The 55,304-nt window shown below is 63.1% G+C and carries 57 protein-coding genes and 1 pseudogene; 35 read left to right on the forward strand and 23 right to left on the reverse strand.

From position 1 onward, the window contains the following. Nucleotides 1–996: 996 nt before the first annotated feature. A complete protein-coding gene (locus FXB40_RS40565; RefSeq protein ID WP_148777876.1) occupies nucleotides 997–2,040 on the forward strand; it encodes a lactonase family protein in 1,044 nt (347 codons plus the stop codon). 185 nt (nucleotides 2,041–2,225) lie between these two features. Here the strand turns inward: FXB40_RS40565 and FXB40_RS40570 are convergent, their stop codons facing one another. Next, nucleotides 2,226–2,627 (reverse strand): hypothetical protein, encoded by a 402-nt coding sequence (locus FXB40_RS40570; RefSeq protein ID WP_148777877.1) that lies wholly within the window; start codon nucleotides 2,625–2,627, stop codon nucleotides 2,226–2,228. Nucleotides 2,628–3,164: 537 nt separating this feature from the next. Here FXB40_RS40570 and FXB40_RS40575 point away from each other — a divergent pair. Together FXB40_RS40575 and FXB40_RS40580 are read left to right on the forward strand one after the other, a co-directional pair. Beyond that, entirely contained in the window at nucleotides 3,165–5,213 is a 2,049-nt protein-coding gene (locus FXB40_RS40575) for an acetoacetate--CoA ligase (RefSeq protein WP_148777878.1), read from the forward strand. A 92-nt stretch (nucleotides 5,214–5,305) separates the two neighbouring features. Beyond that, nucleotides 5,306–5,608, forward strand: coding sequence for a hypothetical protein (locus FXB40_RS40580; RefSeq protein WP_148777879.1), 303 nt, complete (start codon nucleotides 5,306–5,308; stop codon nucleotides 5,606–5,608). 6 nt (nucleotides 5,609–5,614) lie between these two features. On the opposite strand, the gene FXB40_RS40585 is transcribed toward FXB40_RS40580, so the two are convergent. Further along, nucleotides 5,615–5,851: a hypothetical protein gene (locus FXB40_RS40585; RefSeq protein ID WP_148777880.1), complete on the reverse strand. Its 237-nt coding sequence runs from the start codon at nucleotides 5,849–5,851 to the stop codon at nucleotides 5,615–5,617. Between the two features lie 338 nt (nucleotides 5,852–6,189). Beyond that, a complete protein-coding gene (locus FXB40_RS40590) occupies nucleotides 6,190–6,474 on the reverse strand; it encodes a hypothetical protein (RefSeq protein ID WP_148777881.1) in 285 nt (94 codons plus the stop codon). Nucleotides 6,475–6,665: 191 nt separating this feature from the next. Here FXB40_RS40590 and FXB40_RS40595 point away from each other — a divergent pair, with 191 nt between their 5' ends. From FXB40_RS40595 to FXB40_RS40605, 3 genes are all read left to right on the forward strand, one after another. Continuing rightward, entirely contained in the window at nucleotides 6,666–7,253 is a 588-nt protein-coding gene (locus FXB40_RS40595; RefSeq protein ID WP_148777882.1) for a formyltransferase family protein, read from the forward strand. A gap of 182 nt (nucleotides 7,254–7,435) precedes the next feature. Further along, nucleotides 7,436–7,786, forward strand: a complete 351-nt coding sequence (locus tag FXB40_RS40600) for a hypothetical protein (RefSeq protein ID WP_148777883.1) — start codon at nucleotides 7,436–7,438, stop codon at nucleotides 7,784–7,786. Then, a complete protein-coding gene (locus FXB40_RS40605; protein WP_187437483.1) occupies nucleotides 7,731–8,276 on the forward strand; it encodes a hypothetical protein in 546 nt (181 codons plus the stop codon). Before FXB40_RS40600 ends, FXB40_RS40605 begins: the two co-directional genes overlap by 56 nt. Before the next feature lie 52 nt (nucleotides 8,277–8,328). On the opposite strand, the gene FXB40_RS40610 is transcribed toward FXB40_RS40605, so the two are convergent. After that, nucleotides 8,329–8,727: a RidA family protein gene (locus tag FXB40_RS40610; protein WP_148777885.1), complete on the reverse strand. Its 399-nt coding sequence runs from the start codon at nucleotides 8,725–8,727 to the stop codon at nucleotides 8,329–8,331. A gap of 150 nt (nucleotides 8,728–8,877) precedes the next feature. On the opposite strand from FXB40_RS40610, the gene FXB40_RS40615 reads away from it, so the two are divergent. After that, nucleotides 8,878–9,753 carry a DMT family transporter gene (locus FXB40_RS40615; RefSeq protein WP_148777886.1) on the forward strand — a complete coding sequence of 292 codons (876 nt, stop codon included), beginning with the start codon at nucleotides 8,878–8,880 and terminating at the stop codon, nucleotides 9,751–9,753. A 212-nt stretch (nucleotides 9,754–9,965) separates the two neighbouring features. After that, the gene (locus tag FXB40_RS40620) at nucleotides 9,966–11,390 is read left to right on the forward strand and encodes a caspase family protein (RefSeq protein ID WP_148777887.1); all 1,425 of its coding nucleotides are present in this window, start codon (nucleotides 9,966–9,968) and stop codon (nucleotides 11,388–11,390) included. A 54-nt stretch (nucleotides 11,391–11,444) separates the two neighbouring features. On the opposite strand, the gene FXB40_RS40625 is transcribed toward FXB40_RS40620, so the two are convergent. Continuing rightward, entirely contained in the window at nucleotides 11,445–12,404 is a 960-nt protein-coding gene (locus FXB40_RS40625; protein WP_148777888.1) for a LysR family transcriptional regulator, read from the reverse strand. Between the two features lie 124 nt (nucleotides 12,405–12,528). On the opposite strand from FXB40_RS40625, the gene solA reads away from it, so the two are divergent. The 5 genes from solA (at nucleotide 12,529) to FXB40_RS40650 (ending at nucleotide 17,032) form a co-directional block, all read left to right on the forward strand. Further along, complete coding sequence (gene solA, locus FXB40_RS40630) at nucleotides 12,529–13,698, forward strand: N-methyl-L-tryptophan oxidase (RefSeq protein ID WP_148777889.1); 1,170 nt, start codon at nucleotides 12,529–12,531, stop codon at nucleotides 13,696–13,698. 76 nt (nucleotides 13,699–13,774) lie between these two features. Then, nucleotides 13,775–14,587 (forward strand): transporter substrate-binding domain-containing protein, encoded by an 813-nt coding sequence (locus FXB40_RS40635; protein WP_148777890.1) that lies wholly within the window; start codon nucleotides 13,775–13,777, stop codon nucleotides 14,585–14,587. Nucleotides 14,588–14,685: 98 nt separating this feature from the next. Beyond that, entirely contained in the window at nucleotides 14,686–15,429 is a 744-nt protein-coding gene (locus tag FXB40_RS40640) for an amino acid ABC transporter permease (RefSeq protein ID WP_148777891.1), read from the forward strand. Further along, complete coding sequence (locus tag FXB40_RS40645; protein WP_148777892.1) at nucleotides 15,426–16,268, forward strand: amino acid ABC transporter permease; 843 nt, start codon at nucleotides 15,426–15,428, stop codon at nucleotides 16,266–16,268. The genes FXB40_RS40640 and FXB40_RS40645 overlap by 4 nt, the downstream gene beginning before the upstream one ends. A gap of 11 nt (nucleotides 16,269–16,279) precedes the next feature. Beyond that, nucleotides 16,280–17,032 carry an amino acid ABC transporter ATP-binding protein gene (locus FXB40_RS40650; RefSeq protein ID WP_148777893.1) on the forward strand — a complete coding sequence of 251 codons (753 nt, stop codon included), beginning with the start codon at nucleotides 16,280–16,282 and terminating at the stop codon, nucleotides 17,030–17,032. A 46-nt stretch (nucleotides 17,033–17,078) separates the two neighbouring features. Here the strand turns inward: FXB40_RS40650 and FXB40_RS40655 are convergent, their stop codons facing one another. Further along, a complete protein-coding gene (locus FXB40_RS40655; protein WP_148777894.1) occupies nucleotides 17,079–17,318 on the reverse strand; it encodes a BrnA antitoxin family protein in 240 nt (79 codons plus the stop codon). Nucleotides 17,319–17,321: 3 nt separating this feature from the next. Next, nucleotides 17,322–18,299, reverse strand: a complete 978-nt coding sequence (cysK, locus tag FXB40_RS40660; RefSeq protein ID WP_148777895.1) for a cysteine synthase A — start codon at nucleotides 18,297–18,299, stop codon at nucleotides 17,322–17,324. A 236-nt stretch (nucleotides 18,300–18,535) separates the two neighbouring features. Between cysK and FXB40_RS40665 the strand changes: the two genes are divergently transcribed. Beyond that, complete coding sequence (locus FXB40_RS40665) at nucleotides 18,536–18,754, forward strand: hypothetical protein (protein ID WP_148777896.1); 219 nt, start codon at nucleotides 18,536–18,538, stop codon at nucleotides 18,752–18,754. Nucleotide 18,755: 1 nt separating this feature from the next. Here FXB40_RS40665 and tgt read toward each other — a convergent pair whose 3' ends face one another. After that, a complete protein-coding gene (gene tgt / locus FXB40_RS40670; RefSeq protein ID WP_148777897.1) occupies nucleotides 18,756–19,904 on the reverse strand; it encodes a tRNA guanosine(34) transglycosylase Tgt in 1,149 nt (382 codons plus the stop codon). 232 nt (nucleotides 19,905–20,136) lie between these two features. Between tgt and FXB40_RS40675 the strand changes: the two genes are divergently transcribed. The 4 genes from FXB40_RS40675 to FXB40_RS40690 all read left to right on the forward strand — a co-directional run bounded on the left by FXB40_RS40675 (nucleotide 20,137) and on the right by FXB40_RS40690 (nucleotide 24,297). Continuing rightward, a complete protein-coding gene (locus FXB40_RS40675; protein ID WP_187437484.1) occupies nucleotides 20,137–21,291 on the forward strand; it encodes a patatin-like phospholipase family protein in 1,155 nt (384 codons plus the stop codon). A gap of 148 nt (nucleotides 21,292–21,439) precedes the next feature. Next, on the forward strand, nucleotides 21,440–22,186 hold the full coding sequence (locus FXB40_RS40680; RefSeq protein WP_148777960.1) for a TetR/AcrR family transcriptional regulator: 747 nt from the start codon (nucleotides 21,440–21,442) through the stop codon (nucleotides 22,184–22,186). Between the two features lie 253 nt (nucleotides 22,187–22,439). Beyond that, nucleotides 22,440–23,045 carry a PepSY domain-containing protein gene (locus tag FXB40_RS40685; protein ID WP_187437485.1) on the forward strand — a complete coding sequence of 202 codons (606 nt, stop codon included), beginning with the start codon at nucleotides 22,440–22,442 and terminating at the stop codon, nucleotides 23,043–23,045. 214 nt (nucleotides 23,046–23,259) lie between these two features. Further along, the gene (locus FXB40_RS40690) at nucleotides 23,260–24,297 is read left to right on the forward strand and encodes an aspartate-semialdehyde dehydrogenase (protein ID WP_148777900.1); all 1,038 of its coding nucleotides are present in this window, start codon (nucleotides 23,260–23,262) and stop codon (nucleotides 24,295–24,297) included. Nucleotides 24,298–24,394: 97 nt separating this feature from the next. Here FXB40_RS40690 and queA read toward each other — a convergent pair whose 3' ends face one another. The 5 genes from queA to coaD are packed head-to-tail and all read right to left on the reverse strand — an operon-like array spanning nucleotide 24,395 to nucleotide 27,513. Next, a complete protein-coding gene (queA, locus tag FXB40_RS40695; protein WP_148777901.1) occupies nucleotides 24,395–25,471 on the reverse strand; it encodes a tRNA preQ1(34) S-adenosylmethionine ribosyltransferase-isomerase QueA in 1,077 nt (358 codons plus the stop codon). 51 nt (nucleotides 25,472–25,522) lie between these two features. Further along, complete coding sequence (locus tag FXB40_RS40700; protein ID WP_148777902.1) at nucleotides 25,523–25,987, reverse strand: peptidylprolyl isomerase; 465 nt, start codon at nucleotides 25,985–25,987, stop codon at nucleotides 25,523–25,525. Continuing rightward, nucleotides 25,984–26,394 (reverse strand): hypothetical protein, encoded by a 411-nt coding sequence (locus tag FXB40_RS40705; protein WP_148777903.1) that lies wholly within the window; start codon nucleotides 26,392–26,394, stop codon nucleotides 25,984–25,986. Before FXB40_RS40705 ends, FXB40_RS40700 begins: the two co-directional genes overlap by 4 nt. Before the next feature lie 8 nt (nucleotides 26,395–26,402). After that, complete coding sequence (locus FXB40_RS40710) at nucleotides 26,403–26,978, reverse strand: peptidylprolyl isomerase (protein ID WP_148777904.1); 576 nt, start codon at nucleotides 26,976–26,978, stop codon at nucleotides 26,403–26,405. A gap of 37 nt (nucleotides 26,979–27,015) precedes the next feature. Further along, a complete protein-coding gene (gene coaD, locus FXB40_RS40715) occupies nucleotides 27,016–27,513 on the reverse strand; it encodes a pantetheine-phosphate adenylyltransferase (RefSeq protein ID WP_148777905.1) in 498 nt (165 codons plus the stop codon). Nucleotides 27,514–27,774: 261 nt separating this feature from the next. On the opposite strand from coaD, the gene FXB40_RS40720 reads away from it, so the two are divergent. Continuing rightward, entirely contained in the window at nucleotides 27,775–28,032 is a 258-nt protein-coding gene (locus FXB40_RS40720) for a hypothetical protein (protein ID WP_148777906.1), read from the forward strand. Nucleotides 28,033–28,221: 189 nt separating this feature from the next. Then, the gene (locus FXB40_RS40725; protein WP_148777961.1) at nucleotides 28,222–30,075 is read left to right on the forward strand and encodes a potassium transporter Kup; all 1,854 of its coding nucleotides are present in this window, start codon (nucleotides 28,222–28,224) and stop codon (nucleotides 30,073–30,075) included. Nucleotides 30,076–30,178: 103 nt separating this feature from the next. On the opposite strand, the gene gyrA is transcribed toward FXB40_RS40725, so the two are convergent. Further along, on the reverse strand, nucleotides 30,179–32,923 hold the full coding sequence (gene gyrA, locus FXB40_RS40730; protein WP_148777907.1) for a DNA gyrase subunit A: 2,745 nt from the start codon (nucleotides 32,921–32,923) through the stop codon (nucleotides 30,179–30,181). A gap of 168 nt (nucleotides 32,924–33,091) precedes the next feature. Beyond that, complete coding sequence (locus FXB40_RS40735; RefSeq protein ID WP_148777908.1) at nucleotides 33,092–33,490, reverse strand: DUF2306 domain-containing protein; 399 nt, start codon at nucleotides 33,488–33,490, stop codon at nucleotides 33,092–33,094. 300 nt (nucleotides 33,491–33,790) lie between these two features. Here FXB40_RS40735 and FXB40_RS40740 point away from each other — a divergent pair, with 300 nt between their 5' ends. Further along, complete coding sequence (locus FXB40_RS40740) at nucleotides 33,791–34,141, forward strand: low molecular weight protein tyrosine phosphatase family protein (protein WP_148777909.1); 351 nt, start codon at nucleotides 33,791–33,793, stop codon at nucleotides 34,139–34,141. A gap of 11 nt (nucleotides 34,142–34,152) precedes the next feature. Here FXB40_RS40740 and FXB40_RS40745 read toward each other — a convergent pair whose 3' ends face one another. Continuing rightward, entirely contained in the window at nucleotides 34,153–34,650 is a 498-nt protein-coding gene (locus FXB40_RS40745) for a single-stranded DNA-binding protein (RefSeq protein WP_148777910.1), read from the reverse strand. 503 nt (nucleotides 34,651–35,153) lie between these two features. Here FXB40_RS40745 and FXB40_RS40750 point away from each other — a divergent pair. The 4 genes from FXB40_RS40750 to FXB40_RS40765 all read left to right on the forward strand — a co-directional run bounded on the left by FXB40_RS40750 (nucleotide 35,154) and on the right by FXB40_RS40765 (nucleotide 40,423). After that, a complete protein-coding gene (locus tag FXB40_RS40750) occupies nucleotides 35,154–35,900 on the forward strand; it encodes an outer membrane protein (RefSeq protein WP_148777911.1) in 747 nt (248 codons plus the stop codon). Nucleotides 35,901–36,049: 149 nt separating this feature from the next. Next, nucleotides 36,050–36,805, forward strand: coding sequence for an outer membrane protein (locus tag FXB40_RS40755; RefSeq protein WP_148777912.1), 756 nt, complete (start codon nucleotides 36,050–36,052; stop codon nucleotides 36,803–36,805). Nucleotides 36,806–37,068: 263 nt separating this feature from the next. Beyond that, nucleotides 37,069–40,050 carry an excinuclease ABC subunit UvrA gene (gene uvrA, locus FXB40_RS40760; RefSeq protein WP_148777913.1) on the forward strand — a complete coding sequence of 994 codons (2,982 nt, stop codon included), beginning with the start codon at nucleotides 37,069–37,071 and terminating at the stop codon, nucleotides 40,048–40,050. A 112-nt stretch (nucleotides 40,051–40,162) separates the two neighbouring features. Then, a complete protein-coding gene (locus tag FXB40_RS40765) occupies nucleotides 40,163–40,423 on the forward strand; it encodes a hypothetical protein (protein WP_148777914.1) in 261 nt (86 codons plus the stop codon). Nucleotides 40,424–40,557: 134 nt separating this feature from the next. On the opposite strand, the gene FXB40_RS40770 is transcribed toward FXB40_RS40765, so the two are convergent. Continuing rightward, nucleotides 40,558–40,785 (reverse strand): DUF433 domain-containing protein, encoded by a 228-nt coding sequence (locus tag FXB40_RS40770; protein ID WP_148777915.1) that lies wholly within the window; start codon nucleotides 40,783–40,785, stop codon nucleotides 40,558–40,560. 77 nt (nucleotides 40,786–40,862) lie between these two features. Here FXB40_RS40770 and FXB40_RS40775 point away from each other — a divergent pair, with 77 nt between their 5' ends. The 3 genes from FXB40_RS40775 (at nucleotide 40,863) to FXB40_RS40795 (ending at nucleotide 45,529) form a co-directional block, all read left to right on the forward strand. Beyond that, nucleotides 40,863–41,513, forward strand: coding sequence for an HAD-IA family hydrolase (locus FXB40_RS40775; protein ID WP_148777916.1), 651 nt, complete (start codon nucleotides 40,863–40,865; stop codon nucleotides 41,511–41,513). 101 nt (nucleotides 41,514–41,614) lie between these two features. Further along, complete coding sequence (locus FXB40_RS40780; RefSeq protein ID WP_148777917.1) at nucleotides 41,615–42,532, forward strand: nucleoside hydrolase; 918 nt, start codon at nucleotides 41,615–41,617, stop codon at nucleotides 42,530–42,532. A gap of 927 nt (nucleotides 42,533–43,459) precedes the next feature. Beyond that, nucleotides 43,460–45,529 (forward strand): DUF1217 domain-containing protein, encoded by a 2,070-nt coding sequence (locus tag FXB40_RS40795; protein WP_148777919.1) that lies wholly within the window; start codon nucleotides 43,460–43,462, stop codon nucleotides 45,527–45,529. A gap of 121 nt (nucleotides 45,530–45,650) precedes the next feature. On the opposite strand, the pseudogene FXB40_RS40800 reads toward FXB40_RS40795, so the two are convergent. The 3 genes and pseudogenes from FXB40_RS40800 to FXB40_RS40810 all read right to left on the reverse strand — a co-directional run bounded on the left by FXB40_RS40800 (nucleotide 45,651) and on the right by FXB40_RS40810 (nucleotide 48,987). Next, nucleotides 45,651–46,419: pseudogene (locus FXB40_RS40800) on the reverse strand (AAA family ATPase). Between the two features lie 90 nt (nucleotides 46,420–46,509). Further along, a complete protein-coding gene (locus FXB40_RS40805; RefSeq protein WP_148777920.1) occupies nucleotides 46,510–47,370 on the reverse strand; it encodes a PCC domain-containing protein in 861 nt (286 codons plus the stop codon). A 9-nt stretch (nucleotides 47,371–47,379) separates the two neighbouring features. After that, nucleotides 47,380–48,987 carry an acyl-CoA synthetase gene (locus FXB40_RS40810; protein WP_148777921.1) on the reverse strand — a complete coding sequence of 536 codons (1,608 nt, stop codon included), beginning with the start codon at nucleotides 48,985–48,987 and terminating at the stop codon, nucleotides 47,380–47,382. Between the two features lie 178 nt (nucleotides 48,988–49,165). On the opposite strand from FXB40_RS40810, the gene FXB40_RS40815 reads away from it, so the two are divergent. From FXB40_RS40815 to FXB40_RS40825, 3 genes are all read left to right on the forward strand, one after another. Next, nucleotides 49,166–49,480: a hypothetical protein gene (locus FXB40_RS40815; RefSeq protein ID WP_148777922.1), complete on the forward strand. Its 315-nt coding sequence runs from the start codon at nucleotides 49,166–49,168 to the stop codon at nucleotides 49,478–49,480. A gap of 91 nt (nucleotides 49,481–49,571) precedes the next feature. Beyond that, on the forward strand, nucleotides 49,572–50,087 hold the full coding sequence (locus FXB40_RS40820; protein WP_148777923.1) for a DUF3828 domain-containing protein: 516 nt from the start codon (nucleotides 49,572–49,574) through the stop codon (nucleotides 50,085–50,087). An 11-nt stretch (nucleotides 50,088–50,098) separates the two neighbouring features. Next, on the forward strand, nucleotides 50,099–50,374 hold the full coding sequence (locus tag FXB40_RS40825; RefSeq protein WP_148777924.1) for a GNAT family N-acetyltransferase: 276 nt from the start codon (nucleotides 50,099–50,101) through the stop codon (nucleotides 50,372–50,374). 49 nt (nucleotides 50,375–50,423) lie between these two features. On the opposite strand, the gene FXB40_RS40830 is transcribed toward FXB40_RS40825, so the two are convergent. Further along, nucleotides 50,424–50,822, reverse strand: coding sequence for an SPW repeat protein (locus tag FXB40_RS40830; RefSeq protein WP_148777925.1), 399 nt, complete (start codon nucleotides 50,820–50,822; stop codon nucleotides 50,424–50,426). Nucleotides 50,823–51,072: 250 nt separating this feature from the next. Between FXB40_RS40830 and FXB40_RS40835 the strand changes: the two genes are divergently transcribed. Next, on the forward strand, nucleotides 51,073–51,348 hold the full coding sequence (locus tag FXB40_RS40835) for a GNAT family N-acetyltransferase (protein WP_148777926.1): 276 nt from the start codon (nucleotides 51,073–51,075) through the stop codon (nucleotides 51,346–51,348). A gap of 66 nt (nucleotides 51,349–51,414) precedes the next feature. Here the strand turns inward: FXB40_RS40835 and FXB40_RS40840 are convergent, their stop codons facing one another. Beyond that, nucleotides 51,415–51,837: a DUF3597 domain-containing protein gene (locus FXB40_RS40840; protein WP_148777927.1), complete on the reverse strand. Its 423-nt coding sequence runs from the start codon at nucleotides 51,835–51,837 to the stop codon at nucleotides 51,415–51,417. Between the two features lie 337 nt (nucleotides 51,838–52,174). On the opposite strand from FXB40_RS40840, the gene FXB40_RS40845 reads away from it, so the two are divergent. Further along, entirely contained in the window at nucleotides 52,175–53,077 is a 903-nt protein-coding gene (locus FXB40_RS40845; RefSeq protein ID WP_187437489.1) for a DUF2189 domain-containing protein, read from the forward strand. Nucleotides 53,078–53,254: 177 nt separating this feature from the next. After that, on the forward strand, nucleotides 53,255–54,079 hold the full coding sequence (locus FXB40_RS40850; RefSeq protein ID WP_148777929.1) for a lytic murein transglycosylase: 825 nt from the start codon (nucleotides 53,255–53,257) through the stop codon (nucleotides 54,077–54,079). 80 nt (nucleotides 54,080–54,159) lie between these two features. Here the strand turns inward: FXB40_RS40850 and FXB40_RS40855 are convergent, their stop codons facing one another. Continuing rightward, the gene (locus FXB40_RS40855) at nucleotides 54,160–54,486 is read right to left on the reverse strand and encodes a hypothetical protein (RefSeq protein WP_187437486.1); all 327 of its coding nucleotides are present in this window, start codon (nucleotides 54,484–54,486) and stop codon (nucleotides 54,160–54,162) included. A 632-nt stretch (nucleotides 54,487–55,118) separates the two neighbouring features. On the opposite strand from FXB40_RS40855, the gene FXB40_RS40860 reads away from it, so the two are divergent. Further along, nucleotides 55,119–55,271 (forward strand): DUF1127 domain-containing protein, encoded by a 153-nt coding sequence (locus FXB40_RS40860; RefSeq protein ID WP_007590701.1) that lies wholly within the window; start codon nucleotides 55,119–55,121, stop codon nucleotides 55,269–55,271. Nucleotides 55,272–55,304 lie beyond the last annotated feature (33 nt).

A 55,304-nucleotide genomic window follows, 5' to 3' on the forward strand; every position in this document is an offset into this window, starting at 1 on the left:
CTGCCAAAGTAGTGCTAGGCCGTGTACCCATGACCCCGGCGACATCATGTGACTGGTGACTACGTCTGCTTTGCTCCTATAGCGACCAGTTCGCGCGGCAGCGCGACACGCCGCGAAAGGCCAGAAGCGGTCATGGCATCTTACCCGACTATGCCAGTCACCAAGACGTAGGCACGGACAATGAGTCGCCGAGAGCCCTTAGCAGGTCCCTAAACGTCAGCCTCGGTCGAGGCTTTACTATCGGGACGCTCGTACGACTCGGGGGACTATCTTTCCGCTCTGTTACGGCTTCCTCGGTCATTTGGTTCTCAATTCTCAAAATCAGAAGCCAAACCCGACTTAGCTCTTTTGAATATAGTCAGAATCAAACCGACCTGTGTACAGGTCATCACGACGGCGTCATCCTTCATCGCAACGGTTCAGCTTCTGCAGTGCTAGTCGTCTCGTTCGAGGCCCGTTCGCAGAAAAAACAATCAGTAGAACTGACCAAACTTTCAACCGGCGGCGCCTCGAATTCTCCTTCGGACTTCTCTTCCCGCGTGCTCGCCCAGAGCGTGTACCGTTGTACACATATCGTCATTGGTAGTATTGTCCACTCGGCTTGGGGCGCGCAATGGCAACTAAACTCACTATGGGAGGGTTGGCATGTCCAGAAATTTGCGGGCCTATCTTTATGCCTCTGCAGCAGCGGGGCTGTGGTTGACTGCGTCTACGAGCTCGTTCGCCGCGCCATGCACCGGACCGGGCGCGCCGACCACCACACAGACGAAATGTCTGACGGCGATCCAGATCCCAGGAATCCCGCTGCAGTCGTTCGACATCAGCTGGGTCAATCCGAAGCGCGCCGAAATGTATTTCGCGGATCGCTCCAATGGCGGGGTCGAGGTCATCGATACCCGGAGCCTGAAGTGGAAGCGGCTGCTCCCCGGCTTCAAAGGGGCTGTCCACAATCCCAACGGCACCGTCAACAACAACATTTCGGGACCGGACGGCGTCGTGAGCCACGGCCGCTGGCTCTACGCCGGCGACGGCGACAGCACCCTCAAGGTGTTTGATCTCGATGGGGCTTCAACGGCTGTGGCCAGCATTCCGACCGGCGGAACCACGCGGGTGGACGAAATGGCCCTGACATCAAACGGCAAGTTGCTGCTCGCAGCCAATAACGCCGAGGATCCACCCTTCGCAACGCTGTTTGTGGCAAACGGGCACGCCGCCAAGAACAGCGTCAGCATAATCGCCCGGATCATTGTTGATCAGACGATCATCCCCCCGGGCTTCGGGTTGTCACTCGAGCAGCCAGCCTGGGACCCGGAGACGAAGCGCTTCTTCAACTCGATACCGATCATCGCCAACAATCCGTCCGGATGCAATTACGGGCAGCTTTCTGGACCGATCACCTGCCATGGTGGCGTCCTCGTGATCGATCCGAAAACCGTGACGGGGCCAACCACGCAACTCGGTTCATTCAATCCGGCAACCAACACCGGCGTCATCGCGCTCAATGGCTGTTCGCCGAACGGCGCGTCGGTTGGTCCGGACTCCAAAATCCTCCTCGGCTGCACGCCGCAGAACAATCCGAACGACGTGATCCAACTGGTGATCAACGCGGTCAGCAAGAAGCAGACCGCAATCGCTGACATCACCGGGTCCGACGAGGTATGGTTCAACTGGGGCGACGATCGCTACTACACGGGGTCAAGCCGGAACTGCAAGGTGTTCCCGCCCCCCGGCGGCAACTGCGCCGCCGCGAGCCAGCAGGCGGCCGTGCTCGGCGTGATCGATGCCAAATCCAACCAGCTGATCGAAACCATCCCGCAAAGCTCCAACTCGCATTCGGTGGCGGCCGATTCCAAGCGCAACCTGATCTTCATTCCGCAGGTTGCACCGGCTTCGGTCGTCATCGGCGGCGACACGACCACTGTTGGACAAGGCCTTTGCGGCCAGGCCACCAACGGATGCGTCGCGGTCTTCCGGCATAAGGTCGAGGGCAAGGATGACAACGACGACCGCGACGACGACGACCAAGATGCGATGGACTGAGAACTGACGCGACCAGACGATTCAGCCTATCGCAACCAGGGACCTCAGCGTCTCTGATATTTGTCGAATGCGCCACGTCGGGAGGCCGGGACCAAGCCCGGCCTCTTTCGATTTTCACAGCGCCTTGCCGCGGCCAAGATCGGCGACTGCGCCGCCACGCTGGCGGACCGCCAATCCGCACGCGGTCAGTCGGTGCGCCGAACGTGCTTTGCCGGATAGGTAGGCGGCGCAAACACAGTCGCCGGCACCGCCTGCGACGATGCCGCGCCCAACACGACCACCTCGAGCACATCGCCACGGGTCTCGACAATGTAGTTGTACCCATCGAGCACGCGCCCCACGACGCGGCGCAGCGGGCCCTCGAACGTCGCGGTCATCACGTTGCCGCTTCCCGCGGCGCTGCGATAGCGTAGCGCGAAGCGCTCACTCAGCGCCGCCAGGATCTCGGCAACGGTTGCATCGTGCGCCTCGACGCGCACGTTGCCTGCCTGTCCTTGCACGCGGACCTCGGCACGGAGGGAATTGGCAGGAAGTGCCGCGAAGATCACACTGGCGATCGCCAACGCAGCGAACTTGATGTTTCGCATCGGCCGGGTCCCCTCATCGAAAAACCTAGCACCGGCCGTACAAGTGTCAACGCGGGAAAGAATGGAGCCCTCAGCGCGGCGATGGACGCATCCTGAAGTGATGCGCGCCCCACTTCCGGGTTACAACCGCCGAGGTCGAGGAGGCGCTACTCAAGCCGCTTCAATCAAAGTCCGTGCGTGCATCATCCGCGGTGTACTCCAAGGCCGACGTGTTGCTCTCACGAAGCTATGGTGCCGTAGCGTTTCTTTGATCATGGCAATTGCTCCGACACAAAAAAACCCGCGACGGATTTCTCCGCGCGGGTGTTACGAATTTCGATGATGCCATTCTGCCAGTGTTTTGCCCGACGTGTCAAATCCCGATGACGCGGGGCGGTGCGCCGCCGGGATATCGGTGGGCTGTTTGCGTCAAACAACGTCCGGGAAGGGCTGCTTGGCAGCGACTCAAAATGGCGAACGCTTTCAATGTCTCCGCTACTGTGCATGGGGTTGTTTTCGACATAAATTCCCCTTCCCCGCAATTGAAGCCGATACCCAATGACCGCTCCTTTCGTCCCGCAGATCGCCCTCTACCGCAACTGGCTCGCCGAGCAGCGCGGCCTCACCTTCGCGAATTACGAGGAGATGCGGCAGTGGTCGGTGCGCGATCTCGACGGCTTCTGGCGCAGCATCTGGGACTATTACGATCTGCAATCGCCGACGCCGTTTACGGCCGTCATCACCGAGCGCAAGATGCCCGGCGCGGTGTGGTTTCCCGGCGCGCAGGTGAACTACGCGCGGCAGGTGTTCCGGCATGTCGACGCTGCACATGCCGCCGGCCTGCCCGCGATCGTCAGCGGCGGCGAGGACGGCAAGCTTCACGAGACCAGCTGGCCGGAGCTCAAGCGCAAGGCGGCCGCACTCGCGCTGGATCTGAAGGACAAGGGCATCAAGCCCGGTGATCGCATCGCGGCCTATCTGCCCAATATCGCCGAGACCATCATCGCGTTTCTCGCCAGCGCCAGCATCGGCGCGGTCTGGAGCGTCTGTGCGCCCGACATGGCCGCGCCCGCCGTGATCGACCGCTTCAAGCAGATCGAGCCAAAGGTGCTGATCGCCTGCGATGCCGTCACCTATGCCGGGCGCAGGCATGATCGCAAGGACGTCGTCGCCGAACTGCGGCGATCGCTGCCGAGCGTCGAGCACGTCATCCTGCACAGCGACGCAGGCGCGCCGGCCGCACCGGAGGCCCTGCTCTCCGATATCACCGCAAGGACGGGTGCTGCGATCGACGCGTTCGAGCCGATATGGCTGCCGTTCGATCATCCGCTCTGGATCGTCTATTCCAGCGGCACCACCGGCCTGCCCAAGCCGATCGTGCACGGCCATGGCGGCATCGTCATCGTGGTGCTGGCGCTGCTCGGCCTGCACAACGATCTCGGCTGCTCCTATCACGAGAACTCGTTCGGCGAGCGCTATCACTGGTACTCTTCGACCGGCTGGATCATGTGGAATTCGCAGGTCGGCGGCCTCCTGAGCGGCACCACCTGCTGCATCTTCGACGGCAGCCCGGGCGGCACCAAGGACAAGCCGGATTGGACCACGTCGTGGCGCTTCGTGGCGCAGTCGAAGTCGACTTTCTTCGGCGCGGGTGCGGCGTTCTTCGCCAATTGTGCCAAGGCCGAGATCGATCTGACGGCCGCCGGCGATCTGTCGCGGCTGCGCTGCCTCGGCTCGACCGGCTCGCCGCTCAGCGCCGACACGCAAGCCTGGTTCAACGAGCGCTTCGCTGGCTTGTCGAAAACCAACGGCAACAAGGCGCAGGCCGACATCTGGTGGGCGAACATCTCCGGCGGCACCGATTTCGCCGGCGCGTTCATCGGGGGCAATCGCGAATTGCCGCAGACGCCGGGCGCGATGCAGTGTCGCCTGCTGGGCGCTGCGGTCGAAGCCTTCAGCGAACAGGGCCGCGCCGTGATCGACGAGGTCGGCGAGCTCGTCTGCACCGAGCCGATGCCGTCGATGCCGCTCTATTTCTGGAACGACAAGGACAACGCGCGCTATCTCGCCAGCTATTTCGAGACCTATCCGGACAATTTCGACGGCAGCGGCCGCGGGCCGGTGTGGCGCCACGGTGACTGGCTCAAGGTCAATCCGGACGGCTCCTGCGTGATCTACGGCCGCAGCGATGCCACCATCAACCGGCACGGCCTGCGCATGGGCACGAGCGAGCTCTATTCCGCGATCGAGGCGCTGCCGGAGGTGCTCGATAGCCTCGTCGTCGACCTCGAATATCTCGGCCGCGACAGCTACATGCCGCTGTTCGTGGTGTTGCGCGATGGCGTCGCCTTCGACGGCGCGATGCAGGCGAAGATCAACAAGGCGATCGAGGCCGGCCTCTCCCGGAGATTCCTGCCGAACGAAATCTTTGCCGTCGCCGAGATTCCGCGCACGCTGTCGGGCAAGAAGCAGGAGTTGCCGATCAAGAAGCTGTTGCTCGGCCAGCCCGTGGAGAAGGTCATCAACAAGGAGGCGATGGCCAATCCCGCCTGCCTCGACTGGTATCTCGCCTTCGCGCGCGACTATCTGGCGCGCACGGCGGCCTGATGGAAGATCGCCCCAATTGCGCCGATCCCGTTTGGACTCCGTTCACCGATCGCCGCTAGATCAGGCAGGATCCTCTGCAACGAACGTACGCCATGGCCGACCTCAACGCCGTCCTCTCCAGGCTCAACGACCGCCTGCTCCGCCTCGAAGGCGAGCTGTTCGTGCTGCGCTCGCTGGCGCGCGCGACGCTGACGGCGGGTGACGACCACGCAGCGCGGATGCGCAAGCTGGTCGAGGCCGCCAAGATCGCGCTCGATGACGAGGCGAAACGCGAGCTCGACAAGCCGACGCGCAAATATGTCGATGCGGCAACCGCGCTGGTGGAGGAATTGCTGGAGGAGCCGACCCCGGCGCGGCCGCTGTTCACCGTGATCGACGGCGGCCGGCGCGACTGAGCACGCTTAGCGGAACCGCGTCGGACCGAGCTCGGGCGCATCCGCCGCCAGCCTGGCCAGTCCTGCCTCGATGATCGCGATCTCCTCTTCGATCTTGCCGATCGGCAGGCTGAAATCGTAGCTGCCTGACCTGCTCTTCAGATCGACCGCGAGCCGCTGCCTGTGCATCATCAGCTCGTCGAGGCCACGGCGGTTCTTCAGCCGCACATAGGCGTCCACGATCTGCTCAATGGCGTTCGGCATGAAATCGGTCCCGGCAAAAATGCCCGCGGCGCGCGCACCCGCGCCGTCGAGGCATTTTTGATGTCGCGGTACGCAATACAAATCCGCGACGGGTTCGTCGATACGACAGCGAGGTTGAGAACGTGTTACCGTTTGATGATTTCACGACACGCGGCATGAAAAAGCCGCTGGCAAGTAGGCCAGCGGCCAAAGCCGGGTTCGAAAACGGATTCGGAATCAAATGTCGCCAGCCCCGGTAGGACCAAATCCTAATGGCGGGGCAAATTCCGTCTGTTCGAAATCAAACACAGGAACCGTCGGATCGACGATTTGCCGCAGGCTGGTGCCCTGCGGCAACGCTAGTCAGCCACGCAAAAATACGTTCGCGGCAGCCTGCGATAGGCGCTGTAGCGGTAATACGGCCGATAGGCATAGCCGCGATAAAGCGCCGGCGGCTCCTCGCCGTAATAGGCGCCATGGTAGAAATTGTAGATCGTCCCTTCCGCGCAGCGATAGGCATCCCAGGTCGGGCCGATGACGGGAGCCACCCCGTTCTCGGGCGGAACCACCGGGTAAGGTCCGCCGGCATGGGCTGGAGCGGCCGCAATCAGGACAGCAAGAAGGACAAACCACGCGCACCGCATGTGCTCGCTCCGGGCAGGTCGCAATGCGCCCATGGAAGCACCGGAACGGGCGGCAACGCAATCGCCGCGTTCCTCGTTCCCTGCGCACCTTGCGCATTGTTGATAACCGCCGCAAACGCCGCGCGGGTGGTGACAGGACGGCCTGACGTGTTATCGGGGGATGACGCAGTTGCGAGACGGATCAGACACCCATGCGCATTACCCTCGTCGGCTCCCGCCATTTCGGCGTGACCACCCTGAACATGCTCCGCGAGCACGGCGTCGGGATCGTGCGGGTCGTGGTGGCCGACGCCGATGACCGCCTGGCCGCGACCGCACAGGCCGCCGGCATCGAGGTGGTGGTGCAGGTCAATCCGAAGCTGGTGGTGGCCTCCGAGATCGCCCCCGACACCGACCTGATCATCACCGCCCACAGCCACGCCCGGATCGGCAAGGACGCGCTGGCAGCGAGCAAGCTCGGCGGGATCGGCTATCACCCCTCGCTGCTGCCGCGCCATCGCGGCAAGGCTGCGGTGGAATGGACCATCAAGGAAGGCGATCCGATCGCCGGCGGCACGATCTATCACCTCGCTGATCGCATGGACGCCGGCGCCATCGCCGCCCAGGACTGGTGCTTCGTCAAGAAGGGCGAGACCGCCCGCGAACTCTGGGAGCGTGCGCTGGCCCCGCTCGGCCTCAAGCTGCTGGCCGACGTGATCGATTACGCCAAGGTCCACAAGGCCTTGCCGTCGAAAGCTCAGGACGAACAGTTCGCGACCTCGGCACCAAGTCTGTCGTGAGTCGCTGCTCGCGTTAACGATTAACGTGAAGCGGCATTGATTCTGCTTCGAAAATTGAAACCGGAAACGCAAATAAACCATTGTTTCCACAGGAACAATTTTCGACTTTGCATCGCACCAAATTTCCGTCACATTTCGTCTGAATAACGACAACATATCAGACATATTCAAGGACGGAATTCATGCGTTTTGACCGCATCGCGGCGTTCTGTGCCGCTTCAGTTATTACCGCCGCGCTCGCCGCCCCCGCCGTCGCGCAGACCCCCTATGACGGCAACTGGCAGGTCACCATCGTGACCAAGACCGGCACCTGCGAGCCGACCGCAAGCTCCATGCTGACGGTTGCCGACGGCAAGATCACCGCGCCCGGCGCTAACGTTTCCGGCACCATCGGCAGTGGGGGACTTGTGAAAGTTTCGATCAATGGTGCATATGCCAACGGTCAACTCAGCGGCAACGCCGGATCGGGGAAGTGGAATGGAGCATCTGCAGGCATACCGTGCAGCGGGCGGTGGGAAGCATCGCGCCAATAAGCTATTCGGGACTAACCTCCTCAACCGGCGGCTGCTCACGGCGGCCGCTGTTTTGTTTGTGACAGCCGTTGCCAGCTCGGAGAGCAAGGCTCAGTCCGGCCCCTTCGCGCCGCTGGCGGGAAGCTGGAGCGGCGCCGGCATCGTCACGCTGGACGACGGCTCGACCGAGCGGATCCGCTGCCGCGCCAAATACGCTCCGGTCGGCCCGACCATGGAGATGTCGCTGACCTGCGCCAGCGACGCCTACAAGTTCAACCTCGGCGCCAACGTGAAGGCCGAGGGCGGCGCCATCGTCGGCAACTGGAGTGAGACTAGCCGCAATATCAGCGGCTCGCTGCAGGGCAAGGGTAGCGGCGGAAGCTACGAGCTGGTCGCCTCGACCGCCGGCTTCAACGCCAACATCTCGCTGCGGACGTCCGGCAACAAGCAGAGCGTCAGGATGCGCGCGGACAGCCAGTTCCGCGGCGCTGACATCTCGCTGTCGAAGTAAAACATAGCAATGACACGACAATCGATCCGGCGCCCGCGCCGGATCGATTTTTTTATGCGCCCGGCACGAACGCCGTGACCTCGATCTCGACCTTGGCGCGATCGTCGACGAGGCCACCGATATAGAGCAGCGTGGAAGGCGGGAAATTGCGCCCGAGCGTCTCCTTCCAGGCCGCACCGATGCCGGCGCCTGCGGCCTGATATTCGCTGCGGCTGGTCAGATACCAGGTCAGGCGCACGATGTGCTCGGGGCCGGCGCCGGCCTCCGCGAGAAGCTTGATGATCCGCTTCAGCGCGGTCGCGACCTGGGCGGCCATATCAGGCTCGTAATTGCCGGCCTCGTCGCCGCCGGTCTGCCCGGCCAGCACGACCCATTGGCCCGGCCCCTCCGCCACCACGCCATGTGAGAAGCCGCGCGGTTTCTTCCATTCGGCTGGCTGCAGGATACGCATGAGCGGAGATCTCCCGATTTTCTTGTTGATCGCCGAAGCCTTAGCACGCCGTCCCGCAACGCTGCACCCGCAGATTTGGCCGTTGCAAACCGCGGTGATGTCGCCGATACCGGCCCTCCCCTCAGGATCAACTCTCCCGCACCCTGCCCGATGAGCACGACACCGTCCAAAACGATGGCTGCATTCTGGATGGCCGGCTGGCTGTCGCTGACACTGGTCATGGCGGTCGCGGGGCGCGAAGCCGTACGCGAGATGAACGTCTTCCAGGTGATGCTGGTACGATCGCTGCTCGGCCTCTGCATGCTCTATCCGATGATCCGGCGCGCCGGCGGCTACGGAACGCTTAGGACTGCGCGCCTGCCCCAGCACGTCGCCCGCAACCTGATCCACTACGTCTCGCAACTCGGCTGGTTCTTTGCGCTGACGTTGATTCCGATCGGCCAGGTGGTGGCGATCGAGTTCACGATGCCGATCTGGACCGCGATCCTCGCCGCCAGCTTCCTGTCCGAGCGCATGACATCATGGAAGATCGCCGCGATCGTGCTCGGCCTCGTCGGCGTGATCGTCATCGTGCGGCCCGCGACCGGCGAGATCAATCAGGGCCAATTGATCGCACTCGGCGCCGCCATCGGCTTCGGCGTATCCATGGCACTGGTCAAGTCACTCACGCGGACCGAGAGCGCGCTGGCCATCCTGTTCTGGATGCTGGTCGTGCAGTCGGTCGCGGGCTTCCTGCCGGCGCTCTACGTCTGGGCCTGGCCACCCACCTATGTCTGGGGTTGGGTGGCCGTCATCTCGGTCTGCGGCACTTTCGCGCATTACTGCCTCGCCAGTGCGATGCACTACGCGGACGCGACCGTGGTGGTTCCCATGGACTTCTTGCGGGTCCCACTGACCGCCACGGCGGGCTGGCTGCTCTATTCCGAGCGGCTCGACGCCTGGACCGTGCTCGGCGCGGCCCTGATCCTGTTCGGCAACCTCCTTAATCTAAAGCCGGCCGCGGCGGTTCCCGCCCGCGTGCAGTGAACCGGCACACGGCCTGAGGCGACAAATCAGAGTGGTCGAGCGTGATTTGGATCACGTTGGAGAGCACTTCCATCGTGCACACTCGGTCGCAGAGCAACGGGTTGGGTGAGTTGGGTGTACTGTCGTTTTTGCTAGCGCGAAGCCGGGCGCTTTCGTGTAAATTCGACACCAATTTGTTGCTGCCTGTCATTCGATTCTGTTGGGGATTTCAGATGCGCACTCTCACCATCATCGTTTCGCTGATGTGCATGGCGCTGTCGGTCAGCGTCGCCAAGGCCGATCGCCGCGTCGCCTTCGTCGTCGGCAACGGCGCCTACAAGAACGTCGCGCAATTGCCGAACCCGCCGATCGACGCCAAGGCGATGGCATCGACGCTACGCAATGTCGGTTTCGAAGTGATCGAGGGATCCAACCTCACGCGTGACCAGATGACCGAGAAGCTGCTCGACTTCGGCCGCAAGGCGCAGGGCTCCGACGTCGCGGTGTTCTATTATGCCGGTCACGGCATCGCCGTCGGCGGCAGCAACTATCTCCTGCCCGTCGATGCCGACATCAAGTCGGAGATGGACGTCAAGCTCGGGGCCGCTATCAACATCGACCTGACGCTCGACCAGACCATGGGCGATGCAAAGGTCAAGCTGGTCTTCCTCGACGCCTGCCGCGACAATCCCTTCGCCGCCAAGATCAAATCGAACTCGGCGACCCGAAGCGTCAACGTACAGAGCGGCCTCGCCGAAATGAAGTCCGGCGAAGGCACGCTGATCGCGTTCGCGACCGGCCCGGGCCAGACCGCGCTCGATGGCCAGGAGGGCAACAACAGCCCGTTCACCCGCGCGCTGATCGACAACATCACCAAGCCCGGTGTCGAGATCCAGCAGGCGATGACGTCGGTGCGCGCCCAGGTCAATGAAGAGACCCACAAGGGCCAGCTTCCCTGGGGTCACACTAACCTGATCGGCGCCGTCTATCTCAACCCGGCGCAGCAGACCCAGCAGGTCGCCAACGCAGCTCCGACCGCATCGAGCACCACACCGGCGGCTGCGGCCAGCGGCAGCTCCGACGGCGTCGAGCTCGAATACTGGCGCTCCGTGAAGGAAACCAACAAGCCGGAAGAGCTCAACGCCTACCTCTCCGCCTATCCGAACGGCCAGTTCAAGGCGCTGGCGCTGGCGCGGCTCGCCGCGATCCAGAACGGTCCGTCGACCACGACCCGCAACCTCAATGCCGGCGTCGATCCCGCGACCTTCACCGACGACGCCAGCCAGCTCACCGAGGACCAGATCGGCCTCGACAAGGGTCAGCGCCGCGACGTGCAGCGCCGCCTCAACGGCCTCGGCTTCGACACCAAGGTGACCGGCGCGTTCAACGACGAGACCCGGACCGTGCTCAAGCGCTGGCAGGCGGCCCGTGGTTATCCGTCGACGGGCTTCCTCAACAAACTCCAGCACAAGGCCCTGCTCGCAGAGATCGTCGCCTCGACCACGACCGCAAGCGATGACAGCGCGAAGCCGGCCCGGCGCGCTGCCCCCGCGAGCAGCGGCGGCGGTGGCGGTGGTGGCCACCGCGGCGGCGATGCCGGCGCGGCCTTCATGGGCGGCGTCGTCGGCGGTATGATGGGCGGCATGTTCCGACGCTGAGACGAGACCAGATCGCAAACACAAAAGCCCGGCTCGCGCCGGGCTTGTTCGTTGCTAATAGTTTTGGGTGAACCAGGGCACAAGCGTCCGGATGCGCGGCATGGCCTGGGTCGTAATGCTCGACCGAGCCATCTCTGCGATGCGCGGCGCCAGAGACGAGAGATCTCCACGGCGGGTCACCAGAAGCAGCTCTCGAAAAAATCCAGGGCCCGGCAGAGGGAGAGCGCTGACCTGAGCAGCGTGAGCGAGCCCCTGCAACAAGCACAGCGGAGTCGTGATCGCCACACCCATCCCGGTAGCGACCATGGCGACCAGGCTGTCCGAGGTGTCAAACTCAAAGGCCCGCGGCGGGCGAATACCCATGCGGCTCAGATGACGCTCGACCTGAGCCCCCGCATAGGAACGCTCGCTGTACCGGACCAGGCGATGTCGAGCGAGGATCTCCCGCAGATCAAGGCCGGCAAATTCGGCCTCCATGCCGCGCGGCACTACCAGCAGATTTGGCTCGCGATAGAATGGGAAGCGCTCGACATCATACAGGTCATCCATCGCATCGCATGTGATCGCGGCGTCGATCTTGCGATTCATCAGCGCCTCAGCATGCGAGTGAGCGAGGCCCGACCATGCGGACAGACTCAGTGCGATCTCGCCCGTCATGAGCTCTTTAACGAGGTGCGCGCCGACCGTGGCAGCATAGGAGTCGACGAGGCCGAGCCTCAGATCAACCCGTTCGGACTGTTCCGCCGCGACCCGGAGCGCGCTGAGAAGCGCATCAAAGTCGCGGTTCAGATCGAGAACGCGGCTTGCGAGGATGCGCCCCGCCCGGGTCGGCGTGAGCGGCCTGCGCGTGCGATTAAAAAATGCGACGCCGACCGAGGCTTCGGCACGCCGCACCGCCTGCGATACCGCGGATTGCGTCATCCCGAATTGGCGGGACGCTTCGAGCATGCTGCCGGAGTCCGCAACCGCAGCGACAATCTGCAAGCTGCGCAGGTCTGGAATGGGTGACGCCATGTCCCAACTTAAGCAAAAGTCATGTGAGTATGCAAATCCCCTTAATTATAAGAATTATCCTTGTCGATGAGCTGATCAAGAGGGCAAGCTCCGCATCGTCCTAATAATTGAGCAGCTTCAACTTATGCACGAGCGAGCGGACATTCTGGTGATTGGCCTCGGTGCGATGGGCAGCGCGACGCTCTATCAACTGGCCAAGCGAGGGCTCAAGGCGGTCGGCCTCGATCGTTTTGCCCCTCCCCACATGATGGGATCCAGCCACGGCGAAACCCGCATTACCCGGCAGGCCGTCGGTGAAGGCCGCGATTACGTACCTCTCGTGCTGGATTCGCACCGGATCTGGCGCGAGCTCGAAGCCGAGACATCCGACCAGCTCCTAAACCCGTGTGGCCTCGTCGTGATGGCACCCGGTATTGGCGAGACGTCGCACCACGGCAAGCCGGATTTCGTCGCACGTTCGATCGCGGCGGCCCGTGACTTCGGTATCGCGCATGAGGTGATTGACGGGCAAGAGGTGGCTCATCGCTTCCCGCAGTTCTTGAACCTCGAGGGTAACGAGAAGGCCTATTACGAGCCCGGCGGAGGATACGTTTTTCCGGAGCGCTGCATCAAGGCGCAATTGACGCGCGCGGAGCAGATCGGAGCGGTGATCCGCACGGGGGTCGAAGTTCTCTCGCTCGCACAGACTGGCTCCGTGGTTCGGGCGGAAACGTCCTCAGGCACATTCGAGGCGGCCCAGGTGGTCGTGACGGCCGGCGCCTGGAATGCCCACCTGCTCGGCGCACCCTTCGATCGTCTGCTCACGGTGAAGCGTCAGGTGCTCCATTGGTACGAACTCGAGGATACCAGCGCGTATCGCGCCAACGCCCCTGTGTTCATCTGGATGCATGGCGCGACGGATGTCGACTATCTCTACGGCTTCCCGCCCCTGCCCGGCGATCGTCGCCTCAAGGTCGCGACCGAGCAGTATGAGACCAGTACGACAGCCGACACCATCGATCGCACCGTCGATCCGACCGAGTCCGCCAAGATGTACAGCAAGCACGTCAAAGGGCGGCTCGCCGGCGCTACGCCCCGTGTCGCGCATGCGGCCGCTTGTCTCTACACGGTGACACCCGATCGGGGCTTCATCATCGACCGGCATCCCGAGCAAGACAGGGTCCATGTTGTCTCCGCGTGCTCGGGGCATGGCTTCAAGCACTCAGCAGGCATCGGAAATCTCGTGGCCGGGATGGTGACCGACGGCCGAAGCTCGATCGACGCTACTCCCTTCTCCGTGTCCCGATTTTCGTGACGCATGGCACAAACTTTGTAACGCGAAAAACTACGTGCGACGCGTATCTTGATTGCAATCCCGGAGGTGTCAGCCGATGAGAAATTTGGTCCGTTCCATAGTGACAGGCGCGGCGGCGCTGCTGATGTTTGGCAGCGCGCAGGCTGCTGATGGCGTCGATGCCATCAAGCAGCGCGGCACGCTGAACGTCGGCGTCAAGGCCGACTACAAGCCGTTCGGATACCGCGATCCCGCGGGGACTATCGTCGGCATCGAACCTGATCTTGCCGCAGACATTGCCAAGCGTCTCGGCGTCAAACTCGAGCTCGTCCCTGTCGCGGCCTCGAACAGAATTGAGTTTCTTCAGCAGGGAAAGATTGATCTGCTGATTGCAACCATGTCCGACAGGCCGGAACGCCGCCGTGTCGTTCAAGCCATCGAGCCGCTTTATTACTCGGACTACGTGAACATACTTCTCAACAAGAAAGCCGGCATCAAGGACTGGGCCGACCTCAAGGGAAAACCCGTGTGTGCAACGTCGGGGGCCTGGTACAACAAGGATATCGCCAAATCCTACGGCCCCGAAATTGTTGCGTTCGACGGCTCGGAGAAGCCTCTGTTCGCCATGAAGCAGGGCAACTGCATCGGCTATGTCTACGATCAGACCTTTCTGCAAGGCAAACTGATCGAGGACGAGTGGAAGGCGGATTACGATCTGCCCCTGAAGGGTGTGCTGCCTTCGCCATGGATGATCGCCGTCGCGCTCGAGAACACCAGTCTTCAGAAGCTGCTCGAAGACACGACGAAGGACTGGATGAAGACCGGCTTCATCGTGGACGCGGAAAAGAAATGGGGCATTACTCCGACCGAGTATTCGGTTTCCATGCATGAGCAATACAAGGACAAATAGGCGGGTGAAGCGGAGCGCCGGATCAGTCTGGCGCTCCGAACAGGTCGAGCCCATGCACTGATACGAGGCATCGCCTCAACAGCTCGGTGTCGCGCAACATGCAAGCAATTGGCAACTGGTTTCAGCGGCTCTATGAGACCACGGGGCTGAATTTTACGGTCTTCTACGACGCCTACGACTGGGACCGCTATTTCGCCGGGCTCAAGATGACGCTGCTTTTGAGCGTCACGACCATTCTGCTGAGCCTCATCATCGGCGCTCTCGGCGCCCTGATCCAGGGCAGTCCGTCCCGGCTGTTGCGGCTCTGTGTCAATGCGTTCGTCGTGGTGTTCCGCAACACGCCGCCGCTGGTCCAGCTTTTCTTCTTCTATTTCGGCCTCGGCACCATGCTTCCGGCCGTCGAGACGGCGGGCATGCGCGTTCCGCTGCTGAACAACGTCCAGTGGGCGATCATTTCGCTGTCACTGTTTGCGGCCGCTTTCAATGTCGAAATCTTCCGCTCCGGCATCGAAGCGGTGCCGAGAACGACATTGGAAGCTGCGGAGGCGCTCGGATACACGCGCTTCAAGGCGTACATTCATATCGTCTTCCCACTGGCCATTCGCGTCTGCCTACCAGCGCTGAACAACAACCTCGTCAACCTGCTCAAGACGACCACACTGGCCTACGCGATCGCCGTTCCCGAAACACTGTACGCGGTCAAGCAGATCTGGTCGGAATCGCAGAACGTGTTCGAGATGATGATGGTCCTGCTTGCGACCTACGGCATCCTTGTCGGCATTCTCGTCTGGCTGATGCATCGCTGGGAGCGGGCGATGCGCATTCCCGGATATGCGCGATGAGCAACGCCGAGCCCGGGCACAGGCTTGCCGTCCTTCTGCCATACCGTCTCGCGCCGACCCGGATCTCCGTTCGGATCAGCCCGCTGTCCGCCGCGATCCTCTGTTTCTGCGCCATTCTGGCTGCATCCACTGCGTGGGCCGAGAGCGGACCGACGATGCTGTCGCCGCTGCAGGTCATCCTGAAATGGTCGCCACTCCTGTTGCGGGGATTCGCCTTCAACATCCTGATCTCGCTGCTGGCCATGCTGCTGGGGACCGTCGCCGGGCTCGGCCTGGGCCTGGCTTTGTTGTCGGAGTTCCGGCCACTCGCCGCTATCAGCTGGCTCATCACGCAATTCTTCCGCAACGCGCCCTGGCTGGTGCTGTTGTTCTTCGTGATGTTTCTGGTGCCTTTCCAGGTCATCATGTTCAAGACGACCATCCCCTTGCCGGACTGGATCAAGGCCACAGTCGGCTTCGCCTTGCCCGTCATGGCAAACGTCGCCGAGGTCGTGCGTGGCGCCGTTCGGTCCATTCCGTCGACGCAATGGGAGGCTGCGGAATCACTCTCATTCACGCGACGCCAGACCATGTGGCTGATCATGCTGCCGCAATGTATCAAGCGAATGTTGCCGCCCTGGATGAATGTCTATGCGCTCGTCGCAATGTCGACGGTCCTCGCATCGATCGTCGGTGTTTCGGAGATGCTGACGCTGACGGCGCAGGTGCACGCTGCCGAGGGCGGCAGACCGGAACTGTTCGCGCCGCTCTACGGTTTCGCGCTGCTGTGCTTCTTTCTCTACTGTTATCCGATCAACCTCTGGACCGCTCGTCTCGAGCGTCGGTTCCGCGTGCGCTGAGGGACAAGAGCATGGCCACGAGCTGGACTCCGGATCAGCCCATCGTTCAATGCGTCGAGGTCAGAAAATCCTTTGGCGCTCTCGAGGTTCTGAAAGGAATCAGCCTCTCGGTCCGGAAGGGCGAGGTGATCTGCATCATCGGCCCGTCGGGATCGGGGAAATCCACACTGATCCGATGCATTAATGCACTTCAGCCGATCTCGTCCGGCAGCATTCAAATCGAAGGCATCGAGGTCACCGATCCCAGGCTCGACAAGCTAGCGCTTCGCCGCAAGGTCGGGATGGTATTTCAGCAGTACAATCTCTTCCCGCACAAGACTGCGCTGCAGAACGTGATGATGGCGCCCATCCATGTTCTCCGCCAGGATCGGGCCGAAGTCGAAATGCGCGCCCGGGCGCTGCTCGCCAAGGTGCGGCTCGCTGGGAAGGAGGACAGCTATCCCGGCGAACTCTCCGGCGGACAACAGCAGCGCGTGGCGATTGCCCGCTCACTGGCGATGCGACCGGACATCATGCTGTTCGACGAAGTGACCGCCGCACTCGATCCGGAAACGGTCAAGGAGGTCCTGGTCACCATCCGGGAGCTGGCCGAGGACGGGATGACCTGCATCCTCGTCACCCACGAAATGAACTTCGCTCGCGAAGTCGCCGACCACGTCTACTTCACCGATCGCGGCGTGATCGTCGAGCACGGCCCTCCGGAGACATTGTTCACGGCGGCCAAGGACGAGCGCACCCAGCGGTTCCTGTCGCAGGTCCTCTGAATTCGCAGGTGAGCCGGTTTTTGGACGCCCCGATCTGGCGCTGGCGCTACTTCCCCGCCGCCTTGCGCAGCGCCTCGTTGATGCGGTCCTGCCAACCCGGGCCGCTCTCCTGGAAGAACTCCAGCACGTCCTGGTCAATGCGCAGGGTGACCTGCTCCTTGATCCCCGGCGCGACGTTCGGCTTCGGCGGCGCCACGGCGACCTTGGCCGTCACCTTCTTGAACGCTGCCTCGGCCTCCGACCGCGCATCGCCCAGCGTGCGCGGCCGTCTCGGTTGATCCGCCATCTCTCAGATTCCTTCAAACAGAGCCGTCGAAAGATACCGCTCGGAGAAGGACGGCACTATAGCCAGAATGGTTTTTCCCGCAGCTTCCGGCCGCTTGCCGATCTGGAGCGCAGCCGCAATCGCGGCGCCTGAGGAGATACCGCCCGGAATGCCCTCATGTCGCGCCAGCGCCCGGGAGGTCTCGATCGCCGTCGTCGAGTTGATCTTCACGATCTCGTCGATCACGGAGCGGTCGAGAATGTCGGGCACGAAGCCCGCGCCGATGCCCTGGATCTTGTGCGGCGTGTGCTGGCCGCCTGACAGCACCGGGCTCTCCTCGGGCTCGACCGCAACCACGCGCAACGACGCCTTGCGCGGCTTCAGGACCTGACCAACACCGGTGATGGTACCGCCGGTGCCGACGCCGGCGACGAAGAAGTCGATATTGCCGGCGGTGTCGTTCCAGATCTCCTCCGCGGTGGTGCGACGATGCACCTCGGGATTGGCGAGGTTCTTGAACTGCTGCGGCATCACCGAGTTCGGCGTCGTCTTCAGAAGTTCTTCCGCCGCCGCGATCGCGCCTTTCATGCCTTGGGCGGCCGGCGTCAGCACCAGCTCGGCACCGAGGAAGGCGAGCATCTTGCGCCGTTCGATCGACATGGATTCCGGCATCACCAGCTTCAGCCGATAGCCGCGCGAGGCGGCGACGAAGGCGAGCGCGATGCCGGTATTGCCGGAGGTCGGCTCGATCAGCACGGTGTCGGGCTTGATGATGCCCGCCTTTTCCATGGCGATGATCATGGCCGCGCCGATGCGGTCCTTCACGCTCGCGGCCGGATTGAAATATTCAAGCTTTGCCAGAATGGTCGCATTGACGCCGTGCATGCCCGGCAACCGGCGCAGGCGCACGATCGGCGTGTCGCCAAAAGCCTCGACGATCGAGTCATAGATCCGGCCGCGGCCGGGTTGGTGCGCTGCACCCGTGTTGGACGATGCGTCCATGATGAACTCCCTGTGACGACAGTATGTGCTTCTATCGCAGCTCTTGCGCAGTTACGGACAGCTTGCGACGACACGCAAGCGACAATGCTGCACACGTTAAGTACGCTGCATCGCAAAATCGCGTGAGCTTTAATTATCAGAAAACCAACGCATTTGTGTTGCGACCTCGTCAACTGATTCTGCTTATGTTAGACCTAGGTCTCAAAGCAGGGGTCTAAAGCAGGGAGGTCACCACGATGTCAGCAGTCGCTGAAGTGTTGTCGACCGTAGTGCCGAAGCGCGATCCGCGTTGCAGCGAGTTGCCTACCTGTCCCGTGTGCGCCGATTCCATGATCGCCGCTGAAGCTTCCGCCTACGTCTCGGACCACGTGATCAGCTATCTCTGGACCTGCGACACCTGCGGCTACGGCTTCGTCACCAAGCATGCCGTCAAACAGCGGCTTGTGTGTAATTGATCTAGCGCGGGGCGATGTCGCCCCTCGCCCAATCCTCGCGCGTACGCTGATAGAACTCCTCGAACGTTCCCTGTGCGATCGCGTCCCTGATGCCCTGCATCAGGAACTGGTAGTAAGCGATATTGATTTCAGACAGTAGCATCGCCCCCAGCGTCTCGCCGGCCTTGACGAGATGGTGCAGGTAGGCGCGCGCGTAATTGCGCGCCGACGGCCATGAGCTCTCTTCGTCGAGCGGACGCGGATCGTCGGCGTGGCGCGCGTTGCGCAGATTGACCTGGCCGAAGCGCGTGAAGGCGACGCCGTGGCGGCCATTGCGCGTCGGCATCACGCAATCGAACATGTCGATGCCGCGCTTCACCGCCTCGAGAATGTCGTCGGGCGTGCCGACGCCCATGAGGTAGCGCGGCCGATCGGTCGGCAGCGCCGGCGCGGTCTCGTCGATCATCGCCAGCATCACCGCCTGCGGCTCGCCGACGGCCAGGCCGCCGATCGCATAGCCGTGGAAGCCGATCTCGACGAGGCCCTGCGCGCTGGCATGGCGCAGCTGAGGGATGTCGCCGCCCTGCACGATGCCGAACAGCATGTAGCCGTCGGGCGCGCTCTCGAAGGCCCGCTTGCTTCGCTCGGCCCAGCGCAGCGACAGAAGCATCGCGCGTTCGATGTCGTCGCGCTCCGCCGGCAGCCGCACGCATTCGTCCATCTGCATCGCGATGTCGGAGCCTAGCAGGCGCTGCACCTCGATCGAACGCTCGGGCGACAGCTCGACCTTGGCGCCGTCGATATGCGAGCGGAAGGTGACGGCGTTCTCGGTGACCTTGCGCAGATCAGCCAGCGACATCACCTGGAAGCCGCCGGAATCCGTGAGCATCGGCCCGTTCCAGCCGGTGAACCTCTGCAAACCGCCAAGCGCAGCGATACGCTCTGCGCCGGGGCGCAGCATCAGATGGTAGGTGTTGCCGAGCACGATGTCGGCGCCGGCCTCGCGCACCTCGCGCCAGTGCATGCCCTTCATAGCGCCGGCGGTGCCGACCGGCATGAAGGCGGGGGTCCGCACCACCCCATGGGGCGTGGTCAGGCGGCCGGTACGCGCTGAGCCATCGGTGGCGAGCAGCTCGAAATGATTGGGTAGATCGGTATCAGGAAGACTCATGGCGCCGCTTATTGCGTGTCGAGCTTGGCCGATCAACCCGTTCGGGCCGCACGATGCCCCAGACTGGGACACCGCTGACGCGGACGTGATACCGGTCACGCTTGATCAATAAAACGATACAGTATAGTTTCGTAATTGGGGGTTGGACGAGATGCCGTGGCAAATTGCCGACGGCCGTAGATGCGTGATCGTCAGCCACCGACCGATGCCCCTCCCCCATTGTTCGACTGAGATGTCCGCCCGCCCCGATGGCCGGACTAAGCGGACAGGCGCCCGCCTGATCAGGTCGCTGGGACTCGCGTGCAGCCTGGCGCTCGCCGCCTGCACCTCGCTCCCCCGCACGCCCTATACGGCGGCCGATGCGAGTGCTTCACGCGTGCTCGATATCGACGGCCTGCGGCGCTACGCCGACGAGCCCATCACGAAGTTCAGCTTCGAGCAGGACAAGGCGACTGGAAGCAGGAACTATCTGGCGCTGTCCGGCGGCGGCGCCGATGGCGCCTATGGCGTCGGCGTGCTGAACGGCTGGACTGCGGCTCGCAATCGCCCGACATTCTCCGTCGTCTCGGGCGTGAGCACGGGTGGCCTGATTGCGCCCTTTGCCTTCCTCGGATCGCAATATGACGACACGCTTCGAGAGCTCTACACCAGCGGCATCGCCGAAAGCCTGCTGAACGATCCCAGCATCATACGCGTGCTGTTCGGCTCCGGCCTGTTCGGCAATACGCGGCTGCGCGAGCTGGTCGCGCGCTATGTCGGGCCGGAGATCATGGCACAGGTCGCCCGCGAGAACGCCAAGGGCCGTCGGCTCTTGGTGGTCACCACCGATCTTGACACCCAGCGCACCGCGATCTGGGACATGGGCAAGATCGCCGCGGTTGGCACGCCCGAGGCGCTAAAACTGTTTCGCGACGTGATGGCGGCGTCCGCCAGCATTCCCCTGGTGTTTCCGCCGATCCTGATCGAGGCCGAAGGCCAGGGCCGCAGGTTTCAGGAGATGCATGTCGATGGCGGCGTGACGGCGCCCGTGCTGACCTTGCCGGAGGCCCTGCTGTTCCAGGGGCGCCTGCCGGGCAACGCGAAGATGGACATCTACATCCTCGTCAACAAGAAGATCGAACGCAACTTCGAACTCGTCGCCAACAGCACGATCGATGTCGCCTCACGCAGCCTGTCCTCGATCACGCAATCGCAGACGCGCTCGATCATCTTCTCGACCTATGATTTCGCCCAGCGCAACCACCTCGGCTTCCATCTTTCCTACATCGAGCGCGATTATCCGGCGCCGCCGTCCGAAGGCTTCGATACCGGCTATATGCGGGCGCTCTACCAATACGGATACGAGAAAGCGGCAGGCGGCCAGGCCTGGACCTCGCGGATGCCGTGACGTCCGCGTCGTGGAACGGGGCTCGTCACGAGACCGTTGACGATACGGCCAATTCGGCCAGATTCGCGATGACGCCCCGGTCGCTGCGCGTTATAGATCAATGACCACCGGCACGACCGCGCAGGAATCATTGGGCATATCATTGGGCATGGGATTGGCTGCGACCAAGACAAGAACGGCTGCACCACGCCGCGAGGCCTCGAAGTCGCGCGGCGGCCGGCCGACCAAGAGCGCTGCGATCGAGCGCGATCAGCGGCTGATCGAGGTTGCCACCCGCCTGTTCCTCGATCGCGGATTTGATGCGACCTCGCTCGACGCGGTGGCGGAAGCCGCTCGCGTCAGCAAGCCGACCGTCTATTCCCGTTACGGAGACAAGCGCGGCCTGTTCACGGCCGTGCTGAGGCGCGAGATTGCGCGCTGGCTTGCGCCGCTGTCGGCCGCGGCCGAGACGCAGCTCGGCAGCTCGTCCGACATTTCGGTCGAGCGGCGACTGGTGGAGATCGGGCGCGAAATGCTCAATTTCACCACCGGGCCCGACGCCATGGCGTTCAGCCGCATGATGACGTCACAGGCCATCAACTTCCCTGACATCGCCAAGCTCGGCAAGGAAGAAGGCTGGCTCAAGGCCGTCGCCACCACCGCGCGCTTCTTCGACCATCTGGTGGCGCAAGGCGCGCTCGATGTCGACGACACCACGATCGCGGCCGAGGTGTTCCTCGACGTCGTCGTCGGCCACACCCACCGCATGGCGACGTTCGGCACGCCGATGGAGCTCAAGGCCGCCGAGAAGCGGATGCGCGCGGCGATCAAGCTGTTCCTGGCCGGCGCGATTGGTCCTGCAGACCGCGTCCAGAGCGCCCCAAAAGCCGCCCAACGGCGTCGCCCCTCCCGCTGACATTTCCGTGAGACCGGCGATTTGTCCTCTGCGGACGATGGCCTCTTCGTTGACCGAAATAAAACGATACGGTATGGTTTTGTTATTGAGCGGTGCGGGCCACTTTTTTCACCAGCCCCAAAAGAGGTCCGAACCGCTTTGATCGCCGCCGCGGGTACAGCCCGTTGCGACAATCAGCGGCCGGCCATTGCCCGTGGTCGGCCGCGACTTCTTTACGATTATCCGGCACACTCGCCGGGCGAGGGTTCCGAACATGAAGGCAGCACGACGACGCACCTGGCAGTTGCTGGCGATTGCCCTGTCGGGGCTGCTCGTCGCAGCGCCGGCCCGCGCGATCGTCTCGGCGGACAGCACACCCACCACCCTTCACGGTGAGACAGATGGTGACGCCGCGGCGGACCGCCAGGCCGTCAGCCGCGAGATCGAACGCTTCCGCAGCTCGTCGATCTCGATCGGCCAGGCCATGGCGATTGCGGAAGCCCGTCATGCCGGCGCCACGACCGCGGATGTCAGCTTCGACGGCGGCTCGGGCGTACCGGTGTACCGGGTCAAGACCCTGCACAACGACCGGATCTGGCGGCACACCATCAACGCCGCGACCGGCGAGCTGATGGGCGGTGAAGCCGCCCTGCCCCTCGCCGAGCTGGACCGCGACGATCGCAGCAACCTCGCAGCGCTCGGCATCATCAAGCACCGCCTGGCGGATGCGGTCCGCGTCGCCGAGCAGGCGGCATCCGGCAAGGCCATCAGCGGCGGACTGGTGCGCGAAGGTGGCCGGCTCAATTTCGCAATCGTGGTCATCAGCGGCGACGACCTCAAGGAGGTGATCCTCGAGCCGCCGGGCGTACGGGGCAAGTAACGCGGGCCACAATCCCGCCCAAAAGCCATTGACGGGCGCAAGACTCTCCCGCATAAGTCGCCACCATGTTCACGACCACCAAACGCATGACCAAAACCACCACGGCCTTCGGGGCCCGGGGAGGCATGCGCTTGTAGTCGTCGACTAGAACGCAATCAGCTCTACCGAAGCCCCGCCCATGATGGTCCGGGGCTTTTTTGTTGTCTGCAATTCAATGGAGGAGAATGTGAGTAACGATCCCGTCGTCGCGATTGTCGGCGTCACCGGTGCGGTGGGCGCCGAATTCATCGCCACCATGGACAAGCGCGGCTTTCGCATCAGTAAGCTCAAGGCGCTCGCCAGCGCCCGCTCCGCCGGCAAGACGGTGTCGTTCCGCGGCCAGACCATCGTCATCGAGGAGCTGACCGAGCGCGCCTTCGAGGGCGTCGACATCGCGCTGTTCTCGGCCGGCAGCGGCATCTCGAAGAAGTTCGCGCCAATCGCCGTCAAGGCCGGCGCCGTCGTCGTCGACAACTCCTCCGCCTTCCGGATGGACCCGAACGTGCCGCTGGTGATCCCCGAGGTCAACGGCAACCGCATCCGCGACCACAAGGGCATCATTGCCAACCCGAACTGCGCGGCGATCACCGCACTGGTGCCGCTGTGGCCGATCCATCAGAAGAACCGCATCAAGCGCGTCATCATCTCGACCTATCAGGCCGCCTCCGGCGCCGGCGCCGCTGCAATGGACGAGCTCGTCGAGTCCACCCGCGCCAATCTCAACGGACAGGTCTATACGCCCAAGGTGATGCCGCACCCCTACGCCTTCAACCTCTTCAACCACAACACCGCCGTGGACCCCGAGACCGGTTACAACGACGAAGAGACCAAGGTCATCAACGAAACCCGCAAGATTTTCGAGGATGAGAAGATCGCCATCGGCGTGACCTGCGTCCGCGTACCGGTGTTGCGCGCCCATTGCGAGGCCATCACCTTCGAATGCGAGAAGCCCATCACCGAGGACCAGGTTCGCGCCATCATGGCGAAGGCCCCGGGTGTGAAGGTCGTCGACGACCGCGTGAAGAACTACTTCCCGATGCCGATCGACGCCTCGGGCCAGGACGACGTCCTGGTCGGCCGCATCCGCAAGGATCTCAGCGATCCCTCAGGACATTCGATCTCGATGTTCGTGGCGGCCGATCAGTTGCTCAAGGGCGCGGCTTTGAATGCCGTGCAGATCGCGGAGCTGTTGCCGCAGCGGGTGATGGCGTAACGGGAGGTGCCGTAGGGTGGGTTAGCGTAGCGTAACCCACCACGGTCTCTATCCGCAGAAACAGAAGTGGTGGGTTACGCCTTGCGGCTAACCCACCCTAAGGCGCCGGCGCCCGAAACAGCAGACACGCATCCCCATACGAGTAAAACCGGTAGCCGCTCGCTATCGCGTGCGCATAGGCCTGCTTCATCGTGTCCAGGCCGGCGAACGCCGACACCAGCATGAACAGCGTCGACTTCGGCAAATGAAAGTTCGTCATCAAGATATCGACCGCGCGGAAGCGATAGCCGGGCGTGATGAAGATCGAGGTCTCGGCCGTGAACGGCTGGATGATGCCGTCCTCGCTGGCGGCGCTTTCCAGCAGCCGCAATGACGTGGTGCCGACAGCGATGATGCGGCCGCCGTTTTTCCGCGCGGCGTTGAGCCGCTCCGCCGTCTCGGCTGAGATCGTGCCCCACTCGGCATGCATCTTGTGACCGTCGGTGTCGTCGACCTTGACCGGCAGGAAGGTCCCTGCCCCGACATGCAGCGTGACGCGATTGATGCCGACGCCGCGCGCGCCGAGCGCCTGCTCCAGCGCCGGCGTAAAATGCAGGCCCGCGGTGGGCGCGGCGACCGCGCCTTCATTGGCCGCGAACATGGTCTGGTAGTCGGCGAGATCCTGATCGTCGGGCGTCCGTTTCGAAGCGATGTAAGGCGGCAGCGGCGGGCTGCCGAGATCGGCGATGGCCTGGTCGAGCGCCGGGCCGTGGAACGAGAATGACAGCGTCACCTCGCCCTCCCCACCCTTGGCCTCGACCTCCGCCTCGAGATGGCCGAGCAGGCAGACCTTGCCTTCATTGCCGAAGCGGATGCGGTCGCCGGCGACAAGCTTCTTCGCCGGCTTCACCAGCGCCTGCCAGCGCGAGCCGTCGAGGCGCTTGATCAGCGTCGCCTCGATCTTCGGCTCGGTCTCGCGGCCGATGCGGCGGCCTTTGAGTTGCGCCGAAATCACCTTGGTATCGTTGACGACGAGCTGGTCGCCGTCCTTCAGCCAGTGCGGCAGGTCGGCGATGATCTGGTCGCGCAATGCGCCGTTCGCCACCACCAGCATCCTGGCGGAGTCGCGCGGGTGCGCGGGGCGCAACGCGATGCGCTCGGGCGGCAGGTTGAAATCGAAGAGGTCGGTGCGCATTCGTGGCTTGCCACCAGGAGCGCGCCAATGCGCGCTCCTGGAATGAGGAGCTTACTCCTTGTCAGCCGCCATCCGCGCCTTGACGATCTTGTCCGGGTTCTGCACCGGCTCGCCGCGCTTGATCTTGTCGACGTTTTCCATGCCCTCGGTGACCTTGCCCCACACCGTGTACTGGTTGTCGAGGAAGCGGGCGTCGTCGAAAACGATGAAGAACTGGCTGTCGGCGGAGTCGGGGCTCGCGGCACGCGCCATCGAGGTCACGCCGCGCACATGCGGCTCCTTGTTGAACTCGGCCTTCAGCTTCTGGCCCGAGCCGCCGGTGCCGGTGCCGTGCGGGCAACCGGTCTGCGCCATGAAGCCGTCGATCACGCGATGGAACACGATGCCGTCGTAGAAGCCTTCGCGGACCAGCTCCTTGATGCGCGCGACATGGCCGGGCGCCAGGTCGGGCCGCATCTCGATGGTAACCGGGCCCTGCGTGGTCTCGAGGATCAATGTGTTTTCGGTGACGCTCATGCTCGTCTCTCTTGCGTTGGGGGTGAAGTTTTGCGGTTACGAAACTGGATCGCGAATGGACGTCCCGCGGCGGCGCCGGCCATTGCATCGGTAAATGGCACCGGCGTGCAGCGTTGCAACGCCTCCATCACCGCGATCCGGTATTGCAGCCGGTCACTGTCGGAGGCCTCCGCGGATTCATAGGTAATCCTCGGATGGCCAAGAATGTTTCCGGCCCGGTTAAAGCTCACGACGACGGTGATGTCGATAGGGCGAGCCTTGGCCGGCGGCGGCGGCTTCCAGCAGGTCCGCAGGTGCTGGAAGATGTCCTGGATGGTGTTGACCGGTGCGTCCTGTGCGGTCGCACCGCTGATGCCGAACAGCAGCACTGCTGCAGCGAACAGGAGCCTGTCGCCGCGGCGCGCCATCACCTTGGCTACTTGATGTCGGAGGCGACCTGCACCTTCACCATCTTGTCGGGATCGGTGACGGTGCCGCCCGGCGAGCCGGCCGGTGCCTTCTTCAGCTTGTCGACCACGTCCATGCCCTGCACGACCTCGCCGACCACGGTGTACTGGTTATCGAGACTGCCACCGTCGGCGAACATGATGAAGAACTGCGAATTGGCGGTATCGACGCTGTCGCCGCGCCGGGCCATGCCGACAATGCCGCGGGCGAAGTGAACCTTGGAGAATTCCTGCTTCAGGTTCGGATATTTCGAGCCGCCGGTGCCGTTGCCGTTCTGGCCGTCGCCGGTCTGCGCCATGAAGCCGTCCATCACGCGGTGGAACGGAACGTTGTTGTAGAAGCCCTCGCGCGCGAGCTGCTTGAGGCGCTCGGCGTGCTGCGGCGCAAGGTCGGCCCTCAGCTTGATGACGATGCGGCCCTTGGTGGTATCGATGACGAGCGCATTGGCCTTGTCGAGATTGGCCGGCAGCTGCTGCGCCATTGCCGGGACGGCGCCAATCAGCGCGACGAACATCGTGGCAAGAATTGCGAGACGACGGATCATGAGAACTCCGGATCAGGTGAGATGAAAAAGCGTGCCGTTATCCGGCGAATTTGGCCTTGAGCAGGGATGCGACGAGCGGCGGCACGAAGGTCGAGACGTCGCCACCCATAGCCGCGATCTGTCGCACCAGTGTGGCAGTGATCGGGCGGACCATGGGAGATGCCGGCAGGAATACCGTGTGCACCTCCGGCGCCATGGCCTCGTTCATGCCGGCGAGCTGCATTTCGTAGTCGAGATCGGTGCCGTCGCGTAAGCCCCGAATCATAATGGTCGCGCTGTGCTTGCGGGCGGCGGTCACGGAGAGGTCGTCAAAGGTGGTGGCTTCCAGCGCACAACCGGCCTGGGCAGCAATCGGCCCGCAGACGTCGTGGACCATTTTCAGCCGCTCCTCGGTCGAGAACAGCGGCTTCTTCCCAGGATGGACCCCGATCGCGACAACCAGCCGGTCGCACAGGGGGACGGCATGCCGGACCACGTCCAGATGGCCGTTGGTGATGGGGTCGAAGGAACCCGGGTAAAAGGCAATGCGCGACATGGCCTCCTCCTACCCCGCCCGGCCCGGCCCGGCAAGCCGGGCAGGTTCCTTGTCCATTTCCTGCCGGTTTTTCCGCCAGTCCCTGTCGGCGGACCCCGGATTGTTTCGTCCTCGGGGCGTCCACGAAACAAAACGGGCCGTGAACGAAACCATTTCCGGCGTCGGCGAAGACGTCCGGAAACTGGCCATGGTTACTAATCCAGCCAACGAATGACGGGCCGCACACTGGGCGTAGCGGCCGCATCACAGGGGACCGTCAGAATGATCAAGGCTCTTTCAGCGATCGCTATTGCTGCGTGTGTTGCTACCGCCCTCACCCTCCTGCCCGGCTTTGCTCCCACCGTTGAAGCCAGCGTGCCGCAACCGCTTGCCAAGAGCGACCGGCTCGACATCAAGACCATCGGCAGGGAGTGCTCGGAACGGGCCTGGCCGAATTTCGAGGCGTCCTGCCTGCGCCGCGCCGGCACCAAGGCTGACGTTCGCGTCGCGCGCCTGGTGACGGCAGACCGGACCCCGTAGGCGGTCTGTCAGTTTGGCGTCATAAACCTCGCGATAAACACCATGGATATTTGCGGCGTCTCGTCGCAGACTGTGTGACGCTCGCGCCCCTCGGAATGGCCCGACGGGCGCGATCCCATTGAGGGGTCGCATTTGTCCAGTACGCCCGCAGTCGCTTCCGGCCATCATCCCGATCCGCTGCCGCTTGCCATGACTATGGGCGCCCTCGGGGTGGTCTATGGCGATATCGGCACCAGCCCCCTCTACGCCCTGAAGGAAGCCGCCAAGGCGGCTGCGCATGGCGGCACAGTGACTCCCGAGGCTGTCCTGGGCGTTGCCTCGCTGATCCTGTGGGCGCTGCTGCTGATCATCTCGCTGAAATATGCACTGCTGATCCTGCGCGCGGACAACCGCGGCGAAGGCGGCATCGTCGCGCTGCTGGCGCTGCTGCATGCGCGTCACGCCCAGGCTGGCACCTGGCGCGCGCATCTCCTGGTGGTCGGCCTGATCGGCGCTGCGCTGCTCTACGGCGACGGTGCGATCACGCCGGCAATCTCGGTGCTCTCGGCCATCGAGGGCCTCAAGGTCGACGCGCCCTCGCTAGCGCCGGCGGTGGTGCCCATCACCATCGTCATCCTGGTCGGCCTGTTCATGATGCAGAGGCAGGGCACCGGCTTCATCGGCCGCATCTTCGGACCGGTGATGCTGGCCTGGTTCTTCGTGCTGGCCGCGCTCGGCATCCACGGCATCATCAAGGCGCCGGCGGTGCTGGCGGCACTTAGCCCGCTCTATGCCTTCGACTTCCTGATCCACCAGGATTTCCACGTCTCCTTCGCGATCCTCGGCGCGGCCTTCCTCGCCGTGACCGGCGGTGAAGCCATGTATGCCGACATGGGGCATTTCGGGCGCCTGCCGATCCGGCTCGCGTGGTTCGCGATCTGCCTGCCGGCGCTGGTGCTGAATTATTTCGGCCAGGCCGCGCTCCTGATCACCGATCCCGGCATGATCGAGAACCCGTTCTTCCAGCTCTGCCCGGACGTCCTGCATTACGGACTGGTCGCGTTCTCGGCCGTGGCGACCGTGATCGCCTCACAGGCGATCATCTCCGGCGTGTTCTCGCTGACCCAGCAATCGATCCAGCTCGGCTTCCTGCCGCGCATGCAGATCCGCCACACCACCAGCGATGCGATCGGCCAGATCTACGTGCCGCTGGTGAACTGGCTGCTCGCCGCCGCAACCCTCGGCGCAGTGGTCAGCTTCGGCACGTCGGATGCGCTGGCCGGCGCTTACGGTATCGCGGTCTCGCTGCTGATGGCGATCACCACGCTGCTTGCCGCCCTGGTCGCGATCCAGTGGGGCTATTCGCCCTGGCTCGTGGTCCCGGTGAACGGCTTCTTCTTCGTGATCGACGTGATCTTCTTCTCCGCCAACTCGATCAAGCTGTTCGAAGGTGGCTGGTTTCCGCTGCTGCTCGCCGCTCTCGTCGCCTTCCTGATGCTGACCTGGCGCGCAGGCGTGAAGTTGGTCGAGGCCGCGCGCGCGAAGCTGCGCCAGCCAGAGGAGGACCTGATCGAGACCGCGGTCAACAAATGCAGCGCGCGTCTGCCGGGCACCGCCGTATTCCTGGCATCGGCACCGAAAGGCGTGCCGCTGGCGCTGACGCAGTTCGTCAAGCACAACCACGTCCTGCATGAGCGCATCATCCTCGTCACCGTGCTGATCGAGGAACTGCCTCATATCGCCGACCAGGACCGTACTGAAATCATCGAGATCATTCCCGGCATCACCCGCGTGATCCTGCATTACGGCTTCATGCAGAACCCGACGATCTACGAGGGACTGACGCTCGCCTGCCGCCAGGGCAAGCTGCCCGGCATCGATCTCTCCGACATCACCTATTATGTCGGCCGCGAGACCATCATCCCGAGCGAGGACATCCCGGGCATGTGGGTCTGGCGCGAAGGCCTGTTCGCCTTCCTCCAACGCAACGCCGAGCGCTCGGCGGCGTTCTTCGGCGTGCCGACCAAACAGGTCGTGGAGTTCGGCACGGAGCTGGAGATCTAGCGAGGTTCGTAGCCCGATGGAGCGAAGCGCAATCCGGGACTCTCTGCGCGTAGCAATGCCCCGGATTTCGCTTCGCTCCATCCGGGCTACAGGGGGTGAAGCATCACTCCCCGCTCGTCTCCCCATTCGCCCCGTTGCCGCTCTCGGCCTCTTCCGTGATGTGCTCGACCGAGACGACGTGCTCGTCCTCGGCGGTATCGAACACGATCACGCCTTGGGTCGAGCGGCCGGCGATGCGAATGCCTTCGACCGGGCAGCGGATCAGCTGGCCCTTGTCGGTGACCAGCATGATTTGATCAGCATCCTCCACGGGGAAGGACGCCACGAGGTTACCGTTGCGGTTGTTGACGCTCATGGCGACGATGCCTTTGCCGCCGCGGCCGGTGGTGCGGTACTCGTAGGACGAAGTCCGCTTGCCAAAGCCGTTGACGGAGACGGTCAGCACGACCTGCTCGGCCGCCGACATCTCGGCATAGCGCTCCTGCGGAAGCTGGAAGCTGCCGGAAGTCTCCTCAGCCTCGGCATCCACTGCCGGCTCCTCGGCCGCAGCTTCGCCAGCAACAGCGCGGCGCATCTTCAGGTAGGCCGAGCGCTCGTCCGAACTGGTCTCGACGTGGCGCAGGATCGCCAGCGAAATCACCTTGTCGCCCTCGCCAAGCGCAATGCCCCGCACGCCCATCGAAGTGCGCCCGGTGAACACGCGCACGTCGGTGACGGGGAAGCGGATGCACTGGCCGCCGGCACCGGTCAGCAGCACGTCGTCGCGCTCGGTGCAGATCTGCACATCGACGATCGCTTCGTTCTCGTCGAGCTTCATCGCGATGATGCCGGAGCGGCGGACGTCGACGAAGTCGGACAGCTTGTTGCGCCGGACGTTGCCGCCGGTGGTCGCGAACATCACGTCGAGATTGCCCCAGGTCGATTCATCCTCGGGCAACGGCATGATGGTGGTGATGCGCTCGCCCTGCTCCAGCGGCAGGATGTTGATCAGCGCCTTGCCGCGCGCGTTGGGCGCGGCCATCGGCAGCCGCCAAACCTTCTCCTTGTAGACCTGGCCACGTGACGAGAAGAACAGCACCGGCGTGTGCGTCGACGCCACGAACAGGCGGCTGACAAAATCCTCGTCGCGGGTCTGCATGCCGGCGCGGCCCTTGCCGCCGCGGCGCTGGGCGCGATAGGCCGACAGCGGCACGCGCTTGACGTAACCGGCGTGCGACACGGTCACGACCATGTCCTCGCGCTGGATCAGGTCCTCGTCCTCGACCTCGCCTTCCTGCTCGATGATCACGGTGCGGCGCGGCGTGGCGAACTCGGCCTTCACCTCGGCGAGCTCGGTCTTGATGATGCCCAGCACGCGCTCGCGCGAGCGCAGGATGTCGAGATAATCGGCGATCTCGCCGGCGAGCTTGTCGAGCTCGTCACGGATTTCGTCACGGCCGAGTGCGGTGAGGCGTTGAAGGCGCAGGTCGAGAATGGCCCTCGCTTGTTCCATCGACAGCCGGATCGTGCCGTCCTCGCTGATGCGATGGCGCGGATCGTCGATCAGCGTCAGCATGTCCTCGACATCCCGGGCCGGCCAGTCACGCGACATCAGGGTGTCGCGCGCGGTGGTCGGGTCAGGCGAGGTCCGGATGACGCGGATCATCTCGTCGATATTGGCGACCGCGATCGCCAGACCGACCAGGATATGGGCGCGATCGCGCGCCTTGGCGAGCAGGTATTTGGTCCGGCGCGTAACGACCCGCTCACGGAAGTCGACGAAGATGGCCAGCAGGTCCTTCAGATGCATGATCCGCGGACGACCGCTGTCGAGCGCCACCATGTTGACGCCGAAGCTCGTCTGCAGCGGCGTGAACCTGTAGAGCTGATTCAGCACCACATCCGGTACGGCGTCGCGCTTCAATTCGATGACGACGCGGTAGCCGTCGCGGTCCGATTCATCGCGCAGGTCGCCGATGCCCTCGATCTTCTTTTCCTTGACCAGCTCGGCAATGCGCTCGACCATCGTCGCCTTGTTCACCTGGTAGGGAATCTCGGTGATGATGATCGCCTCGCGCTCCTTGCGGATGGTCTCGATCGCGACCTTGCCGCGCATGACGATCGAGCCGCGGCCGAGGTGGTAGGCGGCGCGGATGCCCGCGCGTCCGAGAATGACGCCGCCGGTCGGAAAATCCGGTCCCGGCACGATGTTGATGAGCTCATCAATGGTCAGCGCGGGATTGTCGATCAACGCGACGCAGGCATCGATGACCTCGCCGAGATTGTGCGGCGGAATGTTGGTCGCCATGCCGACGGCGATGCCGCCCGCGCCGTTGACCAGCAGGTTCGGAAACTTGGCCGGAAGAACCGACGGCTCGGTCTCGTTGTTGTCGTAGTTCGGCTGGAAGTCGACGGTGTCCTTGTCGATATCGGCCAGCAGGGCCAGCGCCGACTTGGTCAGTCGCGCTTCGGTGTAACGATAAGCGGCCGGGGGATCGCCATCGACCGAGCCGAAATTGCCCTGACCGTCGATCAGCGGCACGCGCATCGAGAAGTCCTGCGCCATGCGGACCATCGCGTCGTAAATCGACTGGTCGCCGTGCGGATGATACTTACCGATGACGTCGCCAACCACGCGGGCTGACTTGACGTACTTCTTGTCGGGCGTGTGCCCCTGCTCGTGCATCGAGTACAGGATGCGGCGATGCACCGGCTTCAACCCGTCGCGGGCATCAGGCAACGCACGCGCCACGATCACGCTCATGGCGTAATCGAGGTAGGACTTCTTCATCTCCTCGAAGATGGAGACGGGACGAATATCCGAGCGCTCCGGCTCGTCGCCGGTCTTCTTGTTGTCGTCGTCAGCCAAGGGGGAATCCGGTGAGTTTTTATCTGGGAATCATATAGCGCATCGAGGCCCTGATAACCACCCTTGCAAGCCGTTGGGAAGCGGTTTTTCCGTTTGTTTTTCCAGAGACTTACGCGCTTCTCGCCACCGTCGTCAGCGGCATCGGAACAAGCCACCCGGAACCGCCAATTATGTCCCGAAGAACACCTGGTGCATGATGCGCCCGGGCACCAGCGTGAACAGGCCCGCCACGACCAGCGCGCCGATGAACGTCATGATCATGATGCGCCGGTGATCGGCGACCCGATGGGTATGCGCCCGCCACACCGCCAGCGGCAGCATCACCAGTGTGAAGATCGACAGAAGATGGATCGGGCTGAACGGCCCAACCATGCGGATCTGATGGATCCAGAACGACGACGCGGCCACCACGGCCATGAGCGCCACCCAGATCCAGCCGACCGTCCGATGGGGCAGCGTGCCCTTTGGCGCAGCGAATTGGACGATGCCAAGCACGAAGGCCGCCATCGCCGCGAAGGCGTGCAGCGGGATCGCCGGGGCAGCATCAAGCAGTGGCGCGAGGTTCATGTGGCGCGTCCTCCGGGCAGGAACCGATCATGTGAATACGATTAACATTAAGTTAATACCATTCACATCGCGGCCCGTCAAAGGCTTGAGGCAGCACATGAGGCCAGCTCCAAAAAGCCAAGCCGACCGGCCAATTGGCAAGAAATCCTGCCGCCTCACGCGAGCCGGCAACGCTGATGAGAAGAGAAACCCTCTTCAGCACATGACTGGGACGCCGATGATTCCGCCGGCTGCCAAAAGGTATGTATCTAGACCGAGGTGGCTCGGATTATTCCGGTCCCTCTTCCCGGAGCGGTCAAAGTGACCAACGTCCTCTTCGTTTGCAGCGCCAATCGCCTGCGCAGCCCGACCGCCGAACACGTCTTTTCGACCTGGCCGGGCATCGAGACCGACTCAGCCGGCATCTCGAACGACGCGGACGTGCTGTTGTCGACCGAGCAGGTCGAATGGGCCGACATCATCTTCGTGATGGAGAAGGCCCACCGGAACAAGCTGAACCGGAGATTCCGCGCCAGCCTGAATGGCAAGCGGGTCATCTGCCTCGACATTCCGGACGACTACGAGTTCATGGATCCCGTCCTGGTCCGGATGCTCGAAAGCCGCGCGGGCCGCTTCCTGTCCCGCGCCGAGCCGACTCGTCCCAGCCCTTAGAAGGCCTCGCCTCAGAACGGGATATCGTCGTCCATGTCGTTGTTGCGGCCACCACCGCCGCCGGCGGCCACGGCGCGGCGCGGTGCGCTGCTGACGGGACCGGATGAGCCGAAATCGCCGCCGGGCTCGTCGCCGAAGCTGCCGCCTCCCCCGCCACTGCGGCCATCGAGCATCGTCAGCGTCGAGTTGAAGCCCTGAAGCACGACCTCGGTGGAGTACTTCTCGACCCCCGCCTGATCAGTCCATTTGCGGGTCTGGAGCGCGCCCTCGATGTAAACCTTGGCGCCCTTCTTCAGGTACTGCTCGGCGACCTTGCAGAGACCTTCATTGAAGATCACGACGCGATGCCACTCGGTCTTTTCCTTGCGCTCGCCGCTGTTCTTGTCGCGCCAGGTCTCCGAGGTGGCGATGCTCAGATTCGCGATCGGCCGCCCGTCCTGGGTGCGGCGGATTTCCGGATCCTTGCCGAGATTTCCGACCAGAATGACCTTGTTGACGCTTCCCGCCATCTCCGCTCTCCACTCCAAATGCCACTGAATTTCGAAAAGGCGCGCCCGCGCTGTCGCCTGTTGGGCCGACCCTATACGCTTACGAGCACCGATCGGCCCGCCGCACCCTCGGTTATCCCCATATATAGCATCGACGCGAGATTTGTTCCAGATTTGTTCCCATCAAAATCGCCCCTGAAAACGGCGCCCTCGGGGTGTCCTATGTCATCCCGTGTCCCGTCGACGGGACCCTTTACAGGCTCCTGCCTACCAGCCGTTCCGTCGTCGCAAGTACTGATATCCTCCTGATTTCATTCGGAGATCGAAGGCCGGCCTCGCGCCGGCGGGTTCCCGATGGAAACTGCAGGTCAGCGATTGTTACATTTTGCGTTTGTTGTGACTTTTGAGAGACACAACTTGCGGCTTCAGTGGTGTAAGCACGTACCTAAGTTGGACCACAGCGTCCGACGCTGCTTCCGACGCACGGAAGTCCAAACAGAAACTGGGACTGGGATTTGTTGAATATGAAGAAGATTTTCTTGGCTTCGGCCTGTCTGCTCGCTCTCACCGGCGCCGCTTCGGCTGCCGATCTGGCGGCTCGCCCCTACACCAAGGCTCCGGTGGCCCTGGCTTCGGTCTACAACTGGGGCGGCTTCTACATCGGCGGCAACGCCGGCGGCGGCTCGAGCCACAATTGCTGGGATACGACCACTGTGGCCGGCGCGGCGGTCCCCGTCACGGCTGAAGGTTGCCACAATGCAACCGGCGCCATCGTCGGCGGCCAGATCGGCTATCGCTGGCAGTCCGCCAACTGGGTGTTCGGCCTCGAAGCCCAGGGCGATTGGGCTGACCTGAAGGGCTCGAACACCAGCTCGCCCGCCGCTTTCTTCCCGCTGGTGAACAACACTAAGATCGACGCCCTTGGCCTCTTCACCGGTCAGGTGGGTTACGCCTGGAACAACGTACTCTGGTACGTGAAGGGCGGCGCGGCCGTCACCCACAACAAGTTCAGCGGCACTCTGGCCGGCGTCACGTTCGGCTCAGCAAGCGAAACGCGTTGGGGTGGCGCCGTCGGCACCGGCATCGAATTCGGCTTCGCTCCGAACTGGTCGGTTGGCGTGGAATACAACCACCTTTTCATGGGCAAGCACACCGACACCTTCACGTTCCTTGGCGCGCCGTTCCGCAGCGACAGCATCAAGCAGGACGTGGATATGGCCACGGTTCGCGTGAACTACACCTTCGGCGGCCCGATCGTCGCGAAGTACTGAGCTTCGCCTCACAACCGACGTCACATCGTCACGAAAGGCCGGCCTCGCGCCGGCCTTTTTGTTTTCGCGGCCGGTGCGCTGAACCGTCAAGGAATCGTAGGGCGCGCGCATCGCGCCCGCGCATTGGTTCGGCGAGTTGGGGACGTGAAATGAAGATCTGGGCAGTGGCTGCGATCAGCCTGTTCGCATTCGGTGCGCTTGCACCGGCCGTTGCCGCGGATCTCCCGCTCTATTCCAAGGCGCCGGTGGCGCCTGTACCCGCGCTCGAATGGACCGGCGTCTATGGCGGCCTCAATGGAGGCGGCGGCCTCGGCCATGCCTGCTGGAGCGTTGTCGGCCTCGGCGGTGTTGCGATCGATCCGGCTGTCGGCGAAGGCTGCCACAACGCCAGCGGCGGCACGGTCGGTGCCCAGCTCGGCTATCGCTGGCAAAAGGCGCACTGGGTTCTCGGCGTGGAAGGCCAGGGCAACTGGGCCGACTTCAAGGGCAACAATGTTAGCCTGGTGCTGGCGCCGCTGAACAACCGGACCAGGATCGACAGCTTTGGTCTGTTCACCGGCCAGCTCGGCTACACCGTGAACAGCCTGCTGTTCTACGGCAAGGCTGGTGCTGCTGTCGCTCACGACAAATACGACGAGTTCATTCCCGGCGTCGGCGTCGTGTCCAACACGCTGAGCCAGACCCGCTGGGGCTACAGCGCAGGCTTCGGCGTGGAATACGCCTTTGCGGAGAACTGGTCGGTCGGCGGCGAGTACGACCATCTGTTCCTCGGCCATCACGGCGGCGATCTCGCGAGCAGCATCCTCGTTCCGCCCGGACGCACCGAGCGGATCGGCCAGGACGTCGATATCGGGCTGATCCGCGTCAACTACCGCTGGGGCGGCCCAGTCGTCGCCAAATACTGAGCGAGCCCGCGAATTCAGCGCCATCAGAGGCCGGCCTCACGCCGGCCTTTTGCTGTTCCGTTCGTCCCAATGCCGAGCTCTGCTGCCAAGTGCCGCCAGCGCGCCAACAATCCGTTGACGATTCGCAAGTCCCACTGGAAATCCGTCCTCGTTCTTCCTACGTTCGCTGACAACCCCATCGGCGCCGATCCCGGTTCCGGGCGAAGCGCGCCTTTTACGTCGGCGCGATCGCGTACCTTTGGGATTCCTTGAGGGCAACTCGGATGGATGAAGTGATCAAGGCGAAGCGCCAACAGCAGAATGCGGGGTCACACCTGCACGCAATCACGATCCGTGGCGCGCGCGAGCACAACCTCAAGAACATCGACGTCGAGATTCCCCGCGACAAGCTTGTGGTGTTCACCGGCCTCTCAGGCTCCGGCAAATCCTCGCTCGCCTTCGACACCATCTACGCCGAAGGCCAGCGCCGCTATGTCGAGTCGCTCTCGGCCTATGCCCGCCAGTTCCTGGAGATGATGCAGAAGCCTGACGTCGACCAGATCGACGGCCTGTCGCCGGCAATCTCGATCGAGCAGAAGACGACGACGAAGAATCCGCGCTCGACCGTCGGCACGGTGACCGAGATTTACGACTACATGCGCCTGCTCTGGGCGCGCGTCGGCGTGCCCTATTCGCCGGCCACGGGCCTTCCGATCGAAAGCCAGACCGTCTCGCAGATGGTCGACCGCGTGCTGGCGCTGCCGGAAAGCACCCGCCTCTATCTGCTCGCCCCCGTCGTACGCGGCCGCAAGGGCGAGTATCGCAAGGAGCTCGCCGAATGGCTCAAGAAGGGCTTTCAGCGCGTCAAGATCGACGGCACCTTCTACGAGCTTGCGGAGGCGCCGACGCTCGACAAGAAATTCCCGCACGACATCGACGTCGTCGTCGACCGCATCGTGGTGCGCGCCGACATCGGCCAGCGCCTCGCCGAAAGTTTTGAGACAGCGCTGAAGCTCGCCGAAGGTCTCGCCGTGGTCGAGTATGCCGATGCACCGGCCGCCGCTGCGCCTGCCGAAGAGAAAAAGAAGACCGCAAAGATCCACGACAAGAGCGGGCCCGAGCGCATTCTGTTCTCGGAGAAATTCGCCTGCCCCGTGTCCGGCTTCACCATTCCCGAGATCGAGCCGCGTCTGTTCTCGTTCAACAACCCATACGGCGCGTGCCCGGCCTGCGGCGGCCTCGGCGTCGAGCAGCATGTCGACGAAGACCTCGTGATCCCCGACAAGGAGCTCGCGATCGGCAAGGGCGCGATCGCGCCCTGGGCCAAATCGTCGTCGCCCTACTACACGCAGACGCTGACCGCGCTCGGCAAGCACTACAAGTTCACGCTGACCACCAAGTGGAAGGATCTGCCGAAGAAGACACAGAACGCGATCCTCCATGGCTCCGGCGAGGACGAGATCAAGTTCTCCTACGAGGACGGCGTCCGCTCCTACGACACCAAGAAGCCGTTCGAAGGCGTCATCACCAACATCAACCGTCGCTACCGCGAAACCGAGAGCGAGTGGGCGCGCGAGGAGCTGGCAAAATATTTCCACGACGTGCCCTGCGGCGCCTGCAACGGTTTCCGGCTCAAGCCCGAGGCGCTCTGCGTCAAGATCGGAGCTAAGCATATCGGCGAGATCTCGGAGCTGTCGGTCAAGAATGCCGGCGCGTGGTTCGAGACCGTGCCGGAGGCGCTCAACGCGCAGCAGAACGAGATCGCAGGCCGCATCCTCAAGGAGATTCGCGAGCGCCTCACCTTCCTGCTCGACGTCGGCCTCAACTATCTCACCCTCTCCCGTTCCTCCGGCACGCTGTCCGGCGGCGAGAGCCAGCGTATCCGCCTGGCCTCGCAGATCGGCTCGGGACTGACCGGCGTGCTCTACGTGCTGGACGAGCCCTCGATCGGCCTGCACCAGCGCGACAACGCGCGCCTGCTCGACACGCTCAAGCGGCTTCGCGACCTCGGCAACACCGTGATCGTGGTCGAGCATGACGAGGACGCCATCCTGCTGGCCGACCACGTGCTCGACATCGGCCCCGGCGCCGGCATGCATGGCGGCAACATCATCGCCGAAGGCACGCCCGCCGAGATCATGCGCAACCCGAAATCACTCACCGGCAAATATCTCACCGGCGAGCTCGAGGTCGAGGTGCCGGAGCGGCGGCCGCCGAACCATCGGCGCACCATCAAGGTGGTGAACGCGCGCGGCAATAACCTCAAGAACGTCACTGCAGAAATTCCGCTCGGCCTGTTCACCTGCGTCACCGGCGTCTCCGGCGGCGGCAAGTCGACGCTTTTGATCGACACGCTCTACCGCGCCATCGCCCGCAAGCTGAACAATGCCAGCGAAGGCGCCGCTCCGCATGATCGCATCGAGGGCCTCGAGCATATCGACAAGATCATCGACATCGACCAGTCGCCGATCGGCCGCACCCCGCGCTCGAATCCGGCGACCTATACCGGCGCCTTCACGCCGATCCGCGAATGGTTTGCGGGCCTGCCCGAAGCCAAGGCGCGCGGCTACGAGCCCGGCCGCTTCTCCTTCAACGTCAAGGGCGGCCGCTGCGAAGCGTGCCAGGGCGACGGCGTCATCAAGATCGAGATGCACTTTCTGCCCGACGTCTACGTCACCTGCGACGTCTGCAAGGGCAAGCGCTACAACCGCGAAACGCTGGAGGTCCTGTTCAAGGGCAAGAGCATCGCCGACGTGCTCGACATGACCGTCGAGGAAGCCGCTGACTTCTTCAAGGCGGTGCCGCGCGTGCGCGAAACTTTCCAGACCCTGCACCGCGTCGGCCTCGACTACATCCATGTCGGCCAGCAGGCGACGACCCTTTCGGGCGGCGAAGCCCAACGCGTCAAGCTCGCAAAGGAGCTGTCCAAGCGCGCCACCGGCCGCACGCTCTACATCCTGGACGAGCCGACCACCGGCCTGCACTTCCACGACGTCAAGAAGCTGCTGGAGGTGCTGCACGAGCTGGTCGCGCAGGGCAACACGGTCGTCGTCATCGAGCACAATCTCGAAGTCATCAAGACCGCAGACTGGGTCATCGACCTCGGCCCCGAAGGCGGCGACGGCGGCGGCGAGATCGTCGCCTGGGGCCCGCCGGAAGATATCGTGAAGGCGCAGCGGAGCTACACGGGCAAGTTTCTGGAGCCGGTGCTGGAGAAGGCGCGGAAGCCGAAACGGAGACGGGCTGCGAGCGAGGCGGCGGAGTGAGCTCCGTCGGCTTGCGTGACCGGGATCAAGCTACCGTGGAGTGATCTCCATGCCCAGCTGAGCCTACACGCTCTTTCGCAACGCCATCATCGCCGAACAGCAAGTGACCTGCGTGTACGAGGGTCGCTATCGCGAGCTTTGCCCGCATATCATCGGCACTGACAAGAGCGGCGGAGAGGCTGTGCTGGCCTGGCAGTTCGCCGGCGAGAGTAGTGGGCAGCTGCCGCAATGGCGCTGCCTGAAGCTCTCCAATGTCAGTGGCGACCAAGCGCGCGATGGCCGCTGGCATGAAGGCGGCTCGCATCGGACCACCCAGACCTGCATCAAGAACATCGATCTCGACGTCAATGTTCACGTGCGCAGATCGCGCTGAGCACCGCTAGTTGCCGACGAATTCAATGACCGCCTCGCCCCGCGCGACAGCTATGGCAAACCGCATCGTATCCGGCGCGACGCATGGCTTCCGCGAGTGCAGGAGGAAGCTGAGCGTCGATCAGGTAGAGCAAGCTACTTGGCCGCTATGATCGGGTGATCAACCTGGCGCGCGGCGTAGGCGAGCGCCGCGTCGAGGTCGGCCTCTTCCAGGTATGGGTAATCTTCGAGGATGCTGTCGCGCGACTGCCCCGCGGACAATAGCGCCAAGACGTCGGCGACCGTGATTCGTAGATCGCGAATGCACGGGCGTCCATGCATACGCTGCGGGTCGACCGTAGTCCTTGCCAGTAGCTCCGACATCTGCCACCTCTTCCGATGCAATATAGCATCTCCAACTGCATCTGTCAGCGCGCCGCCCGCGGTGCCCCCTCCCCGTCATGCCCTACTCCCTCGCCATCTTCGACCTCGACGGCACGCTCGTCGACAGCTTCCCCTGGTTCCTGCGCACCATCAACGACGTCGCCGACCGCTTCGGATTTCGGCGTGTCAGGGATAAGGATGTCGAGGAGCTGCGGCATGCGTCGACGCGCGAGATCCTCGCACGGCTCGAGGTGCCCGTGTGGAAGCTGCCGGCGATCGCGCGGCATGCGCGGCGGCTGAAGGGCGAAGCGGCGGCGGAGATTTCGCTGTTTGCGGGGGCCGAGGTGATGCTGCGAACGCTGGCCGAGAGCGGCGTGCAGCTCGCGCTGGTGACGTCGGACAGCGAGGTCAATGCGAAGGCCAAGCTCGGCGACGTCGCATCACTCTTCTCGCATTTCGACTGCGCGGCTTCGGTGTTCGGCAAGCCCGCGAAATTCCGCCGCGTGATCCGGCGCGCCGGCGTCGCCCCGCCAGAGGTCATTTCGATCGGCGACGAGGTCCGCGACATCGAGGCGGCGCGTGCGGTGGGGATTGCCTGCGGCGCGGTCAGCTGGGGCTATGCTGCGCCGGCCGCGTTGCAGGCGCTTGCGCCGGATTGCATGTTCGAACATATGCGCGACATTCCGGATACTCTATGCGGAAACGTAGGGTGGATTAGCGAAGCGTAATCCACCACTGCTCGCATCCGCCGAGGCAGAAGCGGTGGGTTACGCCTTACGGCTAACCCACCCTACGAATTGTTCGAGGAGATGGTGAATGACACTCACGGATGCAGCCCGCCTCAAACTCCTCACCCCGCCGGCCGGCCGGCCGGTTGCGTGTCGTGCTCGACACCGACACCTACAACGAGATCGACGACCAGTTCGCGCTGGTGCAGATGCTGCTGTCGCCGGAGCGTTTTGATGTCGAGGCGATCTATGCCGCACCGTTCTTCAACGCGCGTGCGGACAGTCCCGGCCACGGCATGGAGCTGAGCTATCAGGAGATCCTGCGCCTGCTGGAGCGCCTGAACGTTGCGCCGGATGGCCTGGTTCATCGCGGCGTCACCGACTATGTCGGTTCGGCCAAGATGGCGCAGCCAGCCCCCGCGGTGGACGACCTCGTGGCCCGGGCGCGCGCGGGCTCGCCTGACAACCCGCTCTACGTCATCGCCATCGGCGCCATCAGCAACGTCGCCTCGGCGCTGCTCAGGGCCCCTGACATCATCGACCGGGTCGTGGTGGTCTGGCTCGGCGGCCATGCGCTGGAATGGCCTGACACCATCGAGTTCAACCTCAAGCAGGACGTCGGCGGCGCGCAGGTGCTGCTCGACAGCGGGGTGCCGCTCGTTCTCGTGCCCTGCCGGGGCGTCACCTCGCGCCTGCACGCGACGGTGCCGGAGATCGAGCGCTACGTCGAACCGCATGGCAGCATCGGCGCGTTCCTCGCGATGCGGTTCAAGGAGTATTCGTCGGACCATATGGGCTGGGCCAAGGAGATCTGGGACATGGCGCCGGTCGGCTGGCTCCTCAATCCCATGTGGGCCCCTAGCGTGATCATCCCCGCCCCCGTTCTCACCGAACAGATGACCTGGAGCGTCGACCGAAGGCGGCATCCGATCCGCTACGTGACCTATGTCGATCGCAATCCGATCCTGAAGGATTTTTTCATGAAGCTGCGGGACTTCGCCGCGTCGAAAGCACCGTAGGGCGGATCAACGCAGGGTAATCCGCCAATTTGTCCCGGGGAGAAGGGCAATGGATCACGCTACGCTAGTCCGGCCCACCACCCTCCACAATCTCTTGCGTTGCCCGACAGGCAAAACACGCTAGATCACGGTCAATGCTCTCCAAGCAAAACAATTCGCTTTACGCGAATTCGGAAATGCATCATATTCCGGCCATCCCAACCCGGCCGAGGGGCGCTATCGCGATCGTCACGACACGCGGGATGGGACGTGGTGGACGTGGATCACATCGGCGCGAAGGGTTTTGCAGGGCGGGCAACCGTGAGCAAAAGCGTCGCGCGCACGACCGGTGTGATCTGCGTACGGCGAAATCGTGTGGTCCTGGCGCCCGGGGTCTGTGCGCCAAGTCTTCCGGTGATGCGTTTGGCCCGACCGGGTCTCCGCATCAGCCATCCGTGAGGCGACGGGGGCAATAGTGCATCGCTCCCCGGGGAGAGCGCGACATAAGCCGTCAAACCACTACGCAGGGAAGGCCGGATGTTTGGCTTCACCTGTATGCCGCTGTGCAGCTTCTCGTAGCGCAACCATCGCACAGTGGACCGCGGGTGCCAGCCGGCACCCGGCCTTCCCTGCGCCCTCGGCACTTTCGAGGGCGGCAACCGCCGCAAAGCTCGGGCACGATGTGCCGCGAGGACGTCAAAGCGTGCCCGCGATCGCAGATGCCAATGGGACGATGAAGCTTACTCACGTCTTGCTTGCGGGAGGCTTGCCGGAACGATCCATATAATGCGGCACTTGGACGCAAAATCGTACCTGAGGTTGTCGTTCAGAATCGCAGCAATGAATTGTAACAATGTTTCTGTCTGCTGGCATGAGGCCAGCCCCTGCCTTGCGACCCGGCAATGATTGACGGACGTCCAGGACCCGCCGAGCCGTCAGGAATTCCCCATGGTGTCCACCTATTTTGGCTTCAGCTACGTCACGCGCAATCTCGCACAGACCCTGACGCGGGTGGCGCAGCAATCGGACGTATCGCGCGACGCCGCCTATTACAAAGCCAACATCGGCAAGGTGCACTCCGTCGACGATCTGATGAAGGACTATCGTCTGTATCACTACGTCACGAAAGCCTATGGCCTGGAGGACATGGCCTACGCCAAGGCTTTCATGAAGAAAGTGCTGCAGAGCGATCTCTCAGACCCCAAGAGCTTTGCCAACACGCTGATCGACAAGCGTTACCGCGATTTTGCCGCGGCATTTTCCTTCGGTGGCGGCGAGACGAAGGTCGCGCAATCGGACAGCCAGACCGACGACATCATCGGGCTGTACACGGCAGCCATGAAGCGCAACGTCGATGCCGTCGCCGCCGACACGACTTACTACAACGCCACGATCGGCAGCGTGACCAGCGCCGACCAGCTTCTCAATGACGACCGTCTTCGCAACTATGTCGCTTCGGCATTCGGGATCGATCAAAGCAAGTGGCCGCGCGACACCATCAAGCAGGTCTTGTCCAGCGATCCATCCGATCCGAACAGCTACGTCAATGTCACCTTTTCGTCTCAGCTCAATGGACTGAACGCCCAGCTGGCCCAGGCGAAATCGGATGCCACCGACGCCAGCTCGAAGATTGCCGACTACACGACGCAACTGTCGCAGCCCGGTGCCGACGTCAATCAGTTGAATGTGCAGATACTGGTCGAAAAATATCGCCTGCAGACAGCCGTGAGCAGCATATCCAGCACCAACGACGCCATCGCGACGACCGGCCACTTCATGGATCTGGCCGGCGCGTTCGAGTTTTCCGCCGACGGATCGCTTCCAGCGGGTACACCTGCGCAGACCGCTGCAAACATCGCAAGCACGACCCAGAGCTTTGACGACAGCAAGTCGGCGGTCTATTCGGCGGCAAGCCCGTTGCAGGAAGCTCTGGTCATCGCACAATTCAGAAAATTCATCCCCAATGTGAACTCACTCCAGACGCTCGTGTCCACACCAGGCGCGTATAATTTCGCGCTGGCAGCCGTCGGCCTCGATCCCACACAGGTCTCACAGTCCACCGTGAAGGCTGTTCTCGAAAGCGACCTCAACGACCCCAAGAGCTACGTCTACACGCTCAAGGACGATCGATACGTCAAGCTCGCGCGCGCGTTCAACTTTGACGCCAAAGGCAATCTGACGACGCCCCTGGCGGCTCAGGATTCGGCCGAGATCCTCGATATCGCCAAGGACTACGTCATTGCGAAACTGAAATCTGCAAGCACGCAAGACCAGGCGAAAATCAAGGCTCAAGCCCAGAAAGACGCGACGGACTATCAACAGTCGATCGGCCACATCGACAGCGTCTCCGACCTGCTTGCGAACAAAAAGATGGTCGACTTCATTCTTGTCGCCAAGGGTCTGGACCCTGCGAAAGTGACCACCGCCTATCTCAAGAAGATCTTCGCCTCCGATCTGAATGATCCCAAGAGCTTCGCAAACACGGAGAGCGACCCGCGCTTTGCCGAGATTGCGGCGTCGTTCAATTTTGACAGCAAGGGCAACGTCGCGCGTCTTCCGACGGTGGGCCCGCAAAAGCGCGATCAATTTCTGGCAACGCAAAAGAACTTTCTCGAGCAAAGCCTGGAACAGCAGCAGGGCGATACGAATCCCGGCGTGCGTCTGGCGCTGTATTTCCAGCGCATGGCGGGACACATCACGTCCGCCTACGACATCCTCGCCGACAAGGCTCTTTCGGAGGTGTTTCGAACCACCTTCGATTTGCCCGATCAGATGGCCTCGATGCAGATCGATCAGCAGGCCAAGATCGTGGCGAAATACCTCAATATCAAAGATCTCGGAGATCCCACGAAAGTGGCAAAGCTGTTGAGCCGCTTCTCGGCCATGTATGACGCGAGGAACGCCAGCCAGACTTACTCGCCCGTGCTCGACCTCTTTCAGGGATCGAGCTCGGGGACATCAGGCTTCAGTGAATCGACGTATTTGGCCATGGCGAAAATGCGCGCCAGCCCGTGGTGATCGGTCGCTGTCATTGCGAGCGCAGCGAAGCAATCCAGACTGTCTCCGCGGAAGGATTCTGGATTGCTTCGCTGCGCTCGCAATGACGACGGAGAGACCGTTGTCGATTAAGGTCCCTCGCCTATTCCGCCAACGTCGCCTCGACGAAACCGCGCGGGTCGTCGCAGAATTCCCGCATCACCCGGTAATGATCCGTCTGCTCCACCGTTGTCGGCTCGAGCCCGTATTTGCCGAGCCGCAGCAGCTGCGCATTGGGATAGGCCATCAGCAGGGGCGCGTGGGTCGCCATGATGACCTGGCAGATGCGAGAGTCCTCCATGCGTCGCAGCAGCTTCAAAAACTCGATCTGACGCGCCGGCGACAGCGCAGATTCCGGCTCGTCGAAGATAAAAATGCCCTGGCGCTGGCAGCGTTCTTCGAAAAAGCGCAGGAAACCCTCGCCGTGGGAGTGCGACAGGAAATCGGGGCCGACCTGACCAGCATCCCGCGCGGCCTTGTCCAGATATCGCGCGACCGAGAAAAAAGCTCTCGGCGCGAAAGAACCAGCCGTTGGTGATTTTCGGCAGCCAGCTTGCGCGCAGCGCCTTGGAGAGCTGGCCGCCCATCTTCTCGCGCGCCTCGGAGTGATCGACCGGCATGTATCCCTTGCCTCCACCGGCATCGTCGTAGCCGGCCAGCGCTGCGATGCCCTCCAGGATCGTCGACTTCCCGGTGCCGTTCTCGCCAACGATGATCGTGATGGGGGCCTCGAAGTTGAGTTCGAAATCATCCGGAAAGATGGGCAGGCAAAACGGATAAGCCTCGCGATCCTTCACTCGCGACGGATCGAGCCAGAGCCGCTTCAGATACGGCGCGGGAAGGTTGATTGTCCGATTGCCCTTCCACGCCATTGCCGCCCTCCGCGCCTCGCCCGAAAGGAACATATCAGGAACACGGAGATTGCAAAGCGGTATGTTGCCCCCGCCCCGGGGGCACTGGGGTTAGCCCAAGACCTCCAGCACCAGCTCCATGGTCATCAGCACGGGATTGTCGCCGCGAGCCAGACGGCCCTCGGCGATGCCGCCGGTGTAGTCGATCAGGGCGACGTCGAGCGCGGCTTCGAGCGCGCCGGATCCGCCCGGCGCAATCGTGCCGGCGGTGATCGCCAGCTCCGTGGCAAACGGCTCGGTCACGCCGCCATGGGTGAAGCGCGCACCAATCGTCGAGCCGACGCCGCCGTGGATTTTTGCACGCGCAATGCCGTGTGCCCGGCAAAAGGCTTCGAGGCAGACCGCAAAATCCTGATTGGGGCGCAGCCTCAGCGCGAAGGCGCGGCTGGTCGTACGCGCACCGGTGCTCGCGGAGACGACCGGCCCGAACAGCTTGAAATTGGTCTCGGGGTCTGGCTCCGCCGTGAACATCGCACCATCGACGCCGAAAGCCTGGACCTCGAACGGCTCAGCGACAACAGTCTCATCCGGCAGCATGTGGCCGCCGCTCGCCTTGCCATCCGCCTCAATCCACAGCCCGTGGCAGTGAAAGAGCGGCGCACCGTCGCGCGATCCCAGCGTCATGCTACCGAGCCTGGTGCGCGTCACGCCTGTGGGCCGATACGTGTCGCTGTAGAAAGCCGCATTCTCGCCGGTCTTCGACAGCGCCGGCATCACATAGCCGAACGGCCCGAGCGCGCCCTGGCTGAAATTCAGCACGCCACCCGCAAACCCTTCCGCGGCAAAGCCGCGGTGCGCGGCCTCGAGCAGCGGCAGGCCGGCCGGAAGCGTGAACGAAAAGGCGCGCCCCCTCGCCTCTACCCATTGGATGCGCTCAGTGACCGGCGCGCCCGGCTGCTTGATGCTCCGCATGCCCCGCGCTCAGCCCGTCTTGGTCTTGTCGAGATCGAGCAGCCCGCGCGCCTCGAGCTCGTCGCGCACCATGCGTTTCGGCACCTTGCCATAGCCGGATTTCGGCAGCGCCTCCCAGAAGAAAAACCGCTTCGGCATCTTGTAGCGCGGCACTTTCGGCAACAGGAACGCCGCCATCTCCGCTTCGCTCACAGCCTTCTCGCCGTCGCGCGCAACGCAGACGGCGACGCCGACCTCGCCCCAGGTCGCATCGGGCACGCCGAGCACGGCGACTTCGCCGACCGAAGGATGCGTCAAGATCTTCTCCTCGATCTCGCGCGGATAGATGTTGGAGCCGCCGGAGATGTACATGTCGGAGGCTCGGCCGGTGATGTAGACGAACCCCTCCTCGTCCATGTGGCCGAGATCGCCGGTGCGAAACCAGCCGTTGCGGAAGGCCTTCGCATTGGCTTCAGGATTATCGTAGTAACCCGCGAGTACCGCAGGCCCGATCACGCAGATCTCGCCGCTCTGGTTCGCCTTGAGCTCGCGCCCCTCGTCGTCCTGGATCGAGACCTGCATGCCGGTCCGCTCGAAACCGCAGGTGCCGATCTTTGCATGCGGTCCGTCTTCGGGATCGTGCAGCGCCGCCGGCAGCACAGTGATGTTCCCGGTGACCTCGCCGAGGCCAAAATATTGCACGATGACCTTGCCGAGCTTCTTCAGCGCAGCCTTCTGGTCCTCACGATACATCGGCGCGCCGGCGTAGATGACGTGGCGCAGCGAGGAATGATCGTATTTGTCGGCGGCGGGGTGCTCGACCATCATCTTCAGGATCGTCGGCACCGTGAAGAGATTGCCGACCCGGTGCGTCGCGATCAGGCGGAACGCCTCGTCGATGTCGAACTTCTCGGTCGACAGCAGCACGGTGCAGACGCCGCGCGCGGTTTGCACCAGCTGGTGCACGCCGGCGCCGTGCGACAGCGGCGCCACCACCAGCGACGCATCGGCTTCCGTGACGCCGGGGGTGAGATCGGCGAGATGGTTGGTGACGACAAAGCCCATCTGGCCATGGGTCAGCACCGCGGCCTTGGAGCGGCCCGTGGTGCCGGAGGTGAAGAAGAACCAGCAGGGATCGTCGTGCTCGACGGCAACGTTCTCGACCACTTGGCCTGCCTGCGAAGCAATGGCGTCGGCCACCGAGCGCTCGCCGAACGATGCCTTGCCGTCGATGCTCCAGGTGAATTCCAGCGCGCCGCCGTTCACGGCCGCGGCGTGCTCGGGAAAATCGACGTGGCACAAAAACGCTTTCGCACCGGAGGCCTGCGCAAGATAGGCCACCTCATCCGGCATCAGGCGGAAATTGGTGGGCACCCAGACCGCGCCGAGCCGGAACGCCGCGAACATCGAGACAAACATCTCGTCGCCATTCTTGGAATGGACCAGGATGCGGTCGCCCTTGGCGATGCCGCGCGCAGCGAGCGCCGCGGCCAGTGCGGAAACCTGCGCGTCGATCTCGCGCCAGGTCCAGGATTTGCCACCCCAGACGAATCCGGGACGCGATCCATGCCGCCGCGCATTCTGGGTCAGCATGTAAGCGAGATTCATGACGCGGCGGGACATGCGGAGCGGCTGCATCGGGCTTCCTCTTCGACGGCAGACGGCACGCAAGCCGCCCGCTTATTGGAGCCCATTTATCGCCATCGGCGGTGGCCTCGCAAGGCCGCCAACCGGGCGGCATCCATGCGCCCGTTCAAGGAATTTTAAACATGATGGGGGCAACCTCGCTCAGTATCTGCGTACAGAGTGCTGCATCATGGTCAAAGCGCCCGTCGTTCTCCTGCTCACGTTGGCACTTGCCGGCTGTGCTGTCGCTCCGCAAGCGCACTTGGCCTCGGATCCTGCCTTCAAACCCGCGCGCTATGCCTGGGATGGCGCGGGCCAGGACCCCAATCAACCGCGTGCCACTCCCGAGCCCTCACGCGCAACGCGCACTGCTGCCCGGCTCGATAGCGACGGCATCGAGGCCGAGCAGGACGCCAAGGTCAATCGTTCGCTCGTCATCTGCCAGGGCTGCCTCCCCACAAAACCTCAGCCGGAAGATTCGCGCCTCGCCAAGGCGTCCGATTGAACCGAACCACGCGTACTTCGGTCTACTGAGATACCGCGCTGATATGGCCATGTCGGCCTATCGTCACGCGCCATCATCTCAGGGACGATCCATGCTCACCCGCCGCAGCCTCATTGCCGCCTCTCTCTTCGCCGCCACCACACCCGCCTTCGCTCAGGCGCCTGCCCCCAACGATCCCGCAGCCATCCTGACCGCGATCTACGCCCGCGCGGCCAAGGGCAAGGGCGATGGCGGCGCCGCCTTCGTCACCGAGAATAAGGCCGCGAAAGCAAAATATCTCTCCAAGACTCTGGTTGCACTGTGGGCCAAGGCCGATGCGCATACGCCGAAGGGAGATGTCGGGCCGATCGATTTCGATCCCGTCACCAATTCGCAGGAACCCGACGTGAAGTCGTTCAAGGTTGACGCGGAGAAGACGGAGGCCGACAAGGCGACGCTCGCGGTAGCCATCACCGGCCACCGCAACGACCGCAAACCCGCCGACCAGATCATGCGTTACGACTTCGTGCGCGAGGCCAACAGCTGGAAGATCGACGACATCAAGGGTTCATCCGACGGCGAGGCCTGGTCGATCCGCAAGATGCTGACGGATTCGCTGAAGAGCTGACCGGAGACATTATGAGCGACGTCATCAACAACAAGGCCCACAACCGCTACGAGCTCGAGGTGGAGGACCACCTCGCGACCGAGCATTACAAGCTCGACGGCAATGTCATCACCTTCGTGCATACCGACGTGCCGAAAGAGCTCGGCGGCAAGGGTGTCGGCTCAAGGCTGGTACAAGGCGCGCTCGATCAGGTCCGCGCGGCCGGCCTGAAGCTGATCCCGGAATGCCCGTTCGTGAAGGCGTGGATCGAGAAGCATCCGGAGTATGCGGATCTGGTGAAGAGATGAGCGAGCTCAGGCCCGCCGATCGCGCGGCGGGCCTGCCGAAATCCAGGGCCTATTGCCCATGCTTCAGCATATCCTGGTCACTCAGATCCCAGTCCTGCCACAGCTGGAGCACGCCGAGGATCACCGCCACCGCGCCGAGACTCGTATGGTAGATTCGGAGAAAACCTTCACCGGAATAGCCGAGCACCAAGGGCGAGACGATGAGCCACAGCCCAACCAGGATCGTCGCCACCTCTTGCCAGCGCTGCAAGGCGACATATTCGAGCTGGCTGAGGCCAAATATGACGAGGCCGATCGCGACCGTGTTCACGACCATCATCTCGTGTCCAACGATGCCCGAGCGATCCTGGATGGGAAACCACGGCGACGCGACAATCAGCGCGCCGAGCAGCATCCCACACCAGTCTTCCCATGTTCGATGAGTATTCAAGAAACCAAAGTCCGACATAGTACCCTCCTACAAAAAGAGGCACACGTCGGCGGCTGGCGATCATGACACTCCGAATGTCTAGCAATCCTGCCGGCCGCATTCGGGCGTATGTCCTGCAACAAGACGTGGGGAACCGGTGCAAGATTGCAAGGCGGATCAACATTTTTGCAGATACCTCCCCTGCGGCAACCTCCCTTGGTCGCGTCTTGGCAAGGCAGGGTTCAGGCGCCTAGATCAGGGAATAAGCATCGCTTCGGAAGGATCAGGCATGGCGGCACCGGTACGCGACAACAAGGACAGGAGCCGCTTCGAGCTCGGTGTCGAAAGCGAAATCGCCTTCGCCAATTACCGGCTGACGCCGTCGGCTGTCATCATCACCCACACCGAGACGCCGCGTGCGCTGCGGGGTCGCGGCATTGCCTCCGAGCTGATCAAGGGCGCGCTCGACCTGATCCGCCGCGACGGCAGGAAGGTGATCGCGGGCTGCGGTTTCGTCGTCGATTATCTCGACAGGCACCCTGAGGATGCGGATCTCGTCGCCTGAACGCAAAAGGGCCCACGAGATCGCGGGCCCTCTTTTAGTTGCTTGGCGTCGACCGATGCGCGTCGGTCAGTGCTTGATTTCCGGCGGCAGCTTGCCGCCATTGGCGGCGAGCTTGGACATCACCTGCTTGTGCAGCCAGACGTTCATGCTGGCGGAGTCGTTCGTGTCGCCGGTGTAGCCGAGCTCCTTGGCGAGATCCTTGCGCGCGGCCAGACTGGAATCGATGTCGAGCGCCTTCATGAGATCGACGATCGAGGTGCGCCATTCCAGCTTCTCCTTCTGGGCAGCCACCAGCTTGTCGACGATGGCCGCGACGTCCACGGTCTGCGCAGGTGCGGCAGACGGTGCCGCACCCGGCGCGGACGATGGCGCTGACGCGCTCGGCGCGGCGCCTGCCGGCGCGCTGCCCGCGGGTGCGCCGCCGGCGGGCGCAGCGGAAGCCGGATGGCTGCCGAAAATTGCGCCCATGATTTTCCCGAAAATGCTCATGTCTGCTCCCCGAAAAGGATCCCGTTGGAAGGCCCTGAGTGGGCACTTATAGACGAAGTTACGTCGTTGCGCCCGCGAAGTTCCGCGAACCACAAACAGCATGAGCTTATCTGCGGCGAAATGACGACCGAATGACATCATCGAGGTTGCACTGCGGCATCGAATCTCACCCAAGCGTGAGGGACAGGACTCGGAAAGAGGCGTACGCTTTTGGTTCAGTTCGCGATGCCATCCGGAATTCGCGTCTGGTTGGAATCGCGAAACTCAGAAAAAGCGGCCGCTCGCGCCGTTTGCCGGCGCCGGATTCGGCTGCATGGCAAGGGAGCAAGCGACGACCATGGCCACACTCTACCAGGGCAATGTCCCCACGGTGGCCCAGCCCGCAGATGCGGCTGGACCGGTGATCCGAACCATCCAACTGTCCGACCTGCACGACGCGCTCAAGCGCGGCTGGGAAGATTTCAAGGCGGTTCCGAGCCACGCCATCATCCTCTGCGTGATCTATCCGGTGCTCGGCCTGGTGATCGCGCGCGTCGCAATGGGCTATTCAGTGATACCGCTGCTATTTCCGCTGGCCGCGGGCTTCGCCCTGATCGGCCCGTTCGCGGCACTCGGCCTCTATGAGCTCTCGAGCCGTCGCGAGCGCTATGAAGAGGCCAGCGCCTGGGATGCCTTGGAGGTGCTGCGGTCGCCCTCCTTCGGCGCCATGCTCGGCCTCGGCACGCTGTTGCTCGCGCTGTTCGTAACATGGGTCGCGACCGCACAGGCAATCTATGTGGCGGCATTCGGCTATGAAGGCGTCACTGGAATCTCGGATTTCGTGACGCGCGTGCTGACGACATCGCAGGGCTGGTGGTTGATCGTGATCGGCTGCGGCACGGGCTTCCTGTTTGCGCTCGCCGCGCTCTGCATCAGCGCCGTCTCATTTCCGTTGATGCTCGACCGCCATGCCGGGGCTCTGGACGCGATGGTCACCTCGCTGCGCGTCGTCGCCAAAAACCCGGTGCCGATGGCGGCCTGGGGCCTGATCGTGGCAGTGCTGCTGGCGCTCGGAACGGTCCCCGCGTTCCTCGGGCTCGCCGTCGTCATCCCCCTGCTCGGCCACGCCACCTGGCATCTCTACCGCAAGGTCATCGTCTCCGAACCCGGTGCCCGGCCGGTGCCGCCTCCGCCGCAGCGTCCGCGCAAGCCGGCAGCCGATTTCCCCGCCAATCTCTTCCCGTGGCGGAATCGGGAATAGGACCGACGCCTGACGATCTTGCGCCTAACGATCTTGCGCCTGACGGTCTTGTGACAACCGATCCCGCCCCGGAGGCCCCGGGCGGGATCGGTTACTGTCATACGCCTTGCTTTGGCCGCGGTTACAACCGAGATTGCCGCCGCCGGTCATGCCACTTCACGGAATCAATTTACTCGAATGACCCTGACGATTTCTCGTCTCGCTCTCGCAGCCCTCGCCCTTTCAGCGTCAATCGTGTCCGCCGAGCCTACTCTGGCCGCGGTCGCCTGCGGTTCAGGCAATTTCGACGCCTGGCTCACCGACTTCAAAACCGAGGCCGCGGCCAAGGGCATTTCGCAACAGGCGATCGCCGCCGGGCTTGCCGGCGTTACGCTGGACCAAAGCGTGCTGAACCGTGACAAATCGCAAAAGGTCTTCACCCAGACCTTCGAAGAGTTTTCCGGTCGCATGGTGCCGCCGCGGATGACGCGCGGCTCCAACATGATGAAGCAATACGGCTCGGTGCTATCGCGCATCGAGCAGACCTACGGCGTGCCCGGCGAGGTGCTGGTCGCGATCTGGGGTCTCGAGACCGATTTCGGCGTCAACACCGGCAAGTTCGCGACGATCCGCTCGCTGGCGACGCTGGCCTATGATTGCCGGCGCGCCGAGCAGTTTCGCGGCGAATTGCTGGACGCGCTACGCATCGTCCAGCGCGGCGATCTCGCGCCGGCCGACATGAAGGGCGCCTGGGCCGGCGAGCTCGGCCAGACCCAGTTCATGCCATCATCCTGGATGAAATACGCCGTCGATTTCGACGGCAACGGCAAGCGTGACCTCTTGCACAACGCCCCCGACGTGCTGGCCTCCACCGCGAACTATCTAGCGGGCTATGGCTGGCAGAAGGGCAAGGATTGGCAGCCGGGCAGCCCGAACTTCGCGGTGCTCCAGCAATGGAACAAGAGCGAGGTCTATTCCAAGACGGTGGCCTATTTTGCCACCCAGCTCGCCCACGCCCCTTAAAGCACACGCCCAGACACAAAACGCGTAGGGCCGATCGCCTTGCGACCGGCCCTCTCTTGGGTTTGCGTTTACCTACCCGTTTACTTGCCCATGGTGGCTTGCATCGCCTTGTTCAGGTGCGCGCCGCACACACCCATTTTGCCATTGAGCAGCGCGTCCTGCGCAGCCGTGATCTCCTTCTCTGCAACGAACTTGCCGTCGCCGTCGGGCATGGCCTCGATCGCGGTCTCCGTCTTTTCCAGATTGGCCCCGCTGCAGCCGCCCATGCTGTGCTTGGCGGCCTGGGCCGGCGCGACGGCGAATGCGACGGCGGCAATTGCAATAACCCCGAGTAACTTCGTCATGATGTTACTTTCCTTCTCTTGTTCTTGGGACAGACCCAGCGACATTGCCGGAATCTGCAACATGACTTTGCTGCTGACGCGGCAACTTGCCGCAATAAATTCCCCGCGAGAATTGCGTGATGTTGCGCGCTGCGCAGAGCCGCATGCGAAATTTCTGATTTTCATTACAACTTTGTAATCCGGACCGCACGCACAGCGTGTGTGCACTGCATCAACGAGGGGGGCGGATAGCCTCAGCCGATCGGCGAGACGCGTCACGCAGATTCCCGTCCCGCCGAGGACCAGAGAATCGTCGCGGCGCCCTCGCATCGGATCGACAGGTCTCTCAACGATACTTTGAATAAATATTCATTTCTTTGAATCGCCGTTCATGCGATTCGCGCATGCGAGACTTGGGCCTACAAGCTGGCATATCGCCTTGCGGGTCACGGAAACGCAACTTATTTCCATCAGCATCGGAACCGCAGGATTTGCTACAAACCCGTGATTTCACGGACGTTTATTGCACCATGCGAGGATTTCCGCCTAGCAGTTGGGCGGGAGTGCCGACAGGTTAATCGTCTCTTACCGATGCCATGCGTTCTTCGCTTAGCTGCATCGCAACATCGGAACTTTCGCACTGCACCACTCTCACCTATATTCATTTCAACGATGACGCCCGGGCAAGGGCTGAATCGAACTACAGGAGACTACCAATGCTGCTCTCGCTCATCCGCATGATCCAGGCTTTCCGGGACTATCAGCGCAACGTTGCCGAGCTGTCCCAGCTCAGCGATCGCGAACTGGCTGACATCGGCCTCGATCGCTCGGACATCCCGCGCGTTGCCGCCGGTCAGTATCAGGGCTGATATCGTTCAGCCCTTTACCGGACGGACCGATAA

This window comes from Bradyrhizobium rifense, from assembly GCF_008123425.1.
GTDB lineage: Bacteria > Pseudomonadota > Alphaproteobacteria > Rhizobiales > Xanthobacteraceae > Bradyrhizobium > Bradyrhizobium rifense.

Coding starts and splice junctions, on each gene's coding strand:
- FXB40_RS40570 (WP_148777877.1), bottom strand. CDS start 2,627: ATGCGAAACATCAAGTTCGCTGCGTTGGCGATCGCCAGTGTGATCTTC.
- FXB40_RS40575 (WP_148777878.1), top strand. CDS start 3,165: ATGACCGCTCCTTTCGTCCCGCAGATCGCCCTCTACCGCAACTGGCTC.
- FXB40_RS40580 (WP_148777879.1), top strand. CDS start 5,306: ATGGCCGACCTCAACGCCGTCCTCTCCAGGCTCAACGACCGCCTGCTC.
- FXB40_RS40585 (WP_148777880.1), bottom strand. CDS start 5,851: ATGCCGAACGCCATTGAGCAGATCGTGGACGCCTATGTGCGGCTGAAG.
- FXB40_RS40590 (WP_148777881.1), bottom strand. CDS start 6,474: ATGCGGTGCGCGTGGTTTGTCCTTCTTGCTGTCCTGATTGCGGCCGCT.
- FXB40_RS40595 (WP_148777882.1), top strand. CDS start 6,666: ATGCGCATTACCCTCGTCGGCTCCCGCCATTTCGGCGTGACCACCCTG.
- FXB40_RS40600 (WP_148777883.1), top strand. CDS start 7,436: ATGCGTTTTGACCGCATCGCGGCGTTCTGTGCCGCTTCAGTTATTACC.
- FXB40_RS40605 (WP_187437483.1), top strand. CDS start 7,731: ATGGAGCATCTGCAGGCATACCGTGCAGCGGGCGGTGGGAAGCATCGC.
- FXB40_RS40610 (WP_148777885.1), bottom strand. CDS start 8,727: ATGCGTATCCTGCAGCCAGCCGAATGGAAGAAACCGCGCGGCTTCTCA.
- FXB40_RS40615 (WP_148777886.1), top strand. CDS start 8,878: ATGAGCACGACACCGTCCAAAACGATGGCTGCATTCTGGATGGCCGGC.
- FXB40_RS40620 (WP_148777887.1), top strand. CDS start 9,966: ATGCGCACTCTCACCATCATCGTTTCGCTGATGTGCATGGCGCTGTCG.
- FXB40_RS40625 (WP_148777888.1), bottom strand. CDS start 12,404: ATGGCGTCACCCATTCCAGACCTGCGCAGCTTGCAGATTGTCGCTGCG.
- solA (WP_148777889.1), top strand. CDS start 12,529: ATGCACGAGCGAGCGGACATTCTGGTGATTGGCCTCGGTGCGATGGGC.
- FXB40_RS40635 (WP_148777890.1), top strand. CDS start 13,775: ATGAGAAATTTGGTCCGTTCCATAGTGACAGGCGCGGCGGCGCTGCTG.
- FXB40_RS40640 (WP_148777891.1), top strand. CDS start 14,686: ATGCAAGCAATTGGCAACTGGTTTCAGCGGCTCTATGAGACCACGGGG.
- FXB40_RS40645 (WP_148777892.1), top strand. CDS start 15,426: ATGAGCAACGCCGAGCCCGGGCACAGGCTTGCCGTCCTTCTGCCATAC.
- FXB40_RS40650 (WP_148777893.1), top strand. CDS start 16,280: ATGGCCACGAGCTGGACTCCGGATCAGCCCATCGTTCAATGCGTCGAG.
- FXB40_RS40655 (WP_148777894.1), bottom strand. CDS start 17,318: ATGGCGGATCAACCGAGACGGCCGCGCACGCTGGGCGATGCGCGGTCG.
- cysK (WP_148777895.1), bottom strand. CDS start 18,299: ATGGACGCATCGTCCAACACGGGTGCAGCGCACCAACCCGGCCGCGGC.
- FXB40_RS40665 (WP_148777896.1), top strand. CDS start 18,536: ATGTCAGCAGTCGCTGAAGTGTTGTCGACCGTAGTGCCGAAGCGCGAT.
- tgt (WP_148777897.1), bottom strand. CDS start 19,904: ATGAGTCTTCCTGATACCGATCTACCCAATCATTTCGAGCTGCTCGCC.
- FXB40_RS40675 (WP_187437484.1), top strand. CDS start 20,137: ATGTCCGCCCGCCCCGATGGCCGGACTAAGCGGACAGGCGCCCGCCTG.
- FXB40_RS40680 (WP_148777960.1), top strand. CDS start 21,440: ATGGGATTGGCTGCGACCAAGACAAGAACGGCTGCACCACGCCGCGAG.
- FXB40_RS40685 (WP_187437485.1), top strand. CDS start 22,440: ATGAAGGCAGCACGACGACGCACCTGGCAGTTGCTGGCGATTGCCCTG.
- FXB40_RS40690 (WP_148777900.1), top strand. CDS start 23,260: ATGGAGGAGAATGTGAGTAACGATCCCGTCGTCGCGATTGTCGGCGTC.
- queA (WP_148777901.1), bottom strand. CDS start 25,471: ATGCGCACCGACCTCTTCGATTTCAACCTGCCGCCCGAGCGCATCGCG.
- FXB40_RS40700 (WP_148777902.1), bottom strand. CDS start 25,987: ATGAGCGTCACCGAAAACACATTGATCCTCGAGACCACGCAGGGCCCG.
- FXB40_RS40705 (WP_148777903.1), bottom strand. CDS start 26,394: ATGGCGCGCCGCGGCGACAGGCTCCTGTTCGCTGCAGCAGTGCTGCTG.
- FXB40_RS40710 (WP_148777904.1), bottom strand. CDS start 26,978: ATGATCCGTCGTCTCGCAATTCTTGCCACGATGTTCGTCGCGCTGATT.
- coaD (WP_148777905.1), bottom strand. CDS start 27,513: ATGTCGCGCATTGCCTTTTACCCGGGTTCCTTCGACCCCATCACCAAC.
- FXB40_RS40720 (WP_148777906.1), top strand. CDS start 27,775: ATGATCAAGGCTCTTTCAGCGATCGCTATTGCTGCGTGTGTTGCTACC.
- FXB40_RS40725 (WP_148777961.1), top strand. CDS start 28,222: ATGACTATGGGCGCCCTCGGGGTGGTCTATGGCGATATCGGCACCAGC.
- FXB40_RS40735 (WP_148777908.1), bottom strand. CDS start 33,490: ATGAACCTCGCGCCACTGCTTGATGCTGCCCCGGCGATCCCGCTGCAC.
- FXB40_RS40745 (WP_148777910.1), bottom strand. CDS start 34,650: ATGGCGGGAAGCGTCAACAAGGTCATTCTGGTCGGAAATCTCGGCAAG.
- FXB40_RS40750 (WP_148777911.1), top strand. CDS start 35,154: ATGAAGAAGATTTTCTTGGCTTCGGCCTGTCTGCTCGCTCTCACCGGC.
- FXB40_RS40755 (WP_148777912.1), top strand. CDS start 36,050: ATGAAGATCTGGGCAGTGGCTGCGATCAGCCTGTTCGCATTCGGTGCG.
- uvrA (WP_148777913.1), top strand. CDS start 37,069: ATGGATGAAGTGATCAAGGCGAAGCGCCAACAGCAGAATGCGGGGTCA.
- FXB40_RS40770 (WP_148777915.1), bottom strand. CDS start 40,785: ATGTCGGAGCTACTGGCAAGGACTACGGTCGACCCGCAGCGTATGCAT.
- FXB40_RS40775 (WP_148777916.1), top strand. CDS start 40,863: ATGCCCTACTCCCTCGCCATCTTCGACCTCGACGGCACGCTCGTCGAC.
- FXB40_RS40780 (WP_148777917.1), top strand. CDS start 41,615: ATGCAGCCCGCCTCAAACTCCTCACCCCGCCGGCCGGCCGGCCGGTTG.
- FXB40_RS40795 (WP_148777919.1), top strand. CDS start 43,460: ATGGTGTCCACCTATTTTGGCTTCAGCTACGTCACGCGCAATCTCGCA.
- FXB40_RS40805 (WP_148777920.1), bottom strand. CDS start 47,370: ATGCGGAGCATCAAGCAGCCGGGCGCGCCGGTCACTGAGCGCATCCAA.
- FXB40_RS40810 (WP_148777921.1), bottom strand. CDS start 48,987: ATGCAGCCGCTCCGCATGTCCCGCCGCGTCATGAATCTCGCTTACATG.
- FXB40_RS40815 (WP_148777922.1), top strand. CDS start 49,166: ATGGTCAAAGCGCCCGTCGTTCTCCTGCTCACGTTGGCACTTGCCGGC.
- FXB40_RS40820 (WP_148777923.1), top strand. CDS start 49,572: ATGCTCACCCGCCGCAGCCTCATTGCCGCCTCTCTCTTCGCCGCCACC.
- FXB40_RS40825 (WP_148777924.1), top strand. CDS start 50,099: ATGAGCGACGTCATCAACAACAAGGCCCACAACCGCTACGAGCTCGAG.
- FXB40_RS40830 (WP_148777925.1), bottom strand. CDS start 50,822: ATGTCGGACTTTGGTTTCTTGAATACTCATCGAACATGGGAAGACTGG.
- FXB40_RS40835 (WP_148777926.1), top strand. CDS start 51,073: ATGGCGGCACCGGTACGCGACAACAAGGACAGGAGCCGCTTCGAGCTC.
- FXB40_RS40840 (WP_148777927.1), bottom strand. CDS start 51,837: ATGAGCATTTTCGGGAAAATCATGGGCGCAATTTTCGGCAGCCATCCG.
- FXB40_RS40845 (WP_187437489.1), top strand. CDS start 52,175: ATGGCCACACTCTACCAGGGCAATGTCCCCACGGTGGCCCAGCCCGCA.
- FXB40_RS40850 (WP_148777929.1), top strand. CDS start 53,255: ATGACCCTGACGATTTCTCGTCTCGCTCTCGCAGCCCTCGCCCTTTCA.
- FXB40_RS40855 (WP_187437486.1), bottom strand. CDS start 54,486: ATGTTGCAGATTCCGGCAATGTCGCTGGGTCTGTCCCAAGAACAAGAG.
- FXB40_RS40860 (WP_007590701.1), top strand. CDS start 55,119: ATGCTGCTCTCGCTCATCCGCATGATCCAGGCTTTCCGGGACTATCAG.